Source organism: Micromonospora sp. WMMD1082 (assembly GCF_029626175.1).
Classification (GTDB): domain Bacteria; phylum Actinomycetota; class Actinomycetes; order Mycobacteriales; family Micromonosporaceae; genus Micromonospora.
The window spans coordinates 7,147,538-7,205,208 of sequence record NZ_JARUBM010000002.1 but is presented as its reverse complement, the minus strand read 5'-3'; the positions used below and the strand labels follow the sequence as shown (position 1 = coordinate 7,205,208).

The window sequence follows — 57,671 nt, the reverse complement described above, 5'->3', positions numbered from 1 at the left end:
CACGTCCGGGTCGACCTTCTTGACCTCCCAGATCAGCCAGTGCCAGAAGTCGACCGGCTTGGTGTGCGGATTGTCCACCCGGAAGATCTTCACGCCCTCGCCGACCCAGTGCCGCACCACGCGCAGCACCTCGGCGCGGATCCCCTCCGGGTCGTTGTCGAAGTTCAGCGGATAGATGTCCTGGTACTTCTTCGGCGGGTTCTCCGCGTACGCGATGCTGCCGTCGGCCCGGGTGGTGAACCACTCCGGGTGCTCGGTCACCCACGGGTGGTCCGGCGCGCACTGCAACGCCAGGTCCATCGCCACCTCCAGGCCGTGCTCGGCGGCAGCGGCGACGAACTCGCGGAAGTCCTCCGGCGTACCCAGGTCGGGGTGGATGGCGTCGTGACCGCCCTCTTCGGCGCCGATCGCCCACGGCGAGCCCACGTCGTCCGGCCCGGCGACCAAACTGTTGTTGGGGCCCTTGCGGTTGACCCGGCCGATCGGGTGGATCGGCGGCAGGTAGAGCACGTCGAAGCCCATCTCGGCGACCCCGGGCAGCCGCTCGACGGCGGTGGCGAAGGTGCCGGAGCGGGCCGGCGCGTCGACGGTGGCCGGGATCGCGCCCTCGGAGCGGGGAAAGAACTCGTACCAGGCGGAGAAGAGGGCGCGGGGGCGGTCCACCCAGATGCGGTACTCCTCGCCGGTGGTGACCAGCTCCCGCACCGGGTGGGCCCAGAGCAGGTCGGCCAGCTCCAGCGCCGGGCTCACCCGTCGGGGCAGCGGCCGGGCCGTGTCGCGCAGCGCCGACACCGCCGTGTCCAGGCTCGCCCGCGCCGCCGCCGGCACCAGCTCGGCGGCGGCGCGCAGCACGCGTACGCCATCGGCCAGGTCGTTGGCCAGATCCTCCGGCCCCTGGCCGGCGGCGATCTTCTTGGTCACCGCGTCGTGCCAGCTCAGGTACGGGTCGCTGAACGCCTCCACCGTGAAGATCCACTCGCCGACCGCGTCCGGCGCGATGGTGGCGTGCCACCGGTCCCGGCCCGGCTCGCCCGGTCGCATCCGGGTGAACGGGCGGGCCAGCCCGTCGGGGCCGAGCCAGACCACGTTGCAGCCGAGCGCGTCGTGCCCCTCGCGGTACGCGATCACCGACACCGGCACCAGCTCGCCGACGACGGCCCTGGCCGGGTAGCGCCCGCAGGAGACGACGGGGGAGACGTCTTCGATCGGGAACCGTCCGCTCACCGCTTCAACCTACTGCCCGAGATCGCTTCGCGCTCGGCTCACCACCAAACAAGATCTTGGTACGGGAACGCCCCTCGCGGGGCACTATCGCACCAAGATCCGGCCGCCGTGGGTCAACCCCTGCGATGATCCACTCAACGGCTACCGCAGCACCGAGTGATACAGGTCCAGGGTCTGGCGGGCGATGGCGTCCCAGGAGAAGTGTTCGACGGCGCGGCGGCGGCCGGCGCGGCCGAGCGCGGCGGCGTGTTCCGGGTTGGCGAGCAGCTCGGTGAGGCGTGCGGCCAGGTCGGCCTCGAAGCGCGCCGGATCCGCGGGCGTGCCGTCGAGACCGCCCTGCTCGATCGGGACCAGCAGGCCGGTCTCGCCGTCGGCGACCACCTCCGGGATGCCGCCGGTGGCGGTGGCCACCACCGCCGTCTCGCAGGCCATCGCCTCCAGGTTGACGATGCCCATCGGCTCGTACACCGAGGGGCAGACGAAGATCGTGGCGTGGGTGAGCACCTGGATCACCTCGGACTTGGGCAGCATCTCGGCCACCCAGACCACCCCGGACCGGCGGGAACGCAGCTCGGCGACGAGGCCCTTCACCTCGGCGGCGATCTCGGCGGTGTCCGGCGCGCCGGCCAGCAGCACCAGCTGGGTCTCCGGCGGCAGCTCGCGGGCGGCGCGCAGCAGGTGTGGCAGGCCCTTCTGCCGGGTGATCCGGCCGACGTAGACCACGCTGGGCAGGGCGGGGTCGATGCCGAGGCGCGCCAGCACGTCGGTGTCCGGGTCGGGGGCGTACTGCGCGGTGTCGATGCCGTTGTAGATCACCTTGACCCGGTCCGGATCCACCGCCGGGTACGCGGCCAGCACGTCGCGGCGCATCCCCTCGCTGACCGCGATCACCGCGTCGGCGGCCTCCACCGCCGTACGCTCGCACCACGAGGAGAGCGCGTAGCCGCCGCCGAGCTGCTCGGCCTTCCACGGCCGCAGCGGCTCCAGGCTGTGCGCGGTCACCACGTGCGGCACCCCGTAGAGCAGCTTCGCGGTGTGCCCGGCCAGGTTGGCGTACCAGGTGTGGCTGTGCACCACGTCCGCACCGGCGCACCCGGCGGCCATCTCCAGGTCCACCCCCATCGTCCGCAGCGCGGCGTTCGCGCCGGCCAGGGCCGCCGGTTCGGCGTACGCCCGCACGCCCGGCTCGGTGCGTGACGCGCCGAAGCAGTGCACCCGTACGTCGGCGAGCGGGCGCAGTTCCCGGGCCAGGTACTCGACGTGGACACCGGCGCCGCCGTAGACCTCCGGCGGGTACTCCCGGGTGAGCAGGTCGACGCGCAGCCGTGCCGAGTCCGTCATGTCCGGCACCCTAGTGCAGAATCCGACGCGGCACCGGCTGCCCAACTGTGCCCGTACGAGTGGTGAAGCGGCACCGGTATGGATAGCGTCTGCTCATGGCTGCCAAGGTGCTCGCGATCGTCCTGGCCGGCGGAGAGGGCAAGCGCCTGATGCCGCTGACCACGGACCGGGCCAAGCCGGCCGTCCCGTTCGGCGGGATGTACCGCATGGTCGACTTCGTCCTCTCCAACCTGGCCAACGCCGGCTATCTGAAGATCGTCGTGCTGACCCAGTACAAGTCCCACTCCCTCGACCGGCACATCACCAAGACCTGGCGGATGTCGACCCTGCTGGGCAACTACGTCACCCCGGTGCCCGCGCAGCAGCGCCGTGGCCCGTGGTGGTTCGCCGGCTCGGCCGACGCGATCTACCAGAGCTTCAACCTGATCTACGACGAGCAGCCCGACCACGTGATCGTCTTCGGCGCCGACCACATCTACCGGATGGATCCCCGCCAGATGGTCGAGGACCACATCGCCTCCGGCGCCGGGGTGACCGTGGCCGGCATCCGGCAGCCGCTGTCCACGGCCGACCAGTTCGGCGTCATCGAGGTCGGCGAGGACGGCCGGCGGATCCGGGCCTTCCGGGAGAAGCCCACCGACGCCGTCGGCCTGCCCGACGCACCCGACGAGATCTACGCCTCCATGGGCAACTACGTCTTCTCCACCCGGGCCCTGATCGACGCGGTCGAGCGCGACGCGGACGACAAGACCAGCAAGCACGACATGGGCGGCAGCATCATCCCGATGCTGGTCGAGCGCGGCGAGGCGAACGTCTACGACTTCCGGGACAACAAGGTGCCGGGCAGCACCGAGCGGGACCTCGGCTACTGGCGGGACGTGGGGACGCTCGACTCCTTCTACGACGCGCACATGGATCTGATCAACGTCCACCCGGTGTTCAACCTCTACAACTTCGACTGGCCGATCTACACCGAGCAGCCGCCGTACCCGCCGGCCAAGTTCGTGCACCAGTGGGGCGAACGGGTCGGCCGGGCCGTCGCCTCGATGGTCTCGCCCGGCGCGGTGATCTCCGGCTCGCTGGTGGAGAACTCGATCGTCTCGCCGAAGGTGAAGGTGCACTCCTGGGCGCACGTCGACGGCGCGGTGCTCATGGAAGGTGTCGAGATCGGCCGACACGCCGTGGTGCGCCGGGCCATCCTGGACAAGAACGTCTACGTGCCCGAGGGCGCCGAGATCGGCGTGGACCTGGAACGGGACCGGCAGCGCTACACCGTCTCCGACAACGGAATCGTGGTCATCGGCAAGGGACAGAAGGTGGAACCGTGAGTCATCCCCGCGCCGGCCAGCCGGCCGAGCCCGCCGACCTGGTCGACGTACCACGGCTGGTGACCGCCTACTACACCGAGCATCCCGACCCGGCCGACGCGGCGCAGCAGGTCTCCTTCGGCACCTCCGGGCACCGGGGGTCGAGCCTGCGCAACGCCTTCAACTCCGACCACATCCTCGCGGTCACCCAGGCGCTCTGCGACTACCGTCGGGAGCAGGGCCTCGACGGGCCGCTCTTCCTCGGCCGGGACACCCACGCGCTCTCCACCCCGGCGGCCGTGGACGCCCTGGAGGTGCTCGCCGCCAACGACGTCACGGTGCTGCTGGACAGCCGGGACGGCTACACCCCCACCCCGGCGGTCTCGCACGCCATCCTCACCCACAACCGGGGGCGCACCGCCGGGCTCGCCGACGGCATCGTGATCACCCCGTCGCACAACCCGCCGGACGACGGCGGGTTCAAGTACAACCCCACCCACGGCGGGCCCGCCGACTCCGACGTCACGAAGTGGATCCAGGACCGCGCGAACGCGATCCTCGCCGCCGGGCTCAAGGAGGTGCGCCGCATCCCGTACGCGCGGGCGCGGGCCGCCGACACCACCGGCACGTACGACTTCCTCGGCCGCTATGTCGACGACCTGCCGTCCGCGATCGACCTCGACGCGGTCCGCGCCGCCGGGGTCCGCATCGGCGCCGACCCGCTCGGCGGCGCCAGCGTCGACTACTGGGGCGAGATCGCCCAGCGGCACCGGCTCGACCTGACCGTGGTCAACCCGGCCGTCGACCCCACCTGGCGGTTCATGACCCTCGACGGCGACGGCAAGATCCGGATGGACTGCTCGTCGCCGAACGCGATGGCCTCGCTGATCGCCCGGCGCGCCGACTACCAGGTCGCCACCGGCAACGACGCCGACGCCGACCGGCACGGCATCGTCACCCCGGACGCCGGGTTGATGAACCCGAACCACTACCTCGCGGTGGCGATCGCCCACCTGTTCCGCACCCGCGAACAATGGGGGCCGGATGCCGCGATCGGCAAGACCCTGGTCTCCTCCTCCATGATCGACCGGGTCGCCGCCGACCTCGGCCGCCCGCTGCTGGAGGTGCCGGTGGGCTTCAAGTGGTTCGTGCCGGGGCTGCTCGACGGCGCGGTGGGCTTCGGCGGTGAGGAGAGCGCCGGCGCGTCGTTCCTGCGCCGCGACGGCGGCACCTGGACCACCGACAAGGACGGCATCCTGCTCTGCCTGCTCGCCGCCGAGATCATCGCCAGCACGGGACGCACGCCGAGCGAGCACTGGGCGGCCCTGGCCGACCGCTTCGGCGCGCCCGCGTACGCCCGCATCGACGCCCCGGCCACCCGGGAGCAGAAGGCCGTGCTCGGCAAGCTCTCCCCGGACCAGATCCGGGCCACCGAGCTGGCCGGCGAACCGATCACCGCCACGCTGACCACCGCGCCCGGCAACGGCGCGCCGATCGGCGGGCTCAAGGTGACCACCGCCTCCGGCTGGTTCGCGGCCCGCCCCTCCGGCACCGAGGACGTCTACAAGATTTACGCCGAGTCGTTCCAGGGCCCCGAGCATCTGGCCCGGGTGCAGCAGGAGGCACAGGACCTGGTCACCGAGGTCCTCGCCAACGCCTGACGCCGGGGCGGCCTCACGTCGGTGCGGCCGCCGTCCGTCGCCGGATCGGTGCCCGCCGCCACCACGTCAGGCAGCGCCACGCCCACTCGGCCGGCCCGTATCGGAACGACCGTAGCCACAGCACACTCCACACCGCCTGTACGACGATGATGCCGACGGTCAGCCCGATGATCTGGGGCAGGTCCCCGGTGCTGTCGATGCCGAGCCGGGGGCCGGCCACGAGGAACAACACGGTCGCACTGAGGTAGTTGGTCAGTGCCATCCGGCCCATCGGGGACAGTATCGCGGACAGTGCCGGCCCGGCCGAGGTACGCAGCAGGAGGAGCAGGCCGCAGCAGTACGCGAGGCCGGTGACGATCCCGGCGAGCGGGCCGAGCAGGCTGACGCCACCGCCGGGTCCACCGGTCACGTTGACGAAGGGCAGGTCGACCTGCCGCAGTGCCAGCACGATCCAGGTCGCGGTCAGCGCAGCGAAGATGACGAACGCGGCGGCGACTCGACCGGTGCGGCGTTCGAGCCCGGACGGCACGTCGAGCATGGTCAGGGCGTACCCGAGCGCGAGGAGTCCGGGGATCGGTCCGAAACCGACGACGAGTTGGGCGCCGACGAGCAGCAGCATCACCGCCACGACGAGGGCGACCCGTCCACCGACGTAGCTCAGGGGCAGTAGCACGAGAAGTCCGGCCAGCGCGTACGCCGTCAACGCTTCACCGGGATGGAAGAGGAAGTGCGCGGTGCCGATGAGCAGTAGCACCGCCAGCCGGCGGGCCAGCACCAACCTGGGCCGGCCGGTCCGGGTCGCCGCGCGCTGCAGGAAGATGCCGAAGCCGACGCCGAACAGGATCGCGAAGATGGGGTAGAACCGCTCGTAGAAGAGCAGCTGGACGGCGGTGGGAAGGTGCGGTGCTTTGCCGGCGGCCTGCCCCTGGAACACGACCTGTTGGTAGATGTTGATGAGCAGAATGCCGCAGAGGGCGAAGCCGCGCAGCGTGTCGAGGGCGTCGATGCGAGGTCCCGCAGTGGACACGTCCGCGACTGTTGATGTGGCACCGGCCGGTGCCATCGGCCCGGAGAGCTGGGGACGGTCGATGGCGTCACCGCGATCGGTGCGGTGGCGGGAAGTCTCCATGTGATCGCCTCCTGGATCCGGCCGACATCCATCGGCGCCAGTCAACCCCGCGTCCGAGGGCCGCACGGCACAACCGCGACCATCGTCGGGGCCTGGTTGCGACGAAAGTAGGGTCGTCGCCTGCGCCGGCTTGCACGACGAACCGGTCCGGTTACCCTGCACGTATGGGGCGCAGCCGGGTACTCTCGGTGGCCGTCGACGTGTCTGTGGCGCTGGTGGCGGCGGCGGTCGGCACGGGGCTGGAACTCTCCGGTCCAGGCCCGGACACCCACCTGGTCGCGGCACCGACGTGGGTCTACGTGGCCGCGCAGGTCACTGCTGCGGCGATGCTGCTGGCGCGCCGCCGGCGTCCGTATACCGCTGCGCTGACGATCGCGGCGATCAGTGTGTTCGCGCCGGCCTGGGCCGCCGTCATCGCGCCCTATTCTGTCACCGTCCACGGCGGCGGACGGCGGTGGCGGCAGTGGGCAGTGATCGCGGTGCTGGCGGTGGCGTTCCTGGTGGGGGCGCGGGCCTGGGCGATCGCGGACCCCTTCTCCGCGCCCGCCGTCATACTGTGCTCCGCACTGCTCGGCATGTACGTTCGCGCCCGGCGAAGCCTGGTGGCGGAGCTGACGGAGCGGGCCGAGCGGGCCGAGCGAGAGCGGCTGCTGCTGGCCGAACAGGCCCGGGCCGACGAGCGGATCAAGCTGGCTGGCGAGATGCATGACGCGGTCACCCATCGGATCAACCTGATGGTGCTGCAGGCCGGTGCGCTGCGGGTCAGTACCACCGACCCAGCCGCCCGAGCGGCGGCCGAGGAGCTGCGGGTGGCCGGCTGTCAGGCGTTGGCCGAACTGCGCGACCTGGTCGGCGTCCTGCGCAGCGGGGACGGGACGCCGGCCGGTCCCGCTGAACCGGCCGGCGAATCCGACCTGGCATCACTGGTGGACGATTCCCGCGCGGTCGGTTTCCCGGTGCGGCTGGTGGAGGAGGGCGATCCGGCCATGGTCGCGCCGACCGTGCGACGCACGCTGTTCCGCCTGGTGCAGGAGTCCTTGACCAACGTCCACAAGCACGCGCCAGGTGCCGACGCCACCGTGGCGGTGTCCTACGGCAGGCACGGCGTGAACGCGACCGTCTCCAACACTCCACGGCGCCGCCCACCCGACCTGGACCTGACCGCGGTCGGCGGCGGCAGCGGCCTGGACGGGCTGCGGCGCCGGGTGGAGGTCGTCGGTGGCACACTGACCGCCGGGTCGACGCCGGACGGCGGCTTCACCGTCTCCGCCACACTTCCGGTGTACGTCCCGACGGGGGCGGGGCGGTGATCCGCGTCCTGCTCGTCGATGACGAGCGGATGGTGTGCGCGCACCTGCGCACCATCCTCACCGCTGCCGGCCTGGACGTGGTCGGTGAGGCGCACGACGGTGCCGAGGCGGTGGAGGCCGTGGTCCGCCTCCATCCCGACGTGATGCTGATCGATCTGCGGATGCCCGGTGTCGACGGGCTCACCGCGATCGAGCGCATCGCGACACTACCCAGGTCCCCCCGGATCGTGGCGCTCACCACCTTCGATCTGGATGAGTATGTGCTGCGCGCGTTGCGGGCCGGCGCCGTCGGGTTCCTGGTCAAGTCCACCTCACCGGAGGAACTGGTCGACCTGGTGCGAGCCGCCGCCGCGGGAAACACCGTCCTGTCGCCGGTGGCGGCCCAGAGGCTGGTCGGCAACATCGGTCACCACCGCCAACAGGCCCGAGACATCTGCGCCTCGCTCACCGAACGTGAGCGAGAGGTCCTGGAGAACCTGGGCGCCGGCTGGTCGAACCACCAGATCGGGCGCCGTCTGCACCTGTCCGAGGCCACCGTGAAGGGCCATGTTTCGCGGCTGCTGGTCAAGCTGGGCTGTAGCAACCGCACCGAAGCCGCCCTGCTGGCCCGCGACGCCGGCCTCGGCACCCGACGCTGATGCCGCTCCCTGCCGGAGCTATCGGCGCCTCGGGTAGGGCGAGCCAGGGTCAGCGCGGGGGTGGCAGCTCACGGCGGCCGAGTTGGCGGCGCAGGCTCTCGGGGAGCAGTTCGCGCAGTTGTTCCGGCAGCAGCGGCAGGTCGAGCAGGCTCAGCTTGAGCTGACTGCGTTCCTGGTAGCGGCGCGGGTCGAGGCGTACCACCAGGCCCGCGTCGTGGCGGTAGCGGATGTCCACCGCGCCCGACGTCGAGCCGTCCCGGATGACCATCCCGTCCACCTCCACGGCGACCGGCGCGGATCCGGGACGCAGCTCCAACCGCACCATCTCGTCCGGGGAGACCACCACCGACCGGGAGATGCCGGACATCGGTGCGCTCGGGGTCACCACCACCGCCCGCGTCGCCGGGGAGATCAGCGGCCCGCCGGCGGCGTAACTGTAGGCGGTCGAGCCGATGGGGGTGCTCACCACCAGCGCGTCGCAGCGGTAGTAGCCGTACTGCTGCCCGTTGACCGCCAGGGTGGCGGTGACGAAGCCCTGCCCGGGCTGGCGGATCAGCGCGATGTCGTTGAACGCGACCACGTCGTCGCCGCACACGTCGCAGGCCAGGCAGCTGTGCGCCTCGACGATGTACTCCCCGGTCAGCAGCCGGTCCAGTGCCGCCGGCAGTTCCGGCGGTTCCACCTCCACCAGGAACCCCAGCTTGCCCAGGTGCACGCCGAGCACCGGCTTCGGATCGTCGACGGCCATCCGCAGCGCGCCCAGCATCGTGCCGTCTCCGCCGATGCTGACCAGCACGTCCGTGCCGGCGACGAGATCCTTCTCCGACATCGCCTGGACGGGGTCGGGCACCCGCTGCCGGTCCTCGGCGCGTACCGCCAGGGCGGCGTCGTGCCGGGCGGCCCAGGCCGCGATGGTGTCCACCACCGGGGAGACGTCCCGGGTGGGGTGGAGCACCAGCCCGAGCCGGATCCGGTCCATGCCCCACAGCTCATCACAGTCCGGGCGGTTCCCACGGCGGTACGCGGCAAGGCGCGCCGACGGCCTACCCGGCCGCCGGCGCGCCCTCGACCGCCGCTACCGGCGGGGCCGGCCGGTCAGGTGGGTCAACGACCGGGCGACCAGCGCGTCCCGGGCGGCCGGGGCCAACCCTTCGAGCCCGAAGCCCAGGTAGACGGTGTCGCTGGTGACCACCACCGAGCCCTCCTCGAACGCCTGCTGGGTGCGGGACCAGTCGTTGGCCGCCGCCGGGCTGGAGCCGGGCGGCGGGCCGGCCACCGTCCAGCCGCCGAGGTCCGTCTCGAACGAGGTCTCCGCGACGGTGGTCCCGTCGACGGTCACCCGCGTGTCGTCCAGGAACACCCCGAGGCTCTGGAAGGCCCAGTCGGTCACGTACGTGATCGAGACCTCCACCTGCGTGCCCGCGTACGGGGTCAGGTCGGCCACGAACTCCTTCCAGCCGTTGGAGGTGCCGGTGGCCGCGTGCCAGACACCCGTCGTGCCGACCGGGGAGCAGTCCTCGCCCTGGTAGTGCGCGAGGAACGGGTGGAGCTCCCGCCAGCCGGAGGTGCAGCTGTTCCCGGTGTCCTGCGTGGTCAGGCCGCCGGAGTCCGGCAGCGTGGTCCAGTCGTCGGTACCCACCTCGTGTGCCTCGACGATCATGAAGTCCCAGGCCGTCTCGATGTCGAACGAGGTGAAGAAGCGCAGCTCACCGCTGCTGGCCCCGGTCAGGTCCACCGTCCGGGTCAGCCGCTTGTACGAATCGTCGGACTGCCCGCTGTGCAGGTACCAGTCACCCGTACGGGGGTCGAACGGCGCTCCCCCCGGCCGCTGCCAGCCCACCGGCGCGGAGCTGGTGAACTGCGGGAACTGTGCCGGCGGCAGGAAGCTCGACGTAGTCAGGAACGACGCGGTGTGGTCCTGGTTGCCCGCCGAGCCCTCGGCGTTGAGCGTCCCGGCGAAGCCGGCGAACGCACCGGAGTCACCCCGGACCGGGTACGGCTGCCCGTCGGACGAGGTCCCGCCGTCGCTGACGTAGGTGTACGCGCCCAGCCAGTACTGCTGGAAGTCGTTGAGCACCGGCAGGCAGGTCGGGTCCTCGGCGTCCGTGCACTCCGGCGGCGCGTCCGGCTGGTAGCCGTACAGCCCGTCGGCGGCCTGGGCGTAGAGCGCGTACTTGCCGCTGAGCAGCAGCTTGCCGCCCTCGTTGAGGTAGTCCCGGACGGACAGTTCGACATCCACGGCCGCCTTCGCCACGGTGCCGGGCACCTGGCCCTCGGCGCGCAGGATGATGTCGTCGCCGGTCTCCCAGACCACCGCCTTGTAGTGCGAGAGCACGCCCAGATGGTGCGGTGCGGTGCGGCCCATCGCGTCGAAGTCGTACACGTCGCTGCTGCGCCCGGCGGCCCGCAGCGAGGCGGCCACGGCGTCGGCGTACTTCGCGGTGGTGCTGTCCTGGACCGGGCTCAGGCCCGTGACGTCCTCGACCGCCAGGACCAGCACGTCCCCGCCGATGTCGTGATGTACGCGGTAGGTGAAGCGTTCGCTGGTGACCTTGCCCTTGCCGGGCTTGTTGGCGGTGAACCAGACCTGCACGCGGTCGCCCGGCCGGGTGCCGGTGACCTTGCCGCGTAGTTCGGCGTAGTAGTCGTTGTGGGTGTCGCCGTAGCGCTCACCACCGCGCCACTCGCGCACACCGGTGGACTTCGCCCGGCCCCCGTTGATCGTGTAGTTCAGCGTGACGTTCTTCAGCGAGCGCCGGGTGATCGCGGCGACCTGCTGGTCCCGGCCGTACGAGACGTCGAAGGCGTCCACCACGAAGTCCGGGGTGCGATGGCCGAGCACGGAGACGGGATCGTCCGGCTTGTGCGCCGACTTCGCGACGGCGAGCGCGAACGGGATGTTCTTGGCCACCTCGGCGGCGATCAGCCTCTCGTCGTCCGGGAAGGTGAAGACGCTGACGCAGTCCTCCGGACGCCACTGGTCGTCCGGGTCGGAGGCGGCCGCCGCCTGGCAGGTGGACATCTCCGGGGTGAACCCGAGCGTGCCGTAGCGCACCGTGGCGTGGCTGTCGGTGTCGCCGTTGGTGGTGTACAGCTCGGCGGAGATGTCCGGGTCGTAGCCGGGGATCGCCGGGTTGGCGTCGTCACCGGCCATCGCCTCGTAGATGACGTCGTCGGGCGTGGGCGTGGCCACCTGCCAGCCGACCCCGTAGAGCAGCAGTTCCGCCGCCGAGTGGTAGTTGACGAAGAAGGTGAACCTGAGTCGTTTGAACAGTGCGTCCAGTGCCTTGGTCTCCGGCTCCGAGTTGGGGCCGGGCCCCCGGTAGGTCTCGCTGGTCGAGTCCGGCGAGGAACCCTCGTTGTCGTAGCCCCACTTGTAGCCGAAGTTGCGATTCAGGTCGACGCCGTCGGCGCCGGTGATCTTCCCGTCGCCGTCGTTGTCCCGCAGGTTCTTGCGCCACAGCCGGTTACCCTCGGTGAAGGTGTGGTCGTAGCCGTCCGGGTTGAGCACCGGGACGAACCACAGCTCGGTGGTGTCGAGCAGGCGGGTGATCTCCCGGTCGGAGCCGTAGCGGTCCAGCACGTGATGCATCAGCCGGCGGGTCATCTCCGGCGTGATCCACTCCCGGGCGTGCTGGGTGCCGGCGTAGAGCACCGCCGGCCGTTTGCCGTCCGGCGTGGTCCTGGCGTTCTTGGTCACCTTGACGGCGAGGATCGGCTTGCCCTGCGCCGAACGACCGATCGACTGCACCTTGGCCAGCCGCGGATGACGGGCCGCCGTCGCGGTGATCTCGTCGCGGATGCCGCCGGGCTCGCTGTACGACCGGAATCCCCGCCAGCCCGTCGCGGCCTGCTCCCGCAGCACCTGCGAGGCGTCCTTGCCGCGTACCTGTTTGACCCTGAGGTCGATGCCCTTGCGGGCCAGCCGATCGGCCTGGCCGCGGCTGAGCACCGTCTCGATCTCCGTCCGGCCGGACTGGTCGGGCGTCGCGCCGTGTCCGATGTCGACGCCGGCCTCGCGCAGTTGATGCAGCTGGGCCGGGCCGACCGTGCCGACGTACACCTCAAGGCCGTCACGGCCGCCCGGGTCGGACGGTTGCCGTGCGCTCGCCGGTGTGGTCAGCGCGAGCGCGCCGACCAGAGTGAACACGCCGGCGATCGCCAGCGGTGTGCGCCTCATCCTGCCCCCTTCGACGGACGGACTGTCTGACCGCGAGCCTTGTGGCGGCTGTCACGTGTGTCAATACGATCGGCGTAACGTCCCACTGCGTCCGACATCGAATGAACGCTCATCAACCATTTGGTCAGCGAGAAGGCACGGAACCTACCTGGGAAGCGCGTGCTGCTCGCGCCGTGGCCGTCGGGTCCGCCGCTGGCGTACCCGACGGTCTCCACGGCCGGTGTCGCCAGGCGGCACCGGCCAGCAGCACCACCGCGACGACCACCTCCGCAGTCCCCGCCGCGGCGGCGATTCCCGTCGGGCTGAGGACTGCCGCTTGGACGATGAGTCCGCCACCGACGAGTCCGGCGACGGCGGCGGCGGTCCAAGTTGCGGCGGCGTAGGCGCCGTCACCGATGCGGTTCAGGATGAAGGCCCGGTTGATTGTGGCGAACGGCAGCGCGAGCGCCAGCAGTTGCAGCCACAGTGCCGCCTCTGGAATGCCGAGTTTCAGGAGGGTCGTGGTGAGCCAGGGTGCGAAAGCGACGATGCCCGCGGCTATCAGCGCGGACGACACCATCGAGATTGTCTCGGCCTCGCGGCCGAGGGAGGCCTGCGGGCCGATGCGGTGCCGCCGTCGCGTTCGGATTGCCATCGGCACCCGTAGGCCGCTGAACACGACCGCCACCAGTGCCTGGTAGATGCTCACCAGCGCGCCGTAGCAGCCCACCACGTGCGGGCTGGCGACCAGGGATAGGGCGATCGTGCCGGCGCGGGCGCTGAAGGCGTCGGCGATGCTGTAACCGAAGAGCCGGCGGTTCAGCCGGAACGCGGTGCCGGCCGCCCGCAGCGACAGGCCGGACCACATCGGCCGGATGCCGGTCGCCGCCCGGCGACACACGAGCGCCTCCATGGTCAGCAGATAGATCCCGGCTCCCACGGCGAGGGCGGCGGTCAGCGGGACACCACCGATCAGCAGGGCCAGGGCCAGCACCCGGGTGCCGGTCAGCGCGGCCGAGGCGGCGACGAACCGCATCTGCCGGGCCAAGTCGCTGTAGCGCAGCTCGGCGAGGCTGTTCAACATCAGGACCCCGCCAGCGGCGATCAGCGCCGTGCTCGCGTACCCTCGCCCCTGGTACAAGCCGGTGATCACGACGGTGGCGACGACCATGATCGGTATTGCGATCAGTAGACGTTGGCTGCGTACGGCACGGCGTTCGTGTTCTTCGCCCGAGACGTACAGCAGCGACGAGCCACCCATGACCAGGAGCGCCACCCAGGTGAGTGCGGCGGTCATGACGCTATAGGCGGCGATCTCCCCGGTCTGCCCCTGTCGGGCGGCATACGCCAGCATGGTGGCGTTGACTAACCCGCTGAACAGGCTGGCAGCCGAGGCGACGATGGTGTTGGACCGGACTCCGGTCGGCCCGCCCCTCGGGACCGGTTCTTCCGTCGGCACCAGGGCCTGGCGGCTGCCCATGTGACCTCCCCGTGGTGCCTATGGCTGCGGTGTGACCGGGTCGGGTGTCAACGACCGGTGGTGGCCGACCTGATCCGGTCGAGGATGTTCGGTCCGGTCGTGCTGGCCCGCCAGGCCCGGTACGCCTCTCCGGCCGCCTGCCGGGTGCGGAGCCGGTCTGCCGGGGTGAGGCCGGCCAGCAGTGCGACCTGGCTGGCCAGGGTTGCCGGTTGGAGGTCGGTCAGGACGATCCCGCCGCCCGCGTCGAGCACTGAGGTCCAGGGGGTCCGGTCGGCGCAGAGGACCGGGCAGGACGCGGAGAGACTTTCCGCGATGACGTGGCCGAAGTTCTCACCCTGAGTGGGAAAGACGAACGCGTCGTACCGCGCGAAGGTGGGGCGGACCTGGTCGGGGGCGAGTTCGCCCAGGTAGCTGACGCGGACCGTCGCGGGAACCTGCCGGATGAGATCCTGGCACGCCGCCCAGTAGCCCGGATCCTCGATAGGTCCGTAGATGTCGAACACCACTGGCTGTCTGACCCGTGCGAGTGCGGCGAGCGCGACAGCGAGGTTCTTGATCGGGTTGATCCGGCTGACGAAGATTAACCGCAGGGCACCGCCGGTCGTCTTCGGCGCCAGCGGTTCGAGGGGAAGTGACACCTCGTTCTGTCTCGTCTCCACCCATGCCCGGGGGAATGTCCGCCGGATGTGCTCTGCCTCCTGCGGGTTGGTAGCGTGCCACAGGACGTCGGGGCGCCGGAGAACGGGACGCCAGAGCCTCAGGAAGAGCCGCTTCTTGGCGGCCTTGACGCCCAGCGCGCTCGGTGCCAGTTCGCCACGGGGCGCGACGAGAATCCGCCTCGCGCGAATGAGGCGTAGGTAGGCGGCGAGGATCGGGATGACCGACGAGGGCGCCCAGAGGCTGTTGACGTAGAGAAGATCGAAGCGTCGCGGCACCAGGCGTCGTGCGAGAAACCACCAGTGCCTGGGACGGCGTGGGTCGACGTAGCAGACCCGGGCCTGACGGCGGCAGACCATCCGTCCGGACAAGCCTGGGTACGGCTCGGATGAGCCGAGATCACGGTCCCGGGTCACCACGGTCACGTCGACGGTCGGGGAGACGGAATCGAGGAGTTGCGCGATGGAGCGCACCGGCCCGCCGGCCCGGAAACCGGGCTCGAAGAATTCACACGTGAGGAGCACCCGAAACGGCGGTGGATCGGATGCCGATGTCGATTCCGTCGAGAGTGCCTGGCGAGGTGGCCGGGCCGGCGTCAGTACCTCGGTGTGGGGGGTTTTCCGAGTCTCTCTCACGCCGGTATCTATCCCTCTGCCTGCCGCATGTCCCGCTAACCGGATGACACGTTAATAACGAGCGGCGGAGGCCCGGGTGACGCCGAAAAATGCAGTCGGAGTAAGTCCGATTCGGGCTTCCGATCCGCCCTTCTCGCATAGGCTGTCACTTTATGAAGGCATCGACCGGCGTACCGGTCCTTGAGCGCGCGGCGTACCACGGCAGACCGTCACCCGTTGGTGGTGGCGCGGTCCCGAACCAGTCCGGCGTCCGCCGGCGGGTGGCGAGCGACCATGGGCTCTCCGGCGCCCGGCATACGGCGATCGCGCTGTGCTGGCTGGGGCTCGGCGCCGTCGGCCTCCTCATTGATCTCGGGACGCCGGACAGTTGGGGACAGGACGCAGTCCTGGCGCTGAGCCTGCTCTCGATCGCCTTCGGCGCCTGGGTGTTCTGGCACCACGGCGGCCCCCGGATCACCGCGGTCGGCGTCTACGCTCTTGCCTCGGCCGTCTTCGTCGGTTTCGGCTGCCTCTACCACGTGCGGCAGGCGGCGGTGACCGACCCCGGCCTGCCGTTCCTGAGCGTCGCGGCGACCTGCTACTTCGGACAGGTCCTCACCTGGATGATCTTTTGGCGACGATGGCCGGCACCCCGTCTCGTCCCGGACGCGGCGCGGGCGGACGGTAGGACGGCGGGCTGGGCAGTGCGGTACGGCTGCGTCCTGCTCGCACTCGCGGTGACCATCTCGCTCGTGGTACCCCAGCGGTTGCCTCTGGTCGACTCGGCCGGCTTCGTCGGGGTCCTGCTGGTGACGGTGGGGCTGCTACGGGGGCCGGCAGGGCGGTGGCGGGCGCTCAGCGGGGCGCTCGCCGGGCTCGCCTTCGTCGTCTACTTCCTGTACCTGTTCAACGGGTTCGGGCGCATCGTCATCGGCAGCCTGGCACTGGCACTGCTCGTCGTCATGGCCGACGGAGAGCACCGCCGCGTGATGAAATCGTTGGTGTTCCTCGGGGCCGGGCCGGTTCTGCTGTTCCTGGCCGGGCTGCGTGCCACCGGACCTTCGTCCGCCGTCGATCAGGACGGCTTCGGCTCGGCGGTCAGCCCGATCTACTCGTTCGCCGAACTGGTGCGGCTCGACGCTGCGGGACTGCTGGCCCCCGCCTGGGGACAGACCTTCCTGAACTCCGCCGTCGCCCTGATCCCGCGCGCCCTGTGGCCCGACAAGCCGGTCGGCTTCGGTGCCGACCTGGTGCCGCTGCTCCGACCCGACCTGGCCGGGACGGAGCACTCGTCGGCGGCGCTCTGGCAGGGCGAGTGGCTGTACAACTTCGGACTGTGGGGCCTGGCACTGATGATCCCCGTCGCCGGGCTCGTCGTGCGCGCCGTCGACCGGCTGTACGCCCGTGCCGCGTCGCGTCCGCTGACCACGCCCGCGCGGCTCAGCGCGTACGTCGCGTCGGTGCTCGCGGCCGTCGGCATGTTCGACCTTGTCTGGGTCGGCAGCTTCACCTACGTCGCCCGCACCGGTGGCCGCCTGCTCGTCCTGGCGGCGCTGGTCCTCGCCGTGGGTTGGGTCGTCCGCCGGCTGGGAGACCCGGCTGGCGGAGTCGTTGCTGGCAGCGGCGGCGACCGGTGGCGGGTGGACCAGCCTCAGCGCTCCGCCGGGCGGCACCGCAGCAATCGCTGACCGACTGTGGTTCGGGGTCGCTGGCCTACGGGCCGACGACCCCGACGCGCGTTCAGCCCCGGTGCCTCTTGACGCCGCTCACGAACGCCGACCAGCCGGTCGGGCTGAAGGTGAGCACTGGACCGTGCGGTTCCTTGCTGTCGCGTACGCCCACCACGCCCGGCAGGTTGCCGGCGACCTCGACGCAGTCCCCAGAAGAACCGGACCGAGTGCTCTTATGCCATTCGGCGCGAGAAAGATCCACGCAACGCTCCCCTCTTGATCGCCTACTCCACGGCGAGCTTACGGAGCGTATCTCGCGACTCTGACGGCGATAGCGCGTTGGCGGCGAGTTGTTCGAACGCAGCAGCGTACCCGGCAACCTCGGCCGGTGCCTCCAGGTACAGGGCACCGGTCAGAGTATCGACGTAGACCAAGCGGTCCTCAACGGCATCCGGGTACGGGGCGGGCAGCGGCGGGAAGTCCAGGATGACGAAGCTGCCGTCGAACCCGGTCCCCGCCCCGAACGGCAACACCTGGATCTGTAGGCGAGATCGGCTGGACTCCTCCAGCAGACGGGTTATCTGGGCACGTAGGACGTCCGGCCCGCCGACGGCGCGGCGCACCGCGCCTTCATCGAGGATCACGCGGAGGGTCGGTTGGCCGGCACTGCCGAGGATGGCCTGACGTTCCATGCGGAGCGCTACCTGGCGTTCCACCTCCTCGTCCCGCATCGGCACAGGTGCGCCCCGGAAGGCGGCTCGGGCGTAATCCTCCGTCTGGAGCAGGCCGGGGATCATCTGGCATTGGTACGAGCGGATCACCGACGCCTCGGACTCCATGCCGACGTAGGTGGCGAACCAGCCTGGGAGGACGTCGCTGTACTGCTGCCACCAGCCGCGCTGTTTCGCCTGCCGCGCCACCTCGATGACGGCCTCGGCTTCCTCACCGGCCACCCCGTACAGCGTGAGCAGTGCCCGCACGTCGTTGGGATGAGGCCGCACTTCGGCTATCTCGATCCGGCTCAGCCAACTGGCGTCGTGGTCCACCCGTCGCGCGGCCTCCGCTGACGACAAGCCGGTCTGCTCACGGAGCTTGCGCAAGGTAAGCGCGAGCCGGCGACGCTTCACGGTCGGGCTGTTACGTCTGGTCACGTCCACATTCTCTGGTTTGCCACCGTGAAGGTCAATCGCAACTCGCCGATGACTGAAACGCTGTCCGCATATTGCGGAGCGCGATGCCAGGTGGCACCGTGGCCCTGTGGCATCGCCCGGTTACCAACCAGGGGGAATCGATGGAGAAGACGACCTATGACACCTACGTCGTAGTCACCGCTCTCACGCTTGCCCGCCGTCACCGCCCCGTCTGGAGCTGGGCGCGGTGGCGCAGGGTGTGCCGCTGCGGTGCAGAGCTGCCTTGCCGGCGGCGCCACCGAGTCCCGATCAATCGCGGGCACTGGCCGCAGGAGGCGTCATGACAAACCACGGCCCGGTCATGCCCACCTGGATCTGTGCCGGGTGCGACCGTCCTTGGCCCTGCGCTCGACGCCGCATCGAGCTGCGCACCGAGTACGACCAGGCCCCCGTGTCCCTGGCGCTCTACATGGGCGCGTGCCTGGTCGCGGCGAGCGACGACCTGAGCTGGTCCACCGCCGGCACGCTGCACCGCCGGTTCATGGGCTGGCTACGATGACCGACTTCAGGGTCGGAGTCGTATTCCGCTTGGCCCGCGCCGCCAGATCACAGTTCCACCGTTCGATCGCCCTGCGGCTGATCGAGCGGTCCCACGCCACCTATGACGACCGGATCCCCCACCGGGTGGCAGCGCCGTGAAGCTGGGCGATCATCTCCGGCCAGGCGGGGGGGCGGTAGCCGGTCGCTCCCGCCAGCGCCTCGGCCGACATGGAACGGTCGCAGACGAAGCTGTCGTGCGGCACGATCCGCCCGGCCCAGCCGTACGCGTCCGCGACCAGTTTCAGCAGTTCGTACTTCGAGATCGGGGACGCCGCCACGTGGTACAGGCCACCGAGGTCCTCGCGGGGCAGGACGACCGACCGCAGCAGCCGGGCGAACTCGACCGTGGTGACGCCGCTGTAGATCGCCTTGGTGTAGCCCGACACGACGGAGTTCTGCGACAGGAACCAGTCCACGAGGGACCGGTGGCCGGTCAGCTCGTGCCCGATGATCGAGGTGCGCAGCGTCAGTGCCGGTGCGCGGTGGACCTCACCGAGCAGCTTCGACCGGCCGTACAGGTCCGGCGGGTCGGGGATGTCGGTCTCCACGTAGCCACCCCGGTCGCCGGAGAAGACGCAGTCGGTGCTGACGTGTACGAGGCGGGCGTCGCGGCGCCCGCACTCCTCGGCCAGCTGGTGCGGGAACAGTGCGTTGACCGTGACGGTGTGCACCGCGTCCTGGACCTCGGGTCGTTGCTTGATCACGCCCACGCAGTTGACCACCACGTCGGGCCCGACCTCGTCGAGCAGCCGGCCCACCCGTCCCGGGTCGAGGATGTCCACGCCGGTGGTGACCCGTCCGGCCACCTCGGGCGGCAGGCCGGCCGCGCCGCGCGCGGCGCCGCGCACCTCGACGCCGGGGGCGTCGAGCAGTTCCCGCATGAGGGTGTGGCCGAGCATCCCGGTGGCGCCCAGGACGAGTACGCGTCGGCTCATCGTCGCTCCTGTTTTCCGTGCGGTCGCCGGCGGCCCTTCGCGGCGGCGTCGGCCAGCAGTTCGGCGAGGGCCGGGGCGTTGGCCCCCTCGCTCATGAGGAGTCGGTAGTGGTCGAGGCCGGCCCGTCCCATGGCCCGCAGGCGGGAGCGTGGGGTGGCGTGGGCCAGCCGGACCGTCTCGGCCAGTTGCTGCGGATCGCCCGGTGGGGAGGTGAATCCGGCACCCGCGTCGCGTACCGCCCGGGCCGCGTCTCCCGGGGCGCAGGAGAGGACCGGTTGGCCGCACGCGAGGATGGTCTGCACCTTGCTCGGCATGGTGATCTGGAACAGCGGCTCGTCGGCGAGACAGACGAGCTGGATGTCGGCGGCAGCCATCACGGCGGCCATCTGCTCCGGTGCGACCGGGTCGACGAAGTGGACCGTGCGGAGGCCAAGCCCCTCGGCCCGGGCACGGAGGGCCGGCCGGCTCACCCCGTCGCCGACCAGTACCAGATGGACGTCGGTCAGGTCGCGGAGCCGATCCATGGCCGCGATCGCCACACCGAGGTCCTGCGCCGGACCGTGGTTCCCGCCGTACATCAGCATGAAGTCGTCGGGGGTCAGGCCCAGGCGCGATCGGAGGTGAGGATCGGGCTCGGTCGGCTGCATGAGCTTCTCGTCCGCCCAGTTGTAGATCACCGACACCTTCTCGGCGGGCACGCCGCGCGCCACGACGATGTCGCGCAGGCCGGGGGAGGGGACGGTGACGTGGTCGGCCCAGCGGTAGGTCAGGTCGGTGAACCGGCGTAGCGTCGCTTCCGCGGCCCGGTGGGCGATACCTCGGGTGAGAAACCCGGTGGCGAAGACCGAGTCGGGCCAGAGGTCCATCACCATCAGCACGTACGGGACTCCCCAGCGCAGCCGGGCCGCCAGCGCGGCGGAGGCCGCGGTCGCCGGCGAGGAGTAGACCAGCGCCACATCGGCGGTACGCATTAGCGGTGACCCCAGCAGGGTCGAGGACGCCGCCCAGCTCAGATAGTTGGCGGCGCGACCGACGGCGGAGCGGTCGTGGCTCGGGTGCAGCGGGGTGCGCAGCACCCGGACGCCGTCGACGCCGTCGACCGTGCGCCGCCGGTGCGGGTAGCCCGGGTGGACGATCCCGGTCGGGTAGTTCGGCACCCCGGTCAGCACGTCCACCACGTAGCCCTGCCGGCGCAGACAGCGGGTGAGGCCCAGCGGTATGGGTACCGGCTCCGGTGGGAAGAACTGGCTGACCAGCGCGACCCGCGTCGCCGCCGGGTTGACGGCCGGCGCGCCTGGCCCGGTCACGCGCCGCGGATCGCGGTCGGCTGCTCGATGCCGTCGAGCTGCGCGCGGATCTCCGGCAGGGTCAGCAGCAGTGACATGATCTCCGGTACGTCCAGCCGACGGGCGTTGTGCGAGTGGTAGTCCCCGACGTGCTCCTGGCGGGTGTCGCCCTCGTCGAAGTACAGGGCGTAGTTGAGGTCGCGGCTGTCGATCGGCACCCGTAGGAAGTCACCGAAGTCCTCGGCCCGGGCCAGGTCCTCCCGGCTGGCCAGCGTCTCGTACAGCTTCTCGCCGTGCCGGATGCCGAGGACCTCGAACTTGGCCGGCGCGCCGAACAGGTTGCACAGTGCGGTGGCGAGATCGCCGATGGTGCAGGCGCCGGCCTTACGGATGAAGATGTCGCCGGGCTGGCCGTGCCGGAACGCGTGCTCGACCAGTTCCACCGACTGGCCCAGTGACATGAGGAACCGGGTCATCGTCGGTTCGGTCACCGTGGGCGCGACGCCGTTGCGGATCTGCTCGATGAACAGCGGGATGACCGAGCCCCGGGAGTACATGACGTTGCCGTAGCGGACGCAGCAGACCCGGGTCCGGGCCGAGGGATTGTTCCGTGCGTGCGCCTGGGCGACCTTCTCCATCAGCGCCTTGGTCATGCCCATGGCGTTGACCGGGTAGACGGCCTTGTCGGTGCTGAGCAGCACCAGGGTCTCGACGCCGTTGCGCTCGCAGGCGTCGACCACGTTGGCGCTGCCGAGCACGTTGGTCCGTACCGCCTCCAGCGGGAAGAACTCGCAGGACGGCACCTGCTTGAGGGCCGCCGCGTGAAAGACGAACTCGACGCCCCGGGCGGCCTTGACCACGCTGTCGAAGTCCCGGACGTCCCCCACGTAGTAGCGCACCCGGTCGTCGCGCAGCCGGTGCCGCATGGCGTCCTGCTTGGACTCGTCCCGACTGAGTACGCGCACCTCGGCGGCGCCGGCGTCGAGCAGTCGGGAAACCATCGTCTGCCCGAAGGAGCCGGTGCCGCCGGTGATCAGGAAATGGCGGCCGGATAGTGAGGAAGTCACATCTCCTCCTGTCTTTCCCGCTGTTCTCAGGGGGAGTTGTTGGTTCGCGTCGAATCGGACCCTACAACTCGACAAGTGATGAGGTGGTGGCAAACGCAGAATCGACCGGTGAATCAATAAGGTGACAATTGTTCGCGCATTCTCCGCGTCACCGTCCACTGGTTCTGCTCGTTGAACACCGGTCCGTTGCCGGCGCGTTGTCGGGCCGGCCGTGCGAAGGGTGGGGCGATGACGCGGGTCATGACCGTGGTGGGGACGCGGCCGGAGATCATCCGGTTGTCCCGGATCACGGATCGGTTGGACCGGACGGTCGAACATGTGCTCGTGCACACGGGACAGAACTGGGACCGTTCCCTGTCCGACGTGTTCTTCACCGAGATGCGCATTCGGGAGCCCGATCGCTTTCTCCGGGTGGATACGTCCTCGCTGGGGCGGGTGCTCGGCGGGGTCCTCGTCGGCGTGGAGGAGGCCATCCGCGAGCTGCGGCCGGACGCGTTGCTCGTGCTCGGCGACACCAACAGCGCCATCGCGGCGGTGATGGCGCGACGGATGCGGGTGCCGGTCTACCACATGGAGGCGGGCAACCGGTGCTTCGACCTCAACGTGCCGGAGGAGACCAATCGCCGCCTCGTCGACCACGTCGCCGACTTCAACCTCGTCTACAGCGAGCACGCCCGGCGGAACCTGCTCGCCGAGGGTTTGCATCCACGGCGGATCCTGCACACCGGTTCGCCGATGCGGGAGGTGCTCGATCACTACCGGCCGCAGATCGAGGCGTCGTCCATCCTGCGCCAACTGGAGCTGGATCCCGGTGGCTACTTCGTGGTCAGCGCCCACCGGGAGGAGAACGTGGACGATCCGGCCCGGTTGCGGCGGCTGCTCGACTGCCTGCGCGCCGTCCGCGCCGAGTGGGGACTCCCGGTGCTGGTCTCCACCCACCCGCGCACCCGCAAGCGGCTGGAGTCGCTGACCGACGACGGGACCGACCTGGACGGCATCGCCTTCCACGAGCCGTTCGGGTTCTTCGACTACGTACGCCTGCAGACCCGCGCCCGGTGTGTCCTCTCCGACAGTGGCACCATCAGCGAGGAGGCGGCGATCCTCGGCTTCCCGGCGGTGACCCTGCGCGAGTCGATGGAGCGTCCGGAGGCGCTCGATGCCGGCGGCATCATCATGACGGGCCTGGACCGCGAGGGAGTCGTCGAGGCGGTGCGGGTGGCGATCGACCAGGTGGCGGTGGCGGGCGTGCCCTGCCCGGCCGACTACCAGGTCACCGACACGTCCCGCCTGGTGGTGAACTTCATCCTGTCGACGGTGCGCCGACACCATGACTGGGCGGGCATCCGCCGCTGAGCCACGAGGCGAAGGGCTGGTGAGCGACCCCGCTCACCAGCCCTCTCGCGTACCGGTAGGTCAACGTGGCAGGGGCAGGCCACCCAGGACGGTGTCGCCGACCCGACCGACCGGCTGGGCGCAGAGGCGGGCCAGCTCGGTGATGACTTTCTCCGGGTCGTCGAACGGGTCCAGGCCGCTGACCTCCAGCGGGTCCAGCGGAGGCACGGCGACGTGCGACACCAGCGGGTGCAGCGGGCGGGCGTCGCTCTCGCCGGTGCCCAGCAGGTCCTCGTGCAGCTTCTCGCCGGGTCGCAGCCCGGTGAAGACGATCGGTACGTCGCTGGCGGCCTGCTCGGCCATCTGCCGGGCCAGGTCGGCGATGCGTACCGGCTCGCCCATGTCCAGCACCAGCGCCTCGCCGTCGCGGCCGATCTCGGCGGCCTGGAGCACCAGGTGCACCGCCTCCTGCACGGTCATCAGGTAGCGGGTGACCTCCGGGTGGGTGACGGTGAGCGGGTTGCCCGTCTCGATCTGCCGCTGGAAGGCGGTGACCACCGAGCCCCGGCTGCTCAGTACGTTGCCGAAGCGGACGCTCAGGAAGGTGCCGGGGAAGCGTGAGGCGGCGTGCGCGGTCAGCCGCTCGGTGATCCGCTTGGAGTAGCCCAGGACGCTGATCGGATCGGCGGCCTTGTCGGTGGAGATGTTCACGAACTTGGCCACATCCTGGCAGGCGTCCAGCACCGACAGGGTGCCCCACACGTTGGTCTTGACCGCCTCGCCCGGGTGCCGTTCGAGCAGCGTGAGGTGCTTGAGCGCGGCGGCGTGGAAGATGATCTCGGGGCGGCGTTCCCGGATGATCCGCCGGATGCTCTCGTCGTCGCGCAGGTCGGCCAGGATCAGCTCGGGGCCGTCCAGCATCGCCCGGCCGTCGAGCGACATCTGCAGCGCGTGCAGCGCCGACTCGTCGCGGTCGAGCATCATCAGTTCGCCCGGGTCGGCCTTCATCACCTGGCGGCACAGCTCCGAGCCGATCGAGCCGCCGGCGCCGGTGACGAGGATCCGCCGGCCGGTGAGGCCGTTGGTCCGCACCGCCATGTCGGCGACCACCTGCCGGCGACCGAGCAGGTCGCTGATCTGGACGTCGCGTACGTCGGTGACCGTGATCCGGTGGTCGACCAGGTCCCGTACGGGCGGCAGCACCTTGAACGCGGCCCTGGCGTTCAGGGTGGCTTCCCGGATCTGCCGGATGAGGGTGGCGTCGGCGTTGGCGACCGAGAAGATCACGGTCGTGGCCCCGGTACGGCGCACCGCCTCGGCCACGTCGTCGCGCCCGCCGAGCACCCGTACGCCGTCGACGGAGAGGTTGCGCTTGTCCGGGTCGTCGTCGAGGGCACCGACCGGCCGGTAGCGGCTCTGCGGGTCGGTCAGCAGCGCGCGGAGCAGTCCCTGGCCGGCGTCGCCCATCCCGAACAGCAGCACCGGGGTGGACGAGCGCACATCGGGGCGCAGGGCGAGGTCCCGCCGGTGCCGGTAGGCGAACCGCACCGCCAGCATGAAGAGCAGGGCGAGCGCGCCGCCGACCAGCGGCGTGCTCGCCGGCACCGGCCGCTCGGCGATCGGGAGTACGCCGAGGAGGATCACCGCCGCGGCGGTGAGCGCGGTTCCGGCGAGCCCTCGAACCTCCTGGAGGCTGCCGAGCGGGTGCCGGCCCGAGCGGACCCGGCGGGCAGCCGCCACGGTGATGTGCAGTCCGGCGGCGAGCAGACCGCAGCCGGCCGCGCGGGTCAGTTGGGTGGCGGTCAGGGCAAACTCGTAGCGCGTCCACGCGGCAGCGACGAACCCGCCGACCCAGGCCGTGGTGTCGGTGGCGAGGAACGCGAGGGCCCGATAGCGGGCCCTGGCCCGGCGCAGCCTCAGGTCCGGGTGTCGGGTGCTCTGTGTGTCCCGCATGTGCGGCTCCCTGTTCCTGTTGACCACTTCCGCCCGGGGCGAGCGAAAGGAGCAATGCGCTCTTGTCCTTGTTACATGCAAAATGAGGTCTTTATGGCGTTTTTTACGATTGGGTGCGTCGGATCGCAGCCGGCCCGGCGACGGCCACGCTCAGCGAGCCGGTACGCCCTTGACCACGACGCCCTCGGGCACGTCCCGCACCACACAGGCGCCCGCGCCGACGGTGCTGTCCCGGCCCACCCGCAGCCCCTGTAGGACGGCGGCGGTGGTGCCGATCAGCACCCCTTCGTCCAGCCGGCACTCGCCGGAAACCGCGGCGAGCGGATTCACCGAGACGTGGTCGGCCAGCACGCTGTCGTGACCGACGGTGCAGTTCTGGTTGAGATGCACGTGCCGCCCGAGGGTCACGTTGGTGGTGACCCGCGCCCCGGCGAAGGCGACCAGCCCGGGGCCGTGCCGCAGGTCCGGCCCGAGGGTGGCGTCGGGATGCACGAGGCTGGCCGCCGGCACCCCGTACCGGTCGACCCGTTGGGCGACCGCGCGCCGGACCCGTGGATCACCGATGCCGATGACGTGGTGGGTCTCCGGTGGCGCCCCGGACAGCCAGGCCACCCCACCCAGGTACGGCACGTCGAGCTGCTGCACCCGCTTGAGGTTCACCTCCGAAGGGCGGTCGTCGACGAAGCCCAGCACCTGCCAGCGGGGCGGGCCACCGGCGGCGTTCACGGCCCGCGCGATGGTCAGGATCTCCCGGCCGTGACCGCCGCAGCCGACGATCACCAGAGGTACGGTCACGCCGCCGGGACTCCGGTACGCGCCGCCAGGAACTCGTCGATCACCGAGAGCACGGTGGTGACCTGCCGTTCGTTGAGGGCGCTGCCGCTGGGCAGGGTCAGGCCCTCCACGAAGAGGCCCTCGGCGGTCCCGGTGAGCAGGCTCTCGGCGTCGGCGTACGCCGGTTGCAGGTGCATCGGCTTCCACACCGGGCGGGTCTCGATGTTCCGGGCCGCCAGGTGGGCGGCGAGGTCGGCGGCCGGCCAACCCGACCGCTCCCGGTCGACCCGGATGACGGTGAGCCAGCAGTTGGAGCCGCTGTCCTCGGCCCCGAGCAGGTGGACTCCGGGCACCGGGGCGAAGAGCTTCGCGTACCGGTCGCGCAGCAGCCGCCGCCGGTCGATCATCCCGTCCAGGCGGATCAGCTGCGCCCGGCCCAGCGCGGCGAGCAGGTTGCTCAGCCGGTAGTTGTAGCCGGTCTCCCGGTGCTCGTAGTGGGGCACCGGCTCGCGGGCCTGGGTGGACAGGTGCCGTGCCCGGTCGAGCAGTGCCACGTCGTCGCCGACGAGCATCCCGCCCCCGGAGGTGGTCATGATCTTGTTTCCGTTGAAGGAGAGGGCACCGACCCGGCCGAAGGAGCCGGCCGGCCGGCCGAGGTGCGTCGCGCCGAGTGCCTCCGCGGCGTCCTCGACCACCGGGACGCCCGCCGCGGCGCAGATCGGCAGCAGCGCCGTGTAGTCCGCGCAACTGCCGAACATGTCGACCGGGATCACCGCTGCCACCCGCTCGCCCCGGGCCCTCAGCCGGTGCAGCAACTCGGCGACGAGGGCCACGTCGAGGTTGCCGGTGTGCGGCTCGCAGTCGACGAAGACGGGCCGGGCACCGGTGTAGCGGACCGCGTTGGCGGTGGCGACGAAGGTCAGCGTCGGTACCAGCACCACGTCTCCCGGGCCGACGTCCAGCCCCAGCAGGGCCAGGTGCAGCGCGGCGGTACCGGAACTGACCGCGACCGCCGCCCGGGTGCCGACGCACGCGGCGACCTCCCGCTCGAAGGCGTCGAGGTCCGGCCCGGCGGGCGCGACCCATCCGGAGCGCAGCGCCGCGATCAGGTACGACTCCTCCAGCGGCCCGACGTCCGGTGGCGACAGATAGATGGTGCCGGTCATCGCCGGCTCCCGAGGAACTCCGGCGCGGTCGCGTTGCCGGCGGCGGAGATCCCCTCCCGGCGGACCACCGTGCGAACCGTCGCCGCCAGGATCGACACGTCGAGGCGGAGGCTGCGGCGCGTCACGTACTCCACGTCGAGCGCGAGCTTGTCGTCCCAGTCGAGGCTGTTGCGCCCGCGTACCTGGGCCAACCCGGTGACGCCCGGCCGGACCTCGTGCCGCCGGGCCTGGGTGGGGGAGTACCGAGCCAGGTACTCCGGCAGCAGCGGTCGGGGGCCGACGATGCTCATGTCGCCGCGCAGCACGTTCCAGAGCGTGGGCAGCTCGTCCAGGCTGGTGGCGCGCAGCCAGCGGCCGAGCGGGGTGAGCCGGTCCGCGTCGCTGGTCAGTCCCTCACGCGGCTCTCGCATGGTGCGGAACTTGACCAGCTCGAACGGGCGGTCGTCGCGCCCGATGCGGCACTGCCGGAACAGCACGGGCCGGCCCAGGCCCACGGCGACCGCCACCGCGACCACTGCCATCACCGGCGCGGTCAGCAGCAGCAACACGGTCGCGACGAGCACGTCGAACACCCGCTTGACCGGGTCGTCCGGCCGCGCGGGCAGGGGCGGGCGTACCGGCGCGGTCACCGAGGATACGGGCACCGTTCTGACCTCCGTCACGTCAACCGGTCATAGCAGACAAACGGGTTGTATCAGACTCATCGCCCTCGGTTCCGGAGAATAGCGACAGTCAACACGGATCCCGACACGTCAACCCGGGAAGGCGCGCAAAGGACACGCACATCGGCGCGCCGAACTACCTCGGGAGTGTCGCGTAACCGCTGGTCAGAGACGCGCGTCGGTGGCGTCGAGGCGCCGCTGCAGCATGATTCGCAGCGGTAGCGACTCCCCGTCCCGGCCGCCCTCGCCGACGACCAGCGGGGCCGGGCCGGGCTGCGGATCGGCGCCGAAGAACCGGGCCCGCAGCGCGCGCGGCACGGTCAGCAGGTGGAATCGTCCGTCCACGTCGATCGCCCGGCTGCGCGCCCGGTCGATGTACCAACCGTGCAGCCGGGTCCGGTAGCGGGCCCGCCCGTCGTGCGACCGGGCGACGAGCCGGGTGGTGGCCAGGCCGCGCCGCCGCGCCTCGGCGACGAACGCGCCGACCAGCGCCGCCGCCTCGGCCTGCTCGGCGAGACGGCGCTGCTGCGCGGCCGCCGCATGCGCCAGCACCGCGTGCTGCCGCACCTCCCGCCAGTCCCGGCCGTCGTCACCCACCACCACCCGACCGTACGCCCACCCACCGCCCACCGGCCGGCCGCCCTGCCGGTCCGCCCTCACCCGCCGCGCTGCGACCCCGCCGGCCGCATGCGGTTTCCTCGTCCCTGTCGAGCTGAACCGTCTACGCTCTCACGCCTGAGCGATCCATCTGTGCTCTCAGCTCGACAGGGGCGACGACGAAGATGACCGGCTACGAGCGGTGCGCGACCCGGCGTGCGGCGGCGTTGCCGGCAGGCTCGTCCATCCGGCTTCCGCGTTGACAGGGGCCGCCCGGTAATGGACAGCCCGCCAACGCGAGGGCACGGGTGCGGAGGGGATGGGACCGCTCAGAGCAGGCCGGCACGTGGGATGGGCCGCTCAGAGCAGGCCGGCACGGCGGAGCGCGTCGGCCATCGCACCGTCGGCCGGTGCGGCCGAGCCGCCCCGGCCCTGGCGCACCTGCCCGCCGCGCCCCTGCCCGCCCTGGCCACCACGTCCCTGGCCGCCCCGGCCTTGTCCCTCGCGGCCCTGGCCGCCGCCACGACCCTGCTGGTCCGTGCCACCGCGGCCCTCGCCCCGGCCGCCGCCGGCACGACCGCCGCGACCGGCGCCCGGCTCCGCCTCGTCCTCCAGGCGCAGGGTCAGCGAGATGCGCTTGCGCGGTACGTCCACGTCCAGCACCTTCACCCTGACCACGTCGCCGGACTTCACCACCTCGTGCGGGTCCTTGACGAAGGTGCGGGACATCGCCGACACGTGCACCAGGCCGTCCTGGTGCACCCCGACGTCGACGAACGCGCCGAACGCGGCCACGTTGGTGACCACGCCCTCCAGGATCATCCCCGGCGCCAGGTCGCTGATCTTCTCGATCCCCTCGACGAAGGTGGCCGTCTTGAACTCCGGTCGCGGGTCGCGCCCCGGCTTCTCCAACTCGGCGAGGATGTCGGTGACGGTGGGCAGGCCGAACGTGTCGTCGACGAAGTCGGTGGCGCGCAGGCCCCGCAGGATCGCGCTGCGCCCGATCAGCGCGCGCAGGTCCTGGCCGGTGCTGGCGAGGATCCGCCGCACCACCGGGTACGCCTCCGGGTGCACGCTGGAGGAGTCCAGCGGGTCGTCGCCGTCGGGGATGCGCAGGAAGCCCGCGCACTGCTCGAACGCCTTCGGGCCCAGCCGGGAGACCTTGCGCAGGTCGGCCCGGCTGCGGAACGGCCCGTTGGCGTCCCGGTGCAGCACGATGTTCTCGGCCAGCCCGGCGCCGATGCCGGAGACCCGGGTCAGCAGCGGCGCCGAGGCGGTGTTGACGTCCACCCCGACGCCGTTGACGCAGTCCTCCACCACCGCGTCCAGCGACCGGGACAGCTTCACCTCGGACAGGTCGTGCTGGTACTGCCCGACGCCGATGGACCGTGGGTCGATCTTCACCAGTTCGGCGAGCGGATCCTGTAGGCGGCGGGCGATGGAGACCGCGCCGCGCAGCGACACGTCCAACCCGGGCAGCTCCTGCGCCGCGTACGCCGAGGCGGAGTAGACCGACGCGCCGGCCTCGGAGACCACCACCTTGGTCAGCTTCAGCTCCGGGTGCCGCTTGATCAGGTCACCGGCCAGCTTGTCGGTCTCCCGGCTGGCGGTGCCGTTGCCGATGGCGACCAGCTCGACCCCGTGCGCCGCGGCCAGCGTCGCGAGGGTGTGCAGCGAGGCGTCCCACTGTCGGCGCGGCTCGTGCGGGTAGATCGTGTCGGTGGCGACCACCTTGCCGGTGGCGTCCACTACGGCCACCTTCACCCCGGTACGCAGGCCCGGGTCCAGCCCCATGGTGGGGCGGGCGCCGGCCGGCGCGGCGAGCAGCAGGTCCCGCAGGTTGGTGGCGAAGACCCGGACGGCCTCCTCCTCGGCCGCCTGCCACAGCCGCATCCGCAGGTCCGCCCCGAGGTGGATGAGGATGCGGGTCCGCCACGCCCAGCGCACCGTGTCGCCGAGCCACCGGTCGGCGGGCCGCCCCTGATCGCTCACCCCGAACCGACCGGCGATCGCGGCCTCGTACCGGGTCGGGCCGGAGGCCACCGCGTCGACGTCGCCCTCGGCCTCCGGTTCCATGGTCAGGTCGAGCACGCCCTCCTTCTCGCCCCGGAACATGGCCAGGATGCGGTGCGAGGGCAGCTTCGGGTACGGCTCGGCGAAGTCGAAGTAGTCGGCGAACTTCGCCCCGGCGGTCTCCTGTCCCTCGCGTACCCGGGACACCAGCCGGCCCCGCGACCACATCTGCTCGCGCAGCGTGCCGATCAGGTCGGCGTCCTCGGCGAACCGCTCGATCAGGATGGCCCGTGCGCCGTCCAGCGCGGCGGCGGCGTCGGCCACCCCCTTGTCGGCGTCCACGTAGCCGGCGGCCGTCGCGCGCGGATCCTGCGTCGGGTCGGTGAGCAGCGCGTCGGCCAGCGGCTCCAGCCCGGCCTCGCGGGCGATCTGCGCCCGGGTCCGCCGCTTGGGCTTGTACGGCAGGTAGATGTCCTCCAGGCGGGACTTCGAGTCGGCCGCCATGATCTGCGCTTCCAGGGCCTCGTCGAGCTTGCCCTGGCTGCGGATGGACTCCAGCACCGCCGCCCGCCGCTCGTCCAGCTCGCGCAGGTACCGCAGGCGCTCCTCCAGGGTGCGCAGCTGGGTGTCGTCGAGCAGCCCGGTCGCCTCCTTGCGGTAGCGGGCGATGAACGGCACGGTGGCGCCGCCGTCGAGCAGCTCCACGGCCGCCCGTACCTGGCGCTCGGCGACGCCGAGTTCCTCGGCGATGCGCTGATGAACAGAGAGGGTCACAATGTCGCTCCGCGTTCGGGTGTGGGTTCCGCCCTGCATTGTGCCGGGCTAGCGTGGCGATCATGGAAGCACCTGTGGAGCCCCGGGCGCGCCGGCTCTTCGGCGGTAGCGCCCGCGCCCTCGGCGACCTCGCGGCCAGCCCGTTCCGGGCCGACCGGGACCGCATCGTCGGCTCGCCGTTCTTCACCCGGCTGGGCGGGGTGACCCAGGTGGTCAGCCCGGGGGGATCTGGGCTGCTGGTGCACAACCGGCTCACCCACAGTCTCACCGTTGCCCAGGTGGCCCGGGCGATCGCCGAGCGGCTCAATGCCGACGGGTGGCAACGCGACCTGGTGGAGAAGCTGGGCGGCTGCGACCCGGACGTGGTGGAGGCCGCCGCGCTCGCCCACGACCTCGGCCACCCGCCCTTCGGGCACCTGGGGGAGCGGGTGCTGGACCGGCTGGCCCGGCAGCGGCTCGGCCTGGCCGACGGGTTCGAGGGCAACGCCCAGTCGTACCGGATCGTCACCTCGACCGAGATCCGCGGCGCGGCGACCACCGGCCTCGACCTGACCGCGGCGGTGCGGGCCGCGATGCTGAAGTACCCGTGGACCCGGCTCGACTATCCCGACCCGCCCCCGCGCCTGATGCACCCGCCGCCGCGCGGGGCGGCCCCGCCGCCGGCCGACCCGGAGAGCGGCTCGGCGAAGTTCGGCGCGTACCGCACGGAACTGGAGGACCTGCGGCAGGCGCGCGCACCGTTCGCCGGCCGGATCGCCGACTGGCAGCAGACCGTCGAGGCGTCGGTGATGGACACCGCCGACGACATCGCGTACGCCATCCACGACGTGGAGGACTTCTACCGGGTCGGGGTGCTCCAACAGGGTGCGGTGGCCGCCGAGCTGATGGCCTGGCAGCGCGAGAGTGGTCACCTGCGGGCCATCACCGACTCGGCGCTGGACACCTCGGCCCGCCGGCCCGGCTCGTCGATCGAGCGGCTGCGCCGCCAGCTGCACCGCAAGGACGGCTGGATCGCCGACGACGACGCGTTCACCGCCGCCGTCGAGCACGTCCGGGAGGAACTGGTCGAGGGGCTGCTCGCCCTGCCGTTCGACGGCTCGATCGAGGCGGAGCAGTACGTGGCGCGCTTCTCCGCGCGGTGGGCCACCCGATTCGTGGACGCGATCACCGTGGTCGAGCAGCCCGGGGTGCGCTCCGGGCACGTGTCGCTGGCACCGGCGCAGTGGCACGAGGTGCAGGTGCTCAAGTTCGTCCATCACCGGTTCGTGCTGGCCCGCCCCGACCTGGCGCTGCACCAGCGGGGTCAGGCCCGGCTGCTCGGCACCCTGGTCGAGGCCCTGCTGGAGTGGCTGCTCGACCCGGAGGAGGAGTCCCGGCTGCCCCGGCGGCTGCACGACCTGGTGGAGCTGGCCGAGGCGGAGCTGCACCCGCGTACCCCGGACCGGCTGGGCAAGGCCCGCGGCCGGGCCATCGTCGACTTCGTCGCCCAGCTCACCGACGGGCAGGCGGTGGCGATGCTGGACTCGCTCTCCGGCCGCTCCGGCGCCCTCTGGACCGACGCCTTCGTCCTCTGAGGAGCAGGGGGTCAGGCGACGGCCTGCCACCAGCCGTCCACCGGCGGCGGGTCGTCGACCACCACCCGCTCGCCGGGGCGGGGCACGGCCAGCCGGACGTCGCGGGCCTTGGCCTCCGCCCACAGCCGGTCCACCGGCTCGGACCAGTCGTGCAGGGCGAGGTTGAACGTCGCCCAGTGCACCGGCACGAACAGTCCGCCGCGCAGGTCCAGGTGGGCGGTGACGGCCTCCTCCGGGAACATGTGGATGCCCGGCCAGGCCCGGTCGTACGCGCCGATCTGCATCAGCGTCACGTCGAACGGCCCGTGCGCGGCGCCGATCTCGGCGTACCCGCCGAAGTAGCCGGAATCCCCGGTGTAGTAGACCCGGCGCTGCTGCCCAGCCACCACCCAGGAACTCCACAGGGTGCCGTTGCGGCGCAGCCCCCGGCCGGAGAAGTGCTGGGCGGCGGTGCAGGTGATCTCCAGCTCGGCCACCCGGTGGGTCTGCGACCAGTCCAGCTCGATGATCCGCTCGGCCGGGACTCCCCAGCGGTCGAGGTGGGCGCCGACCCCGAGCGGCACCAGGAACGGTGCCGACTGCCGGGCGGTCAGCTCCCGTACCGTGGCCATGTCGAGGTGGTCGTAGTGGTCGTGCGAGATCAGGATCGCGTCGAGGCGGGGCAGCTCGTCGAGGCGTACCGGCGGCTCGTGCAGCCGGCGCGGACCGACGGCCGCCGTCGGGGAACACCGGTCGCTCCACACCGGGTCGAGCAGCACCCGCCGGCCCTCGATCTCGATCAGGGTCGACGCGTGGCCGTACCAGACGACGTTCAGCTCGCGCGCCGGGTCGATCCGGGTCTCGGCGGCGGGCCGGACCAGCGGCACCGGGGCGGTCGGTCGCCGCTTCTGCTCGCCGAAGATCAACTCGCGGAGCAGGTTACGGTCGGGAGCGGGGACCATCGTGCGGGTGTCCGCCCGGTTGTGGAACGTGCCGTCGCGGAACTGCGGCGACCGGGCCGCCCGTTCGGCCCGCGCGCCGGCCAGCCGGCCGCCGAGCGCGGCCGGCACGTCCCGGGCCGCCCAGGCCAGGCCGGCGAGCCCGGCCACCGCGGCCAGGCCGGCCACCGATCCGCTGATCCGTCGCCCACTCGACTGCCCCGTCGGCTCCTTCGGCTCCTTCGGCTCCCGCATGAACCCCCCTCGGCTGGTACCGGATCCACGGTAGCCGCCGCCGGCGGCTTCAGCCGCCGTTGCTGGGGCGGTACGGATGCCCGCGCCGGGCGGTGCCGCTGCCGCCCAGGCCGTCGGTGAGATCCAGCGCCCGGCGGCCCCACCGGGCCCGGGCCTGCACCGCCGGGTGGGTGGCGCCGAAGTCGTCCGCGCCGGCCTGGCCGTCGGCGAAGAGGGCGTACGTCACCAGGGGCGCCCCGGCGGTGTCGAAGATCACGCCGGCCTCGTGCCGGGCGTCGACGAACCAGCCGGCCTTGGTGGCGATCCGGGCCCGCTCGGCGGAGGACATCTCCCGCCGTACGCCGTCGGTGAACGCCACCGGCGAGCGCAGCAGCCGCAGCACCACATCGGTCGAGGCGGGGGAGAGCAGCGTGCCGCCGACCAGCGCTCGGAGCAGGTCGTGGGTCTCCCGCGGGGTGCTGGTGCCCAGGAAGAAGCGGTTCGGGTTGGCCACCGGCTGCACCTGCGTGTTCGGGAAGCCCTTCGTGACCAGGATCTGGTTGACCTCGGCGGCCGGGCAGACCAGCCCGCAGAGCCGGACCGCGGTGTCGTCGGAGACGGTCAGCAGGTTCGCCAGCACGTGGCCGAGGGTGACCAGGCTGGGGTGGGCGCCGTCCAGGCTGAAGATGCCGTCGCCGCCCGGTACGACGATCTCGGCGGTCACCTCCACCTGCTGGTCGAGCGCGAGCAGGCCCCGGTCGACCTTGTCCAGCACCGCGACGGCCACGGCGATCTTGTTGACGCTGTACGCCTCGATCCGCAGGTCCGCCGACTCGCTCACCGCGACCAGGGGCCCGCCCGCGCCGGCGACGCTGACGTACGCCTGCCAGTTGCCGCCGGCCCGGCCGCTCTCTCGCCGGTAGACGGCCGCGATCCGGGCCGCGACCCGGCTGCGGTCCACGCCGCGCGGGTCGGCCTCGGCGGCCTCGCCGCCGGGGTCAGCGGCGGCGGGCACCGCGGTGCCGAGCACGGTGCCGGCCGTCGCCACGGTGCCCAGGCCGATCGCGGTCCTGCGGTTCATCCGGATGGTCACTCGTCTCTCCCGTCGGTCCCCCGGTGTGTCCACCGCACACCCTAGGCCGAAGGATCGACGCGTGTGATCCCGCCGATCCGCTCACGGGATCAGGTGCCGGGGGTGTCGCCGCGCTTGGTGGTCGCCGCCAGGTAGTCGCGGTTCAACCGGCCGATGGTGGTCAGCGGGATGCCCTTCGGGCAGACCACGGTGCACTCGCCGGCGTTGGTGCAGCCACCGAAGCCGGCCTCGTCGTGCGCGTCGACCATGCCGATCACCCGGGTGTAGCGCTCCGGCTGGCCCTGCGGCAGCAGCGACAGCTGGGTGACCTTGGCGGCGGTGAACAGCATCCCGGAGCCGTTCGGGCAGGCGGCCACGCAGGCGCCGCAGCCGATGCAGGCGGCCGACTCGAAGGCGGAGTCCGCGTTGGCCTTGGCCACCGGCACGGAGTGCGCCTCCGGGGCGCTGCCGGTGGGCGCGGTGATGTACCCGCCGGCAGCGATGATCTTGTCGAAGGCGTTGCGGTCGACCACCAGGTCCTTGATGACCGGGAAGGCCCGCGCCCGCCACGGCTCGATGTCGATCGTGTCGCCGTCGGAGAACTGCCGCATGTGCAGCTGGCAGGCGGTGGTGCCGCGCTGCGGGCCGTGCGCGTCGCCGTTGATCATCAGGCCGCACATGCCGCAGATGCCCTCGCGGCAGTCGTGGTCGAAGGCGACCGGCTCCTCGCCGGAGAGGATGAGCCGCTCGTTGAGCACGTCGAGCATCTCCAGGAACGACATGTCCGGGGAGACGTCGTCGACCTGGTAGGTCACCATCCGACCCTTGTCCTCGGGGCCGGACTGGCGCCAGATGCGCAGGGTCAGGTTCACTTGTAGCTCCGCTGCGTGGGGTGGACGTATTCGAAGTGCAGGTCTTCCTTGTGCAGCACCGAGGGCTCGCCGGTGGCGGTGAACTCCCAGGCCGCGACGTACGTGAAGCGCTCGTCGTCGCGTTGGGCCTCCCCGTCGGGCGTCTGGTGCTCGGCCCGGAAGTGGCCGCCGCAGGACTCCTCGCGGTGCAGGGCGTCGATGCACATCAGCTCGGCCAACTCGAAGAAGTCGGCCACCCGGCCGGCCTTCTCCAGCGACTGGTTGAGCCCGTCGCCGTCGCCGAGCACCCGGACCCGCTGCCAGAACTGGTCGCGTAGCGCGCGGATCTCGTCGATCGCCTTGCGCAGCCCGGCCTCGGAGCGCTCCATGCCGCAGTGCTCCCACATGATCTGGCCCAGCTCGCGGTGGAACGAGTCGACCGTCCGGTCGCCGTTGACCGCCAGCAGCCGCTGGATGCGGTCCTCTACGTCGCGGCGCGCCTCGACCGCCGCCGGGTGGCTGCCGTCGATCTTCTCGAACGGGCCGGCGGCCAGGTAGTTGGCGATCGTGTTGGGCAGCACGAAGTAGCCGTCGGCGAGGCCCTGCATCAGCGCGGAGGCGCCGAGCCGGTTCGCGCCGTGGTCGGAGAAGTTCGCCTCGCCGATGACAAAGAGGCCGGGGATGCTCGACTGGAGGTCGTAGTCGACCCAGAGGCCGCCCATCGTGTAGTGCACGGCGGGGTAGATCCGCATCGGCACCTCGTACGGGTCCTCGCCGGTGATCCGCTCGTACATCTCGAAGAGGTTTCCGTACTTGGCCTCGACGGCCTTGCGGCCCAGTCGCTGGATGGCGTCGGCGAAGTCGAGGTAGACGCCGAGCCCACCGGGGCCGACGCCGCGCCCCTGGTCGCACACCGCCTTGGCGGCCCGGGAGGCGATGTCCCGGGGGACCAGGTTGCCGAAGGAGGGGTAGATCCGCTCCAGGTAGTAGTCCCGCTCGTCCTCGGGTACGTCCTTCGGGTTGCGGTCGTCGCCCTTGGCCAACGGCACCCACACCCGGCCGTCGTTGCGCAGCGACTCGCTCATCAGGGTCAGCTTCGACTGGTGGTCGCCGGAGACCGGGATGCAGGTCGGGTGGATCTGCGTGTAGCAGGGGTTCGCGAAGTACGCGCCCTTGCGGTGCGCCCGCCAGGTGGCGGTGACGTTGCAGCCCTTGGCGTTGGTGGAGAGGTAGAAGACGTTGCCGTAGCCACCGGAGGCGAGCACCACCGCGTCGGCGAACTCCGTGGTGATCTCACCGGTGACCATGTCCCGGACCACGATGCCCCGCGCCTTGCCGTCGATGACGATCAGCTCCAGCATCTCGTGCCGGGCGTTCATCTCCACGTTGCCCAGGCCGATCTGCCGCTCCAGGGCCTGGTACGCGCCGAGCAGCAGCTGCTGGCCCGTCTGCCCTCGGGCGTAGAAGGTGCGCTGCACCTGGGCGCCGCCGAACGAGCGGGTGTCCAGCAGGCCGCCGTACTCGCGGGCGAACGGCACGCCCTGGGCGACGCACTGGTCGATGATGTTGACGGAGACCTCGGCCAGCCGGTGCACGTTCGACTCCCGGGAGCGGAAGTCGCCGCCCTTGACGGTGTCGTAGAAGAGTCGGTGCACCGAGTCGCCGTCGTTGCGGTAGTTCTTGGCGGCGTTGATGCCACCCTGCGCGGCGATCGAGTGGGCCCGGCGGGGGCTGTCCTGGTAGCAGTACGACTTGACCCGGTAGCCCTGCTCGGCGAGCGTGGCGGCGGCGGAGCCACCGGCCAGCCCGGTGCCGACCACGATCACCGTCATCTTGCGGCGGTTGGCCGGGTTGACCAGCTTGGCCTCGAAGCGGCGGCGTTCCCAGCGGGTCTCGATCGGCCCCTCGGGAGCCCGGGCGTCGGCGATCGGGTCGCCCTCGGTGAACAGATCCATGGTCAGGACACCAATCCGGTGAGTACGGCGAACGGGACCACGAGATAGCCGACGCAGAGCGCGACGGCGAAGGTCAGCGCCACCACCCGGGCACGCCGCTCGCCGCGCGGGGTCTGCTGGCCGAGGCTGCGCAGCGCGCTGAACACGCCGTGCCGCAGGTGGAAGCCGAGGGCGACGACCGCCACGGTGTAGAAGAGCGTGACGTACCAGCGGGCCGGCGCGAAGTCGGCGACCACGTTGGCGTACGGCCGGGACGGGTCGCCGACCGGGTTCAGCGTGCCGGTGGTCAGGTCCAGGATGTGGTAGATCACGAAGAGCAGGATGATCACCCCGCCCCAGCGCATGGTGCGGGCCGCGTAGCTGCCGCGGACCTTCTTGCGGTGGGCGTAGCGCACCGGTCGGGCGGCGCGGGCCCGCAGCGCGAGGACCGTGGCGGCCCAGATGTGCAGCAGTACGGCGGCGAGCAGGCCGATCCGCTGGATCCAGAGGAAGCCGGCGCTCGGCAGCAGCGGGGCGCCGAACTCGCGCAACCACTCCGCATAGTGGTTGAACGCCATGGCACCCGTGAAGATCTTCAGGTTGCCCAGCATGTGGGCGATGAGGAACAGCACCAGGAGGATGCCCGTCACCGCCATGACGGCCTTGAGGCCGACATTCGATCGGATGGGCGACCGCGTGCGCGTCGTGACTACCACTCAATCGACGCTAGGAGCACTTTGATCAGTCGTCCAATGCATCGACACCGCAGTCTTGATAGCCATAAGCTATGTAGATGCAGCTCCATCAGCTGAGGTACTTCGTCGCGGTGGCCGAAGTGCGACATTTCACCCAAGCGGCCGACATCGTGGGCATCACCCAGCCCTCCTTGAGTAAGCAAATTCACGCGCTGGAGGATGCCCTGGGCGCCCCGCTCTTCGAGCGGGTAAGAGGGAACATCGCGCTCACCGCGGCAGGCGAGGTGCTGCTGCCGTTGGCCACCCGGATCCTGGCCGACGTCGAGACCGCCACCCGGGAGGTGCAGGAGCTGGTCGGCCTGCGGCGCGGCCGGGTACGCCTCGGCGCCACCCCCAGCCTCGCCACCTCGCTCGCCCCGCCGGTGCTGCGCCGGTTCCGCGACGCCCATCCCACCGTCGACCTGCGGGTGGAGGAGGGCGGCTCCCAGGACCTCGTCCGTGACCTGCTCCGGGGCGACCTGGACCTGGCGCTGATCATCATGCCCGCCCAGGGCACCGACCCCGGGCTGCGGGCCGACCCGATCCTGACCGAGAGCCTGGTGGTCGCCTCGGTCGACCCGGTGCCGACCGCCTCGGCCAGCGGCGAGTTGCGCATCACCGACCTGCGCGGCCAGCCCCTGGTGATGTTCCGCGAGGGCTACGACCTGCGCGACGCCACCCTCCAGGCATGCCGGGCTGCCGGCTTCGAACCGAGCCTCTCCGTCGACGGCGGGGAGATGGACGCCGTGCTCAGCTTCGTCGAGGCCGGGCTGGGCATCGCCCTGGTGCCCGGCATCGTGGTGGCTCGCCGGCCCGGCATCCGGGTCACCCGGCTGGCCGCCCCCGGCGTGCGCCGCACCATCGCCGTCGCCCGCCGCCGCGACGTGGTGCCCACCCACGCCGGCCGCGAACTACGCCGCATCCTGCTCGACTACGTCCACACCGCCACCGCCACCGCCGAACTTCCCCCCGGCGTCGAACCCCTGCCCTAGCGCCTGTTCGACGTCCTCGGTCGAGCCGAGGCGGAGTCCGGCCAGGGGCTTCGACACAGGCGCTAGCCGCTCTCGGCGTCGTCCATGGCGCGGTAGATGCGTTGTTCGGAGACGGGGTACGGGGTGCCCAGGGCCTGGGCGAAGACGTTCACCCGCAACTCCTCGATCATCCAGCGGATCTGCCGTACCGGTGTCGCGGACCGTCGGGCCGGGGGCAGCGCCGCGAGCATCTCGTCGTACTCCCGCTGGACCACCGCGATGCGGTCCTGCTGGGACTTGTCCCGGGCCGGGTTGCCGGGCAGCCGGTCCAACCGACGCTCGATCGCGGTCAGGTAGCGCAGCAGGTCGGGCAGGCGGGCGTACCCGGCCTCGGTGACGAACCCGGCGTGGACGAGGCCGGTGAGCTGGCCGCGGATGTCGGCGAGGGCGGCCACCACGGCCAGGTTCTTCGTCGCGCCGAGCCGCTGCTGCACCCCGTACGCGGCGGCGAGCACCGCCCGGACCCGGTCCATCACCTCCACCACGGTGTCCACCAGATCGGCCCGGACCTTCTCCCGCAGCGCGGCGAAGCCCTCGGCGTCCCAGACCGGGCCGCCGGCGTCGCTGATCAGCTTGTCGATCGCCGCGCTGGCCGCGTCCTCGATCAGCGCCTGCACCCCGCCGTGCGGGTTGCGGCTGAGCGCCAGCTTCGCCTCGTTGGACAGCCGCCCCTGGAGGAACTTCGCCGGCGACGGCACGGTCAGCCGGAGCAGCCGCCGGGTGCCCGCCCAGTGGGCGGCCTCCTGCTCGGCCGGTGAGTCGAACACCCGCACCCCGACCGTGGCACCCTCGTCCACCAGCGCCGGGTACGCCGTCACCGCGTATCCGGCCCGCACCTGCTCGATGGTGCGCGGCAGGGTGCCGATCTCCCAGCCGGTCAGCCCGGAGCGGGCCACGTCCGGCGCGGCGGCGGCCACCACCTGGCGTACCTCGGCGGTGAGCTGACGTTGCAGGGCCGGCAGGTCCTTGCCCTCGGCGACCGGTTGGTCGTCGTCGCCGAGCACCCGGAAGGTGACCCGCAGGTGCGGCGGCAGCTTGCCGACGTCCCAGGCGTCCCGGGGCACGGTCACCCCGGTCATCCGCCGCAACTGGCGGGTCAACGCGTCCAGCAGCGGTTCCTCGCCGGGGGTGATCGCGGCCAGCGCGGCGCGGGCGAAGTCGGGCACCGGCACGAAGTTGCGGCGCACCGGCTTCGGCAGCGAGCGGATCAACGCGATGACGAGATCCTCGCGCAGCCCGGGTACCTGCCAGTCGAAGCTCTCCGCCGGCACCTGGTTGAGCAACGGCAGCGGGATGTCCACCGTGACGCCGTCGGTCGGGGTGCCGGGCTCGAAGGTGTACGTCAGCGGCAGGGCCACCCCGTCGGCCCGCCACTCGTCGGGATAGTCGGCCCCGTCCCACCCGCCCCGGCCCGCGTTGACCAGCAGCTCCCGGGTGAAGGTGAGCAGCTCCGGCCGCTCCCGCCGGGCCTGCTTCCACCAGCTGTCGAAGTGCCGCCCGGAGACCACCTCGGCCGGGATCCGCTCGTCGTAGAACTGGAAGATCGTCTCGTCGTCGACCAGGATGTCGCGCCGCCGGGCCCGGTTCTCCAGCTCCGCCACCTCGGTCAGCAGCCGCTGGTTGTCCCGCCAGAACGGGTGGTGGGTGGACCAGTCGCCCTCGACCAGCGCGTGCCGGATGAACAGTTCCCGGCTCAGCACCGGGTCGATCCGGCCGAAGTTCACCTTGCGGGAGGTGACCAGCGGCACGCCGAAGAGGGTGACCTTCTCGTACGCCATCACCGCCGCCTGCTTCTTCTCCCAGTGCGGCTCGCTGTAGCTGCGCTTGACCAGGTGCTGGGCCAGCGGTTCGACCCACTCCGGCTCGATCCGCCCGTTCACCCGGCCCCAGAGGCGGGAGGTCTCCACCAGCTCGGCGGCCATCACCCAGCGCGGCGGCTTGCGGAACAGCGCCGAGCCCGGGAAGAGCGCGAACTTCGCCCCTCGGGCGCCCAGGTACTCGTGCTTCTGCGCGTCCTTGAGACCGACGTGCGACAGCAGGCCGGGCAGCAGCGACTGGTGCACCTTCGGCGTGTCGATCTCCTCGGGCAGGTCCGCGTTCGGTGTCCGCAACACCTGCCGCAACTGGCTGACGATGTCCTGCCACTCGCGGACCCGCAGGTAGTTCAGATACTCCGCCCGGCACATCCGGCGGAACGCGCTGGAGGAGAGCGCCCGCTGCTGCTCGCGCAGGTGCCGCCAGAGATTGAGGTACGCGACGAAGTCGGACTCCTTGTCCGCGAACCGGGCGTGTGCCTGGTCGGCCTGGGCCTGCTTGTCGGCCGGCCGCTCGCGGGGGTCCTGGATCGACAGCGCGGCGGCGATCACCATCACCTCGGTCGCGCAGCCGTTGCGTTCGCCCGCCAGCACCATCCGGGCCAGGCGGGGGTCGACCGGGAGCTGCGCCAGGCGCCGGCCGAGCGGGGTGAGCCGGCGGTCCGGGTCGGTCTCGGCCGCGTCGAGCGCGCCCAGTTCGTGCAGCAGGTTGACGCCGTCGGTGATGTTGCGGCGGTCCGGCGGGTCGATGAACGGGAAGGCGGCGATGTCGCCGAGGCCGATGGCGGTCATCTGGAGGATGACCGAGGCCAGGTTGGTACGCAGGATCTCCGGGTCGGTGAACTCGGGCCGGGCGGCGAAGTCCTGCTCGTCGTAGAGCCGGATGCAGATGCCGTCCGAGGTACGCCCGCAGCGGCCCTTGCGCTGGTTGGCGCTGGCCTGGGAGACCGGCTCGATGGGTAGCCGCTGCACCTTCAGCCGCTGCGAGTAGCGGGAGATCCGGGCGGTGCCGGGATCCACCACGTACTTGATGCCGGGGACGGTCAGCGAGGTCTCCGCGACGTTGGTGGCCAGCACCACCCGCCGCCCGCCGTGCGTGGCGAAGACGCGGTGCTGCTCGGCGACGCTGAGCCGGGCGTACAGCGGCAGGATCTCGGTGTTGCGCAGCGCCGGCCGGTTCCCGACCAGCTTGCCGAGCGCGTCGGCGGTGTCCCGGATCTCCCGCTCGCCGCTGAGGAAGACCAGGATGTCGCCCGGGCCCTCGGTGGCCAGCTCCTCGACGGCGTCGCCGATCGCCTCGATCTGGTCGCGGACGTTCTCCTCGTCGCTGTCGGCGTCGTCGGTCACCTCGACCAGCGGCCGGTAACGCACCTCGACCGGGTAGGTGCGGCCGGACACCTCGACCACCGGGGCCGGCTCACCGTCGGGATGCTCGGCCGTCGGCGGGCCGGCGAAGTGCCGGGCGAACCGGTCGGTCTCGATGGTCGCCGAGGTGATGATCACCTTCAGGTCGGGGCGGCGGGGCAGGAGCTGCCGGAGGTAGCCGAGAATAAAGTCGATGTTGAGGCTGCGCTCGTGTGCCTCGTCGATGATCAACGTATCGTACTGACGGAGCATCCGGTCGGTCTGCAACTCGGCCAGCAGGATGCCGTCGGTCATCAGCTTGACCAGGCTGTTCTCGCCGACCTGGTCGGTGAAGCGCACCTTGTAGCCGACCACGTCGCCCAGCTCGCCGCCCAGCTCCTCGGCGATCCGGTCGGCGACCGTGCGGGCGGCCAGCCGCCGGGGCTGGGTGTGGCCGATCAGCCCGTGCACCCCCCGCCCCAGCTCCAGGCAGATCTTCGGCAACTGGGTCGTCTTGCCCGAGCCCGTCTCGCCGGCCACGATCACCACCTGGTGATCGCGGATCGCCGCGGCGATGTCATCCTTGCGCTCGCTGACCGGCAGCTGCGCCGGGTAGGTGATCGCCGGCACCGCCCCCCGCCGCCGCTCCAGCCGGGCCTCGGCCGCCGCCACGTCAGCGGTGATCTCGGTCAGCGCCGCGTCCCGCCGCTGCGGGTCGCGCAGCCTACGCAGCCCGTCGAGCCGGCGCCGCAGCTGGCGCTGGTCGCGGAACATCAGCGGCGACAGCCGCCGCTGCAACTCACGCAACGATGTGGCCCCGGCGGCCGCGGCCTCGGCCTGCGGAGCCTGTTCGGGCTGGGCGGCCTGCTTGGGCTCCGCGGGCTGGGCAGCGTGCGTGGCTGGTGCTGCCGGCATGGCCTGTGTCGGCTGTGTTGCCGGTGTGACCGGGCCCGGTGTGGCCAGTGTTGCCTGTTCGGGCTGGGCTGCCGGCGTGGCCGATGCTGCCTGTTCGGGTTGGTCGGCCTGGGCGGGTGTGGCTGGCTTCTGCATGTCGTGGCCAAGGATAGGCAGCCAACCGCCGACCCGCCTCCCGGTTACCCACCCACCCCACGTCCGCCGCCACCTGCACCGATCTCTGTTGCCGGCGTCGACCCTCGTCCTGAATTTCCTGAGTCGTGGCCACCCCTGCCGCAGTAGCCGTCGACTCGGCCGCGATCCTCGACGCCCTGCGGCTGCTGTTCAGAGCGGTCGTCCGGTCGTCCGCCCCCGGGGCCGTGGTGTAGAGCACCCCCTTTGCTCTGCTTCAACCGACGCAACGCTCTCGGACCGATGCTTGCTCTGCTTCAACCGACGCAACGGTTTCGGACCGATGCTTGTTGCGTGGAGTGAAGCAGAGCAAAGGATGCAGGGCGATGGTGCTGCGGCCGGTACCGGCGTGCCCTTCCTGGTCGCTGACGCGGCGACGCCGGTCGGTGCTGGCCCGTCGGCTGGTGGGGTGCCGCTCGCCGGGCGTCATGCCGAGCGGCTGGCCGAGGTCTATCGTTGATCGCCGGGCCGGGACTGGGACACGGGATGTCGATGACGATGCGGGACACAGATCGGGCGCTGGTGCAGGCCGCCAGCGCGGTGGCGAAGCTGCGCTGCCGCAGCGCCGCCCACACCCTCGCCACGGCGGCCCGGACCGCCGAGGGTCGGGTCGTCTCCGGCGTGAACGTGGTGCACGACACCGGGGGTGCCTGCGCCGAGGTGGTGGTGCTCGCTGCCGCTGCTACCCAGGGCGTGGGAGAGCTGGAGACGATCGTGACGGTGGGCGATCGCGGGCGGAGCGTGGTCACCCCCTGCGAATCGTGCCACCAACTGCTGGCCGAGCACTTCCCGGCGCTGCGGGTGATCGTCGGCCCACCCGACGCCCCCCGGGTCGTCCCGCTTACCGCCCTCCCCGCCCCCTGACCCCCTGACCCCCTGCGCCCGGACGCCCGGACGCCCGGACGCCGGTCATGATCCGCACAACTTCGGGGATGTTGCTGCCTCGTGCCAGGTTTGGCGATTTAACGCTTCGTGCGTCTGCGTCGCTTGATGATCGTTTTGTGGCGTGGGGTTGGTTGCTGGTTGCGGCTGCCTCTTGGTCGTCCTGGTCCTGGTCGGGAGGGTTTCGGCGGCTTGGCTGGTGTGGGTAGGTGTGGGTGCAGGCTGCGGAAACCTCGTCGGACCCGGTAGGGAGTCAGGGTGGTGGTGGTCAGGGGTCGTTCCCAGGGCAGGCGTTGGTCGGTGATCAGGGTTCGGGCGAGGCGGAGTTGGGTGTGTGCCGCCGCGACGATCCAGGTCCACAGGTCTGCTTGGCTGGGATGACGCACTGCTGGGGTGGTCCAGGCGAGGTGTTGTTTGATGAACCGGTTGGTGTGTTCGATGGCGAATCGGCGTAGGTAGGCCCGCCAGATCAGGTCAAGATCGATCGGGTCGGGGCCGGCGGTCCACAGCCACAGGGTTTGTGGGGTGCTGGCCTCGACGGTTCGGGGCAGGCTGATCCGTACGACGGTGCCGCGGATGATCGGGGCGGCCAGACCCTTGGTGTTCTTCGCTGCCCACCGGCGTCGGGGGCCGGGTTTGGGGTGCAGCCCGGTCCATGCTTGGACGTGGATCGGGCCGTGGGTGTCATCGACGGTGTGCATCTCGTGGGTGGGGTCCGGCCAGGTCGTGGGGTCAGCGCAGGCGAATCGATCGCCATGCTGTTTGGGTCGGCCGGGACTGCCGGGGGTCTTGGCCGGCGGGTCGGCGTAGAAGACCCGGTCCCGGCGGATGCGTCCGATGATCCGGGCAGGGGCGTGGGGATCGGACGCCACCCGAGCTGTCGCGGTGATCGGGCAGTAACCGGCGTCCAGGCAGAACACCGGCACCACACCCGGCCGCCGGCGGGCCAAGCCCCGCACCACAGCGCTCATCTGGCCACACGCCACCTCGGTGGCGTTGTCCTCAGGGTCCACCCGCACGACATCGACCGGCGCCGTCCAGGAATCCGGCGTCGCGGACACCTGACAAACCCACTGATACGCCCACCCCGGCACCACCCGCCCCCGCCGATCGCCACCCGGATCAGGCACCCGACACATCCCCCGCCGCGGCGAACACCCCGCCTCCGGACGCGGCCACGCCGTCACATCCACCGCGAACACCGGCCACCACCCCGGCAGAGCACCGATCAGCAGATCACGCACCGCCGCGACGTCCACCCGCCCCCTCGACAACGACGCGTACACACTGCCCCACCCCCGACGCAGCGCCGGCTCCAACGTCAGATACGGCAACGACGCCAACGAACCCGGCGTGGTCAACACCGCATCCGTCACCTCGAACAACGTGTCCGCCCACCGCGTCAAACACTGATACCAACCCTGACGGAACTCCACCAACCGGTGACGCTCACCCCCGGTTGCTTCCCCACCCACACCCGCATGACCCACAATGACAGCCACGGCCACCGCCCCACATCGAAGATCTTGGTCGATCCCGATGATCAGGCGGTGGCCGCCCCACGTCACGCCAACACACCGAACGAACCACACGCCACCTCCACCACCCCCAACCCACGAGTTAAATCCTCAGGCCAGGTTTGAGACAGCAACATCCCCGAAGTTGTTCAGATCTTGGGCGCCGAGGAGTGGGCGGCGGGGGCGCCGAGGGACGGCGAAGATGGGGTCAGTGGGCGCGGCGGGTCAGGGCTTGGCGGAGTTCGGCGAGGAAGCTGTCGAAGTCGTGGCGGAAGCGCTTCGCGGTGACGTGAAGGACGATCCAGTCCGCGCCGAGGATCCGGTTGAGGCGTCGCCGGTCACGGTGGAACTGGTCAGGATCGTCGTGCCAGAGCCCGTCGTACTCGACGGCCACCCGCAGCTCCGGCCAGGCCAGGTCGACCCGGGCGATGAACCTGCCCTGGCGTTCCACTACGAACTGGGTTACCGGTCGCGGCAGCCCGGCCAGCACGATGCGTACCCGCAGCCGTGACTCGGGCATGGACTCGGCCCCGGCGTCGGCGAGTTCGGTGACCCGCGTCAGGCGCTTCCAGCCTCGGACGCCGATCCGGGAGCGGGCCAACTCCCCGATGTCGTCCAGTCGCACCGTTCCTTGGGCGGCGAGCCGATCCACCGTCGCCACCGCATCTTCCAAAGGGCACCACTGTGCGAGATCCCAACAGGTGCGCCGAGGGCTGGTGACCGGGACGTCCGCGTGCCGCGTGATCTCGTCCTCGCCCACCTCGGCAGTGTGCACGACCAGGCCCGCCACCGGCCCGAACCGCAGGCCCGTGGGCACGAGCACATCGATCGGCTCGTCGGCGCCGACCGTCCCAGCGTTGAACAGCGCGGCGGCGCTGCGGCCGGCGATGGCCGCGCCGGGTGGCAGCAACAATCGTGCTGCCGCCCGGCATCGAATCCGGTGTGAGATCGCGAGGTGTGCATCGGCGTAGACGTCTCGGAAGAGCGGCCGCCAGGCTTTGCTGCGCAATTCGGTGCGCGTGAGCAGCCCACGGGAGACCACGTCGGAGCCTCGGAAGATGCGCCCCCGCAACTGCTGGGGCCGCCTGGGAAAGACCGGCATGGCCTCCACACTGGACGACTGGGGCCTGCCGGCGCTGCCCCTGTGGATAACTCGCGATGCCGCGATGCCGCGAGGCTGCGAGGCTGCGAGGCCGCGAGGCTGCGAGGCTGCGAGGCCGCGAGGCTGCGGTGCCGCGAGGCGGGATGCCGCGATGCCGCGAGGGCTGCGGTGCTGCGGTGCCGGGATGGCGCGGTGTGGCGTCAGGCGGCGGCGGACCAGATGGCGCGGAAGGCGGCGGCCTCGCCGGCCAGCCAGCGCTCGATCTCGTCGGGCTTGGCGCCCTCGGGCATCCGGTGTGCGGTGCCCCGGCGCACGTCGACCAGGACCGGCTCGGCGTGCGGCAGGACGGCGTCCATGTGCCGGGCCGTCAGGTGCAGGGCGGCGAGCAGCGCCTCCTCGCTGGGCGGGGCCTCGTCGAAGTGCAGTCGGACCGCCTCGGCGCGGCCGTCCGCGTACCGGATGCCGAAGTGGGGGTTGATCTTGATTGGTAGGTCGCCGAGCATGGCCAGGGCGTCGCGGGTCTGGGCCAGGTCGACGCCGGCCGGCTTGCCGAGCGAGTGCAGCCACGCCGTCGCGCCGGGCACGAGGGTCTGGTAGAGCGGGCGCCAGCGGGGCTTGACCACGTCGATCACCTGCGCCAGATGGGTGCCGCCGGTGTGGAAGGCGATGTCGGCCTTGAGCGCCTTGACGAACTGGCCGTGCGGGTTGAAGCCGGAGCGGCTGGCCCGCTGCCGACGCAGGCCACCGACGAAGCTGGCCTTGGTGGGGCCGGTGCGGTCGACGTACCGGGTGAAACCGAGGAGGGTGGCGTACGGCGTGAGGGGGGTGGAGGTGGGCGCGGTCACGAGCATCCTCCCAGGTCAGGAACTCGATTAGTACATACATTCTAATCGACGGGTCTGACATTGCCCAGGGAAGATGACACGATGCTCGCCAGTCGAGATTGACGGCCTACGGCAGGATCGTTCCTCATGATCGATGACTTCGCGAAGGAGTACCTGCACGGCGATCTGCGAGATGTCCGGGAGGTGATGCTGTGGAAACTCGACGGGCTCTCGGAGTACGACGTCCGCCGTCCGCTGACCTTGACCGGAACCAACCTTCTCGGCCTGGTCAAGCACCTGTCGATGACGGAGGCCAGATACTTCGGCGACGTCTTCGACCGGCCGTTCCCCGAAGCCCTGCCCCGGTGGGACGACGCCGAGGCGGGCGACGCGGCCATGTGGGCGACCGAGCACGAGACCCGCGAGGAGATCATCGACCGGTACCGTCGCGTGTGGGAGCACTCGGACGCGACGATCGCCGCCCTGGCGATCGACTCGCCCGGTCACGTGCCCTGGTGGCCACGCCCCGACGTGAAGCTGTTCAACATCCTGGTCCACGTCCTCACCGAGACCAGCCGGCACGCCGGGCACGCCGATATCCTGCGCGAGCAGCTCGACGGCTCGACCGGGTTCATGGCCGAGTACGCGGACGCGCAGCCCGACGCGGCCTTATGGGAAGCGCGGCGCGCGAAGATCGAACGGGCTGCCAGGGCAGCCGCCACCAAGCCCGATCACGCTACCTACAACGGGCCCGCGGCGCGCTCATAGATGATCTCCAGGCCGTCCTCGTCGTCCCACTGCTGTCCGACCTCGACGAAGCCGTACTGCGATGCCAGTCGATAGGAGGCCAGGTTGTCGGGGCTGATGCTGACCCGGATCGTACGGACCTGCGGCTCTTCGGTGGCCCGCCGCAGCAGGGCTTCCAGTGCCCCACGGGCGTAGCCGCGTCGCCGGTGCACCGGGTCGACGGCGTAACCGATCTCCACCATCCCCGCCGCGTCCGGCGGCCCGTGGTAGCCGGCCCGGCCCACCGCCAGGTGCCGCTGGTCGTCCCAGATGACGCCGGTGACCCAGGCGGCGCTGGCCGGATCCTCCTCGACCTGCCTGCTGCGCATCCGCCACACCCCGCGCCAGTCCGGCCCGGCGAAGTGGGCCGGGAGGGGAACGGGGCTGGTCGTGTTCGCCGCTGCCAGGTCGCCCCTGGCGAGCGCCTGGAACGTCGGGCCGTTCAGCTGCATGATGCGTACGTGCGGCGTCGGGCGCCGCCCAGAGGTGTCGTCCTGATGGCGATGGATCACGTTCACAGCTGGCCGACGTCGGTGATCCGCACGACGGCGGCGCCCGCCTCGTCGGAGGCGGCCAGGTCGATCTCGGCGCTGATGCCCCAGTCGTGGTCGCCCTCCGGGTCGTCCAGGATCTGCCGCACCGTCCAGCGTTCCCGACCCTGCTCGATCATGAGCAGCGCGGGACCGCGGGCGTCCGGGCCGGTGCCGATCCGGTCGTACGACTCGAAGTACGGCTCCAGCGCATCCGCCCAGGCGTCGGCCGGCCAACCGGATTCCGCGTCCAGTTCGCCGAGCAAGTCCCAGCGGCGCAGCGCGGCCAGCTCCACCCGGCGGAACAGGGCGTTGCGCACGAGCACCCGGAACGCCCGCGCGTTGCGGGTCACCGCCGCCGGGCGGTCCGCCAGGGCGGAGGCGACCTCCGGCAGGTCGGTCGGGTTGCGCAGCCGCTCCCACTCGTCGATCAAGCTGGAGTCGACCTGCCGGACCAGCTCGCCGAGCCACTCGATCAGGTCGACCAGTTCCTCGGTCTTGGCCTCCTCGGGCACCGTCTGCCGCAGCGTCTTGTACGCGTCGGCGAGGTAGCGCAGCACCAGGCCCTCGGAGCGGGACAGCCCGTAGAACTGCACGTACTCGGTGAAGGTCATTGCCCGCTCGTACATGTCGCGGACCACGGACTTGGGGGAGAGCTGGTGGTCGGCCACCCAGGGGTGCCCGCGCCGGTACATCTCGTACGCGTTCTCCAGCAGTTCGGCCAGGGGCTTGGGCCAGGTCACCTCGTCGAGCAGTTCGAGCCGGGCCTCGTACTCGATGCCCTCGGCCTTCATCGCGGCGACCGCCTCACCGCGGGCCTTGAACTGTTGCGCGGAGAGCACCTGGCGCGGGTCGTCGAGGATCGACTCGATCACCGACAGCACGTCGAGGGCGTACGACGGGGACGCGCTGTCCAGCAGCTCGATGGTGGCCAGCGCGAGGGGCGACAGCGGCTGGTTGAGCGCGAAGTCGAGCTGGAGGTCGACGGTGAGGCGGACCCGCCGGCCGGTCTCGTCCGGCTCGGCCAACTCCTCGACCACGCCACCGGCCCGCAGCGCGCGGTAGATGGCGATCGCCCGCCGGATGTGCCGGCGCTGGGCGGCACTCTCCTCGTGGTTGTCGGTGAGCAGGTGCCGCATGGCGGCGAACGCGTCGCCGGGGCGGCCGATGACGTTGAGCAGCATGGAGTGACTGACCTGGAAACTGGAGGTGAGCGGCTCCGGCTCGGCGTCGACGAGCCGGTCGAAGGTGGGCTGGCCCCAGCCGATCGAGCCCTCGGGCGGCTTGCGGCGGACCACCTTGCGCCGCTTCTTCGGATCGTCACCGGCCTTGGCGAGCGCCTTCTCGTTCTCGATGACGTGCTCGGGGGCCTGCACCACGACCCGACCGAGGGTGTCGAAGCCGGCCCGGCCGGCCCGGCCGGCGATCTGGTGGAACTCGCGGGCCTTGAGCAGCCGGGTACGCACCCCGTCGTACTTGGACAGGCCGGTGAAGAGCACGGTGCGGATCGGCACGTTGATGCCGACGCCGAGGGTGTCCGTACCGCAGATGACCTTGAGTAGCCCGGCCTGGGCGAGGGTTTCCACCAGCCGGCGGTACTTCGGCAGCATCCCGGCGTGGTGCACGCCGATGCCGTGCCGGACCAGCCGGGACAGCGTCTTGCCGAAGCCGGAGGTGAAGCGGAACCCGCCGATCGCCTGCGCGATCATGTCCTTCTCGGCTCGGGTGCAGACGTTGACGCTCATCAGCGCCTGGGCGCGCTCCAGGGCGGCGGCCTGGGTGAAGTGTACGACGTACACCGGGGCCTGCTTGGTCTCCAGCAGCTCTTCCAGGGTCTCGTGCAGCGGCGTCATCGCGTACGAGAAGAGCAGCGGGACCGGCCGCTCGGCCGAGCGGACGACGGCGGTCGCCCGGCCGGTACGCCGGGTCAGGTCGCCGACGAACCGGGTGGTGTCGCCCAGCGTGGCCGACATCAGCACGAACTGCGCCTGGGGCAGCTCGATCAGCGGTACCTGCCAGGCCCAGCCCCGGTCGGGCTCGGCGTAGAAGTGGAACTCGTCCATGACCACCTGACCGACGTCGGCCCGGGCGCCCTCGCGCAGCGCCAGGTTGGCCAGGATCTCCGCCGTGCAGCAGATGATCGGGGCGTCGGCGTTGACGCTCGCGTCGCCGGTGAGCATGCCGACGTTCTCGGCGCCGAACACCTCGCAGAGCGCGAAGAACTTCTCCGACACCAGGGCCTTGATCGGCGCGGTGTAGAAGGTCGTCCGGTCGTCGGCCAGGGCGGCGAAGTGCGCGGCGATCGCGACCAGGCTCTTGCCCGAGCCGGTCGGCGTATTCATGATCACGTTTGCCCCGGAGACGATCTCGATGACCGCCTCCTCCTGGTGAGGGTAGAGGTCGAGCCCGCGCTCGGACGCCCAGCCGGCGAACGCGTCGTAGAGGGTGTCGGGGTCGGCGGTCTTCGGTAGCGCGGCGGTGAGTGTCATGGCCGGTCCATGGTGCCTGGATCAAGCCCGTCAACGCCAACCGGGCGGCCCGGCGCCAATGCGTGTCAGGAGGGGGCCATTCCTAACTTCTCACCGCCGGCGGCGGTAGACCAGGTCGGCGATGGGGCGGCCGGCGGCCAGCGCCCGCCGCTCGAACCGGGTCACCGGGCGGTGGGCGGGCCGGGGCGCGTAGCCGTCGTGGAGGTTGACCAGGCCCGGGTCGGCGTCCAGGGTCGCCCGCATCGACTCGGCGTACTCCGCCCAGTCGGTGGCGCAGTGCACCGTGCCGCCGACGGCCAGCCGGGCGCGCAGCCGCGCCACGTGGGCCGGTTGGATCAGCCGCCGCTTGTGGTGCCGGGACTTCGGCCACGGGTCCGGGAAGAAGATGTGTACCGCGTCCAACGAACCGGGCGCCAGCAGATCGATGAGGTCCAGCGCGTCGCCCTCGGCGATCCGGACATTGCCCAGGTCACGACGGTGGACCAGGTCCAGCAGGTTCGCGATTCCGGGCGTGTGCACCTCGACCGCCAGATAGTCTCGATCCGGGTCGGCGGCGGCCATCTCGACGGTCGTGTCACCCATGCCGGATCCGATCTCGACCACCAGCGGGGCCCGACGGCCGAACAGACCGGCGGGATCGAACAGGCCGGCGGGATCGACCGGGGCGGCGTCGGCGACGCGCAGGCCGTACACCGGCCAGAGCTGTTCCAGCGCCGCGATCTGCCGGCCGCTCATCCGGCCGCGACGCGGGTGGTAGGTACGGATCGCCCGCGCCGTGTGCGGCGCGGCGACGGCGGGTACCGGGTCGGTGGAGGTCACAGCGAACCGAGCCTACGCGAGTGCCGCGCCGGACCGGATGTGATGTACGACCGGTGGTGAGACCATCATCGGTGTAGGCAGGACCGGGTGTCCGGCGGCGCCCGGCGACTGCCCCGGCGCGCCGGGAGGGGGCATCGTGCCAGTGAGCCGCACTCGTTCGGCGTTGCCGGCCGCCTCGTTCGCCACGCCGCTGCGTACCCTCGCGGCCGTCGCCCCCCTGCTCGCCGTCGTGCTGGCCGCGCCGCTGCTGTCCGCCGCACCGGTTCGGGCCGCCGCCCCCGCTACCGGTGGGGTTGCTGTCCGGGCTGCTGGTGGGGTCGCCGTCCCGGCTGCCGCCGGGGTTGCCGTCCCGATCGGCGCCGGGCAGCCCGGCACCGGCGGGCAGGCCGGTCCCGATGGTCAGCCAGGCCCCGATGGTCAGCCAGGGTTCGATGGCCAGCCGGCTGCCGCGCCGCAGCCGGTGCCCGGAGCGAAGGTCTTCGTCGAGGTGTCGCCGAGCACCGTGGTGCCGGGACACCTGGTCGGCATCCGGGCGAGCTGCCACGACAACTCGGTGGGCACCATCGTCGTCTCGGACGCGTTCGGCCGGGTCGCCGTGCAGCCGCAACATGGACTGCTGACCGGGACGGCCATGGTCAAGGAGCGGGTGCTCCCCGGCAACTACCGGGTCAAGCTGGAGTGCCGGGGCGGCGAGTCCGCATCCACCATGATCCAGGTCGTACGCGAGATGAAGCCCAGCCGTGGGCCGGCGACCGGGTTCGGCGGCGGTGCCGGCGCCGTCACCGCCAACCTGCTGCTCCCCGGCGGGCTGGCGCTGACCGTCACCGGCATGGTTCTCTGGGTCACGACGGCGCGCCGTCGCGGCACCCGCCGGTGAGCGGCCATGGCCGCCGCCCGTGCACCCCGACCCACCGGTTCCGCCGGTACACCCGGCCTCACCGGCTCCGGACGAGCGGCCCGCCCGGCCGGCTCCGGGCAGGCGGCTCGTCCCGCCGGTTTCGGGCAGGCGATCCGGCCCACTGACTCTGGGCAGGCGATGCGGGCCGCCGGCTCCGGGCGGGCGGCCCGGCCGGCTGGCGCTGGGCAGACGATGCGGTCCACCGGCTCCGCGCGGGCGGCTCGTCCCGCCGGTAGCCCGCCTCGTCCCGGACCCCGCCCCGACCTCTTCGTGCCGCCTCCCGACGGCCCCGCGCATCGGCGGGCCGGCCCCGCGTACCGTCCGGAGATCTTCGCTCCACCCGCCGTGGGCCGCCCGCCGCGCCCGGCCGGGCCTCGTGCCGACGACCCGACGCCCCGGTCGAGCGGGCGGGCGCCGCATCCCGGCCCGGCGCGGGACTCCGGCGCGCGGCGCTCCGGCTTTGTGGCGGGCTCGGTGGCGCGGCGCTCCGGCCCGGCGTCGGGCTCGGTTGCGCGGCGCTCTGCCGCCGTGTCGGGCGCGGGTGGTGTTCACGTACCCGGGCGTGGTGACCGGGCGGGCCGCAGCCCCTGGTCGCTTCCGCTCGCCGTCGTGCTGGTGCTGGCCGGCGTCTTCGCCACCGGGGCAGGGTTGGGCCGCACCGTCGGCGGGCCGCTGGAGTGGGCCGCCGTCGGTGGCGAGCGGTCATCGGCCGGTGCGCCAGCCGCACCGACAGTCGCCAAGCCGGTGCGCCTGTCGGTCCCGTCTATCGACGTGTCGGCGCCGGTGAAGCCGGTCGGCGACGCACCGGACGGCTCGATCGCCGTACCGCCGCTGAGCCGGCACGAGGAGACCGGCTGGTACGACCGTGGGCCCGCGCCGGGCGAGCCGGGTCCGGCGGTCATCGTCGGGCACGTCGACACGAAGAGCGGGCCATCGGTCTTCTACGACCTGGGCAAGCTGACGGTGGGTGACACCGTCGAGGTGGTACGGGAGGACAACTCGGTGGCCGTGTTCACCGTGGAGTCGGTGGAGCACTTTCCCAAGGATCAGTTGCCGGCGGACCGCGTCTACGGTCACGAGGGCCCACCCGGCCTGCGGCTGATCACCTGTGGCGGCCAGTGGATCGGCGGTGGCACCGGCTACGCCGACAACGTGATCGCCTTCGCCACCCTCACCACCACCCGCAACCCCTGACGCGACGGCAGCCGGAGGGCGATCGTCATTTCTGCGGTTGGCTCGGTGGCTCCTCGGCAACCCAGAGCCCGCGACCCTGTAGCCCCACGATCAGACCGCGATCTTGAAGAATGATGATGGCTCGCTGGACCGTCGTCACGCTCACGCTGTAGAGATCGGCGAATTCCTTGTAGGTCGGCAGCCGTTCACCTGGCGGGTACTCGCCGCTGTTGATTCGGGTCGCCAGGTCCTCGGCTACCTCGCGGTAGCCGCCAGTCGGGATGGGCATGGGAAGGTTCCTTCGCTCGGCACCTTCCATCCGATCATGAGTAACACACATCTCCAAGACCTACATTGCTATAGGTACCAAAGGTCTCTAAGATGGTCCGCATGGCGGGGTTTCTTCGTTCGGCAAGCGGCGAACCGCGCCATGAACCGTCCAGGGGAGCACGACGCAGGGACTCTGCCCCCTTGGGCGGGACCAATCATGACCACGCGAGAGGTCTTCGCCGTGCCGCTTGACGACCCTGACGAGGATTCCCCGATGCGCCGGCTGTTCGAAGCGAATCGGGTGCTGGAGACCCACTGGACCCGCGCGCTCGCCGACCCGTTCGCGGTGGGTGGCTGCCTGGAGTGCCGTGGGCGCGCCGAGTGTGCACAGCTCGACTGGGCGATCGGTGTCACGGCCGAGATCGTGGCCGTGATGTTCCAGAAGGGATGACGGACCGGCCGGTCAGGGCACCTGCTGGACGACCTCGAACTCGAGGAGGGTGGCGCCGGAGGCGACGGGTGGCCGCTGTTCGGCTCCGGGCGGGGCGGCGTGCGCGGCGCGGGCGGGGCCGGCGGCCCAGTCCTGGTACGCCTGTTCGATCTCCCACCTCGTGTAGACGAAGTAGCGGTTCTCGCCGGCCACCGGACGCAGCAGCTCGAAGCCGAGGAAGCCGGGGGAGTTCTCCACCGCCCGGGCCCGCGCGGCGAACCGCTTCTCCAACTCCTCGCCGGCTCCCGCCGGAACCTCGATCGCGTTGATCTTCACAACAGCCATGGCCCCCACCCTAGCCGGGCGACCGCCCCGGCCCGTGTTCATGATCCCCACAACTTCGGGGATGTTGCTGCCTCGACCCCGGCCTGAGGATTTAACTCGTGGGTTGGGGGTGGTGGAGGTGGCGTGTGGTTCGTTCGGTGTGTTGGCGTGACGTGGGGCGGCCACCGCCTGATCATCGGGATCGACCAAGATCTTCGATGTGGGGCGGTGGCCGTGGCTGTCATTGTGGGTCATGCGGGTGTGGGTGGGGAAGCAACCGGGGGTGAGCGTCACCGGTTGGTGGAGTTCCGTCAGGGTTGGTATCAGTGTTTGACGCGGTGGGCGGACACGTTGTTCGAGGTGACGGATGCGGTGTTGACCACGCCGGGTTCGTTGGCGTCGTTGCCGTATCTGACGTTGGAGCCGGCGCTGCGTCGGGGGTGGGGCAGTGTGTACGCGTCGTTGTCGAGGGGGCGGGTGGACGTCGCGGCGGTGCGTGATCTGCTGATCGGTGCTCTGCCGGGGTGGTGGCCGGTGTTCGCGGTGGATGTGACGGCGTGGCCGCGTCCGGAGGCGGGGTGTTCGCCGCGGCGGGGGATGTGTCGGGTGCCTGATCCGGGTGGCGATCGGCGGGGGCGGGTGGTGCCGGGGTGGGCGTATCAGTGGGTTTGTCAGGTGTCCGCGACGCCGGATTCCTGGACGGCGCCGGTCGATGTCGTGCGGGTGGACCCTGAGGACAACGCCACCGAGGTGGCGTGTGGCCAGATGAGCGCTGTGGTGCGGGGCTTGGCCCGCCGGCGGCCGGGTGTGGTGCCGGTGTTCTGCCTGGACGCCGGTTACTGCCCGATCACCGCGACAGCTCGGGTGGCGTCCGATCCCCACGCCCCTGCCCGGATCATCGGACGCATCCGCCGGGACCGGGTCTTCTACGCCGACCCGCCGGCCAAGACCCCCGGCAGTCCCGGCCGACCCAAACAGCATGGCGATCGATTCGCCTGCGCTGACCCCACGACCTGGCCGGACCCCACCCACGAGATGCACACCGTCGATGACACCCACGGCCCGATCCACGTCCAAGCATGGACCGGGCTGCACCCCAAACCCGGCCCCCGACGCCGGTGGGCAGCGAAGAACACCAAGGGTCTGGCCGCCCCGATCATCCGCGGCACCGTCGTACGGATCAGCCTGCCCCGAACCGTCGAGGCCAGCACCCCACAAACCCTGTGGCTGTGGACCGCCGGCCCCGACCCGATCGATCTTGACCTGATCTGGCGGGCCTACCTACGCCGATTCGCCATCGAACACACCAACCGGTTCATCAAACAACACCTCGCCTGGACCACCCCAGCAGTGCGTCATCCCAGCCAAGCAGACCTGTGGACCTGGATCGTCGCGGCGGCACACACCCAACTCCGCCTCGCCCGAACCCTGATCACCGACCAACGCCTGCCCTGGGAACGACCCCTGACCACCACCACCCTGACTCCCTACCGGGTCCGACGAGGTTTCCGCAGCCTGCACCCACACCTACCCACACCAGCCAAGCCGCCGAAACCC

48 protein-coding genes (2 of these 48 running past the window's edge) are annotated in these 57,671 nt (G+C 71.2%); 16 read left to right on the top strand and 32 right to left on the bottom strand.

All coding sequences use genetic code 11. The annotated features are described in order from the left end of the window. Together O7615_RS33120 and glgA are read right to left on the bottom strand one after the other, a co-directional pair. Positions 1-1,224: the 5' portion of an alpha-1,4-glucan--maltose-1-phosphate maltosyltransferase gene (locus O7615_RS33120; protein ID WP_278181727.1), read on the bottom strand. 891 nt of this gene lie to the left of the window's left edge; the window shows 1,224 of its 2,115 coding nt (coding positions 1-1,224); it begins with the start codon at positions 1,222-1,224; the stop codon falls past the left edge of the window. Between the two features lie 141 nt (positions 1,225-1,365). After that, complete coding sequence (gene glgA / locus O7615_RS33115; RefSeq protein WP_278181726.1) at positions 1,366-2,565, bottom strand: glycogen synthase; 1,200 nt, start codon at positions 2,563-2,565, stop codon at positions 1,366-1,368. Between the two features lie 95 nt (positions 2,566-2,660). On the opposite strand from glgA, the gene glgC reads away from it, so the two are divergent. Both glgC and pgm read left to right on the top strand, forming a co-directional pair. After that, positions 2,661-3,893 carry a glucose-1-phosphate adenylyltransferase gene (gene glgC, locus O7615_RS33110; protein ID WP_278181725.1) on the top strand — a complete coding sequence of 411 codons (1,233 nt, stop codon included), beginning with the start codon at positions 2,661-2,663 and terminating at the stop codon, positions 3,891-3,893. Further along, complete coding sequence (gene pgm / locus O7615_RS33105; RefSeq protein WP_278181724.1) at positions 3,890-5,533, top strand: phosphoglucomutase (alpha-D-glucose-1,6-bisphosphate-dependent); 1,644 nt, start codon at positions 3,890-3,892, stop codon at positions 5,531-5,533. Before glgC ends, pgm begins: the two co-directional genes overlap by 4 nt. 13 nt (positions 5,534-5,546) lie before the next feature. On the opposite strand, the gene O7615_RS33100 is transcribed toward pgm, so the two are convergent. Next, positions 5,547-6,662, bottom strand: a complete 1,116-nt coding sequence (locus tag O7615_RS33100; RefSeq protein WP_278181723.1) for a DUF418 domain-containing protein — start codon at positions 6,660-6,662, stop codon at positions 5,547-5,549. A 164-nt stretch (positions 6,663-6,826) separates the two neighbouring features. Between O7615_RS33100 and O7615_RS33095 the strand changes: the two genes are divergently transcribed. Further along, a complete protein-coding gene (locus O7615_RS33095) occupies positions 6,827-7,972 on the top strand; it encodes a histidine kinase (RefSeq protein WP_278181722.1) in 1,146 nt (381 codons plus the stop codon). Continuing rightward, positions 7,969-8,610, top strand: coding sequence for a response regulator transcription factor (locus O7615_RS33090; protein WP_278181721.1), 642 nt, complete (start codon positions 7,969-7,971; stop codon positions 8,608-8,610). The genes O7615_RS33095 and O7615_RS33090 overlap by 4 nt, the downstream gene beginning before the upstream one ends. Before the next feature lie 49 nt (positions 8,611-8,659). Here O7615_RS33090 and O7615_RS33085 read toward each other — a convergent pair whose 3' ends face one another. From O7615_RS33085 to O7615_RS33070, 4 genes are all read right to left on the bottom strand, one after another. Further along, a complete protein-coding gene (locus O7615_RS33085) occupies positions 8,660-9,589 on the bottom strand; it encodes an NAD(+)/NADH kinase (protein WP_278181720.1) in 930 nt (309 codons plus the stop codon). A 96-nt stretch (positions 9,590-9,685) separates the two neighbouring features. Next, positions 9,686-12,790 carry a M14 family metallopeptidase gene (locus tag O7615_RS33080; RefSeq protein ID WP_278181719.1) on the bottom strand — a complete coding sequence of 1,035 codons (3,105 nt, stop codon included), beginning with the start codon at positions 12,788-12,790 and terminating at the stop codon, positions 9,686-9,688. Between the two features lie 124 nt (positions 12,791-12,914). Continuing rightward, complete coding sequence (locus O7615_RS33075) at positions 12,915-14,249, bottom strand: hypothetical protein (protein ID WP_278181718.1); 1,335 nt, start codon at positions 14,247-14,249, stop codon at positions 12,915-12,917. Between the two features lie 47 nt (positions 14,250-14,296). Continuing rightward, complete coding sequence (locus O7615_RS33070; RefSeq protein ID WP_278181717.1) at positions 14,297-15,430, bottom strand: glycosyltransferase; 1,134 nt, start codon at positions 15,428-15,430, stop codon at positions 14,297-14,299. Between the two features lie 263 nt (positions 15,431-15,693). Here O7615_RS33070 and O7615_RS33065 point away from each other — a divergent pair, with 263 nt between their 5' ends. Continuing rightward, a complete protein-coding gene (locus O7615_RS33065) occupies positions 15,694-17,208 on the top strand; it encodes an O-antigen polymerase (RefSeq protein WP_278181716.1) in 1,515 nt (504 codons plus the stop codon). 52 nt (positions 17,209-17,260) lie between these two features. Here the strand turns inward: O7615_RS33065 and O7615_RS33060 are convergent, their stop codons facing one another. Both O7615_RS33060 and O7615_RS33055 read right to left on the bottom strand, forming a co-directional pair. After that, positions 17,261-17,452, bottom strand: coding sequence for a DUF397 domain-containing protein (locus O7615_RS33060; RefSeq protein WP_278181715.1), 192 nt, complete (start codon positions 17,450-17,452; stop codon positions 17,261-17,263). Between the two features lie 22 nt (positions 17,453-17,474). Then, positions 17,475-18,317 (bottom strand): helix-turn-helix transcriptional regulator, encoded by an 843-nt coding sequence (locus O7615_RS33055; RefSeq protein ID WP_278181714.1) that lies wholly within the window; start codon positions 18,315-18,317, stop codon positions 17,475-17,477. Positions 18,318-18,660: 343 nt separating this feature from the next. Between O7615_RS33055 and O7615_RS33050 the strand changes: the two genes are divergently transcribed. After that, complete coding sequence (locus O7615_RS33050) at positions 18,661-18,879, top strand: hypothetical protein (protein ID WP_278181713.1); 219 nt, start codon at positions 18,661-18,663, stop codon at positions 18,877-18,879. Between the two features lie 100 nt (positions 18,880-18,979). Here the strand turns inward: O7615_RS33050 and O7615_RS33045 are convergent, their stop codons facing one another. The 3 genes from O7615_RS33045 to O7615_RS33035 are packed head-to-tail and all read right to left on the bottom strand — an operon-like array spanning position 18,980 to position 22,208. After that, complete coding sequence (locus O7615_RS33045; protein WP_278181712.1) at positions 18,980-19,855, bottom strand: SDR family oxidoreductase; 876 nt, start codon at positions 19,853-19,855, stop codon at positions 18,980-18,982. Further along, a complete protein-coding gene (locus O7615_RS33040; protein ID WP_278181711.1) occupies positions 19,852-21,162 on the bottom strand; it encodes a glycosyltransferase family 4 protein in 1,311 nt (436 codons plus the stop codon). The genes O7615_RS33045 and O7615_RS33040 overlap by 4 nt, the downstream gene beginning before the upstream one ends. Then, entirely contained in the window at positions 21,159-22,208 is a 1,050-nt protein-coding gene (locus tag O7615_RS33035; protein ID WP_278181710.1) for a polysaccharide biosynthesis protein, read from the bottom strand. Before O7615_RS33035 ends, O7615_RS33040 begins: the two co-directional genes overlap by 4 nt. A gap of 228 nt (positions 22,209-22,436) precedes the next feature. Here O7615_RS33035 and wecB point away from each other — a divergent pair, with 228 nt between their 5' ends. Continuing rightward, on the top strand, positions 22,437-23,561 hold the full coding sequence (gene wecB / locus O7615_RS33030; RefSeq protein WP_278181709.1) for a UDP-N-acetylglucosamine 2-epimerase (non-hydrolyzing): 1,125 nt from the start codon (positions 22,437-22,439) through the stop codon (positions 23,559-23,561). A gap of 60 nt (positions 23,562-23,621) precedes the next feature. Here wecB and O7615_RS33025 read toward each other — a convergent pair whose 3' ends face one another. The 6 genes from O7615_RS33025 to O7615_RS33000 form a co-directional block, all read right to left on the bottom strand. Then, positions 23,622-25,493 carry a nucleoside-diphosphate sugar epimerase/dehydratase gene (locus tag O7615_RS33025; RefSeq protein WP_278181708.1) on the bottom strand — a complete coding sequence of 624 codons (1,872 nt, stop codon included), beginning with the start codon at positions 25,491-25,493 and terminating at the stop codon, positions 23,622-23,624. 150 nt (positions 25,494-25,643) lie between these two features. Continuing rightward, complete coding sequence (locus O7615_RS33020) at positions 25,644-26,288, bottom strand: acetyltransferase (protein WP_278181707.1); 645 nt, start codon at positions 26,286-26,288, stop codon at positions 25,644-25,646. Further along, positions 26,285-27,433 carry an aminotransferase class I/II-fold pyridoxal phosphate-dependent enzyme gene (locus tag O7615_RS33015; RefSeq protein WP_278181706.1) on the bottom strand — a complete coding sequence of 383 codons (1,149 nt, stop codon included), beginning with the start codon at positions 27,431-27,433 and terminating at the stop codon, positions 26,285-26,287. Before O7615_RS33015 ends, O7615_RS33020 begins: the two co-directional genes overlap by 4 nt. Next, positions 27,430-28,077 (bottom strand): sugar transferase, encoded by a 648-nt coding sequence (locus O7615_RS33010; protein WP_278181705.1) that lies wholly within the window; start codon positions 28,075-28,077, stop codon positions 27,430-27,432. Before O7615_RS33010 ends, O7615_RS33015 begins: the two co-directional genes overlap by 4 nt. 183 nt (positions 28,078-28,260) lie before the next feature. Next, positions 28,261-28,695, bottom strand: coding sequence for a hypothetical protein (locus O7615_RS33005; protein WP_278181704.1), 435 nt, complete (start codon positions 28,693-28,695; stop codon positions 28,261-28,263). 357 nt (positions 28,696-29,052) lie between these two features. Further along, positions 29,053-31,479 carry a Tex family protein gene (locus O7615_RS33000; protein ID WP_278181703.1) on the bottom strand — a complete coding sequence of 809 codons (2,427 nt, stop codon included), beginning with the start codon at positions 31,477-31,479 and terminating at the stop codon, positions 29,053-29,055. 62 nt (positions 31,480-31,541) lie between these two features. On the opposite strand from O7615_RS33000, the gene dgt reads away from it, so the two are divergent. Beyond that, entirely contained in the window at positions 31,542-33,053 is a 1,512-nt protein-coding gene (gene dgt / locus O7615_RS32995) for a dGTP triphosphohydrolase (protein ID WP_278181702.1), read from the top strand. Positions 33,054-33,064: 11 nt separating this feature from the next. On the opposite strand, the gene O7615_RS32990 is transcribed toward dgt, so the two are convergent. The 5 genes from O7615_RS32990 to O7615_RS32970 all read right to left on the bottom strand — a co-directional run bounded on the left by O7615_RS32990 (position 33,065) and on the right by O7615_RS32970 (position 38,777). Beyond that, positions 33,065-34,225 carry an MBL fold metallo-hydrolase gene (locus tag O7615_RS32990; RefSeq protein ID WP_278181701.1) on the bottom strand — a complete coding sequence of 387 codons (1,161 nt, stop codon included), beginning with the start codon at positions 34,223-34,225 and terminating at the stop codon, positions 33,065-33,067. A 49-nt stretch (positions 34,226-34,274) separates the two neighbouring features. Then, positions 34,275-35,297: a serine hydrolase gene (locus O7615_RS32985; RefSeq protein WP_278181700.1), complete on the bottom strand. Its 1,023-nt coding sequence runs from the start codon at positions 35,295-35,297 to the stop codon at positions 34,275-34,277. Between the two features lie 89 nt (positions 35,298-35,386). After that, entirely contained in the window at positions 35,387-36,148 is a 762-nt protein-coding gene (locus tag O7615_RS32980) for a succinate dehydrogenase/fumarate reductase iron-sulfur subunit (RefSeq protein WP_278181699.1), read from the bottom strand. Beyond that, entirely contained in the window at positions 36,145-38,082 is a 1,938-nt protein-coding gene (locus O7615_RS32975; protein WP_278181698.1) for a fumarate reductase/succinate dehydrogenase flavoprotein subunit, read from the bottom strand. The genes O7615_RS32980 and O7615_RS32975 overlap by 4 nt, the downstream gene beginning before the upstream one ends. 2 nt (positions 38,083-38,084) lie before the next feature. Beyond that, positions 38,085-38,777, bottom strand: coding sequence for a succinate dehydrogenase cytochrome b subunit (locus O7615_RS32970; protein WP_278181697.1), 693 nt, complete (start codon positions 38,775-38,777; stop codon positions 38,085-38,087). Positions 38,778-38,854: 77 nt separating this feature from the next. Here O7615_RS32970 and O7615_RS32965 point away from each other — a divergent pair, with 77 nt between their 5' ends. After that, positions 38,855-39,787: a LysR family transcriptional regulator gene (locus tag O7615_RS32965; protein ID WP_278181696.1), complete on the top strand. Its 933-nt coding sequence runs from the start codon at positions 38,855-38,857 to the stop codon at positions 39,785-39,787. Positions 39,788-39,849: 62 nt separating this feature from the next. On the opposite strand, the gene hrpA is transcribed toward O7615_RS32965, so the two are convergent. Continuing rightward, positions 39,850-43,899, bottom strand: a complete 4,050-nt coding sequence (hrpA, locus tag O7615_RS32960; RefSeq protein WP_278181695.1) for an ATP-dependent RNA helicase HrpA — start codon at positions 43,897-43,899, stop codon at positions 39,850-39,852. 487 nt (positions 43,900-44,386) lie between these two features. Here hrpA and O7615_RS32955 point away from each other — a divergent pair, with 487 nt between their 5' ends. Both O7615_RS32955 and O7615_RS32950 read left to right on the top strand, forming a co-directional pair. Next, positions 44,387-44,530 (top strand): hypothetical protein, encoded by a 144-nt coding sequence (locus tag O7615_RS32955; protein WP_278181694.1) that lies wholly within the window; start codon positions 44,387-44,389, stop codon positions 44,528-44,530. Positions 44,531-44,568: 38 nt separating this feature from the next. Then, positions 44,569-44,934, top strand: a complete 366-nt coding sequence (locus O7615_RS32950; RefSeq protein WP_278181693.1) for a cytidine deaminase — start codon at positions 44,569-44,571, stop codon at positions 44,932-44,934. 98 nt (positions 44,935-45,032) lie between these two features. On the opposite strand, the gene O7615_RS32945 is transcribed toward O7615_RS32950, so the two are convergent. The 3 genes from O7615_RS32945 to O7615_RS32935 form a co-directional block, all read right to left on the bottom strand. After that, positions 45,033-46,388: an NF041680 family putative transposase gene (locus O7615_RS32945; protein WP_347405119.1), complete on the bottom strand. Its 1,356-nt coding sequence runs from the start codon at positions 46,386-46,388 to the stop codon at positions 45,033-45,035. A gap of 289 nt (positions 46,389-46,677) precedes the next feature. Then, positions 46,678-47,382 (bottom strand): hypothetical protein, encoded by a 705-nt coding sequence (locus tag O7615_RS32940; protein ID WP_278181692.1) that lies wholly within the window; start codon positions 47,380-47,382, stop codon positions 46,678-46,680. A 389-nt stretch (positions 47,383-47,771) separates the two neighbouring features. Beyond that, positions 47,772-48,416, bottom strand: a complete 645-nt coding sequence (locus O7615_RS32935; protein WP_278181691.1) for a hypothetical protein — start codon at positions 48,414-48,416, stop codon at positions 47,772-47,774. Positions 48,417-48,542: 126 nt separating this feature from the next. Between O7615_RS32935 and O7615_RS32930 the strand changes: the two genes are divergently transcribed. Further along, positions 48,543-49,163 carry a DinB family protein gene (locus O7615_RS32930; RefSeq protein WP_278181690.1) on the top strand — a complete coding sequence of 207 codons (621 nt, stop codon included), beginning with the start codon at positions 48,543-48,545 and terminating at the stop codon, positions 49,161-49,163. Here O7615_RS32930 and O7615_RS32925 read toward each other — a convergent pair. The 3 genes from O7615_RS32925 to trmB form a co-directional block, all read right to left on the bottom strand. After that, entirely contained in the window at positions 49,136-49,693 is a 558-nt protein-coding gene (locus tag O7615_RS32925) for a GNAT family N-acetyltransferase (protein ID WP_278181689.1), read from the bottom strand. The genes O7615_RS32930 and O7615_RS32925 overlap by 28 nt on opposite strands. A gap of 2 nt (positions 49,694-49,695) precedes the next feature. Beyond that, a complete protein-coding gene (locus O7615_RS32920) occupies positions 49,696-52,200 on the bottom strand; it encodes a DEAD/DEAH box helicase (RefSeq protein WP_278181688.1) in 2,505 nt (834 codons plus the stop codon). Positions 52,201-52,290: 90 nt separating this feature from the next. After that, positions 52,291-52,935, bottom strand: coding sequence for a tRNA (guanosine(46)-N7)-methyltransferase TrmB (gene trmB, locus O7615_RS32915; protein WP_278182323.1), 645 nt, complete (start codon positions 52,933-52,935; stop codon positions 52,291-52,293). Between the two features lie 226 nt (positions 52,936-53,161). Here trmB and O7615_RS32910 point away from each other — a divergent pair, with 226 nt between their 5' ends. After that, positions 53,162-53,896, top strand: a complete 735-nt coding sequence (locus O7615_RS32910; RefSeq protein ID WP_278182322.1) for a hypothetical protein — start codon at positions 53,162-53,164, stop codon at positions 53,894-53,896. 549 nt (positions 53,897-54,445) lie between these two features. Continuing rightward, positions 54,446-55,111, top strand: coding sequence for a class F sortase (locus O7615_RS32905; protein ID WP_278181687.1), 666 nt, complete (start codon positions 54,446-54,448; stop codon positions 55,109-55,111). A 25-nt stretch (positions 55,112-55,136) separates the two neighbouring features. Here O7615_RS32905 and O7615_RS32900 read toward each other — a convergent pair whose 3' ends face one another. Continuing rightward, a complete protein-coding gene (locus tag O7615_RS32900; protein WP_278181686.1) occupies positions 55,137-55,379 on the bottom strand; it encodes a winged helix-turn-helix domain-containing protein in 243 nt (80 codons plus the stop codon). Positions 55,380-55,577: 198 nt separating this feature from the next. Between O7615_RS32900 and O7615_RS32895 the strand changes: the two genes are divergently transcribed. After that, positions 55,578-55,811 (top strand): hypothetical protein, encoded by a 234-nt coding sequence (locus O7615_RS32895; RefSeq protein ID WP_278181685.1) that lies wholly within the window; start codon positions 55,578-55,580, stop codon positions 55,809-55,811. A 12-nt stretch (positions 55,812-55,823) separates the two neighbouring features. Here the strand turns inward: O7615_RS32895 and O7615_RS32890 are convergent, their stop codons facing one another. Further along, a complete protein-coding gene (locus tag O7615_RS32890; RefSeq protein WP_278181684.1) occupies positions 55,824-56,135 on the bottom strand; it encodes an antibiotic biosynthesis monooxygenase in 312 nt (103 codons plus the stop codon). A 123-nt stretch (positions 56,136-56,258) separates the two neighbouring features. On the opposite strand from O7615_RS32890, the gene O7615_RS34370 reads away from it, so the two are divergent. Then, a protein-coding gene (locus O7615_RS34370) for an NF041680 family putative transposase (RefSeq protein ID WP_347405115.1) crosses the window boundary here: on the top strand, positions 56,259-57,671 show its 5' portion. The gene runs 99 nt beyond the window's last position; 1,413 of the gene's 1,512 nt are visible here — the first part of the coding sequence; it begins with the start codon at positions 56,259-56,261; its stop codon lies beyond the right edge, outside the window.

Coding starts and splice junctions, on each gene's coding strand:
- glgA (WP_278181726.1), bottom strand. CDS start 2,565: ATGACGGACTCGGCACGGCTGCGCGTCGACCTGCTCACCCGGGAGTAC.
- glgC (WP_278181725.1), top strand. CDS start 2,661: ATGGCTGCCAAGGTGCTCGCGATCGTCCTGGCCGGCGGAGAGGGCAAG.
- O7615_RS33100 (WP_278181723.1), bottom strand. CDS start 6,662: ATGGAGACTTCCCGCCACCGCACCGATCGCGGTGACGCCATCGACCGT.
- O7615_RS33095 (WP_278181722.1), top strand. CDS start 6,827: ATGGGGCGCAGCCGGGTACTCTCGGTGGCCGTCGACGTGTCTGTGGCG.
- O7615_RS33085 (WP_278181720.1), bottom strand. CDS start 9,589: ATGGACCGGATCCGGCTCGGGCTGGTGCTCCACCCCACCCGGGACGTC.
- O7615_RS33080 (WP_278181719.1), bottom strand. CDS start 12,790: ATGAGGCGCACACCGCTGGCGATCGCCGGCGTGTTCACTCTGGTCGGC.
- O7615_RS33075 (WP_278181718.1), bottom strand. CDS start 14,249: ATGGGCAGCCGCCAGGCCCTGGTGCCGACGGAAGAACCGGTCCCGAGG.
- O7615_RS33065 (WP_278181716.1), top strand. CDS start 15,694: ATGAAGGCATCGACCGGCGTACCGGTCCTTGAGCGCGCGGCGTACCAC.
- O7615_RS33050 (WP_278181713.1), top strand. CDS start 18,661: ATGACAAACCACGGCCCGGTCATGCCCACCTGGATCTGTGCCGGGTGC.
- O7615_RS33045 (WP_278181712.1), bottom strand. CDS start 19,855: ATGAGCCGACGCGTACTCGTCCTGGGCGCCACCGGGATGCTCGGCCAC.
- wecB (WP_278181709.1), top strand. CDS start 22,437: ATGACGCGGGTCATGACCGTGGTGGGGACGCGGCCGGAGATCATCCGG.
- O7615_RS33025 (WP_278181708.1), bottom strand. CDS start 25,493: ATGCGGGACACACAGAGCACCCGACACCCGGACCTGAGGCTGCGCCGG.
- O7615_RS33015 (WP_278181706.1), bottom strand. CDS start 27,433: ATGACCGGCACCATCTATCTGTCGCCACCGGACGTCGGGCCGCTGGAG.
- dgt (WP_278181702.1), top strand. CDS start 31,542: ATGGAAGCACCTGTGGAGCCCCGGGCGCGCCGGCTCTTCGGCGGTAGC.
- O7615_RS32990 (WP_278181701.1), bottom strand. CDS start 34,225: ATGCGGGAGCCGAAGGAGCCGAAGGAGCCGACGGGGCAGTCGAGTGGG.
- O7615_RS32975 (WP_278181698.1), bottom strand. CDS start 38,082: ATGGATCTGTTCACCGAGGGCGACCCGATCGCCGACGCCCGGGCTCCC.
- O7615_RS32965 (WP_278181696.1), top strand. CDS start 38,855: ATGCAGCTCCATCAGCTGAGGTACTTCGTCGCGGTGGCCGAAGTGCGA.
- hrpA (WP_278181695.1), bottom strand. CDS start 43,899: ATGCCGGCAGCACCAGCCACGCACGCTGCCCAGCCCGCGGAGCCCAAG.
- O7615_RS32955 (WP_278181694.1), top strand. CDS start 44,387: ATGCAGGGCGATGGTGCTGCGGCCGGTACCGGCGTGCCCTTCCTGGTC.
- O7615_RS32950 (WP_278181693.1), top strand. CDS start 44,569: ATGCGGGACACAGATCGGGCGCTGGTGCAGGCCGCCAGCGCGGTGGCG.
- O7615_RS32930 (WP_278181690.1), top strand. CDS start 48,543: ATGATCGATGACTTCGCGAAGGAGTACCTGCACGGCGATCTGCGAGAT.
- O7615_RS32920 (WP_278181688.1), bottom strand. CDS start 52,200: ATGACACTCACCGCCGCGCTACCGAAGACCGCCGACCCCGACACCCTC.
- trmB (WP_278182323.1), bottom strand. CDS start 52,935: ATGAGCGGCCGGCAGATCGCGGCGCTGGAACAGCTCTGGCCGGTGTAC.
- O7615_RS32900 (WP_278181686.1), bottom strand. CDS start 55,379: ATGCCCATCCCGACTGGCGGCTACCGCGAGGTAGCCGAGGACCTGGCG.
- O7615_RS32895 (WP_278181685.1), top strand. CDS start 55,578: ATGACCACGCGAGAGGTCTTCGCCGTGCCGCTTGACGACCCTGACGAG.
- O7615_RS32890 (WP_278181684.1), bottom strand. CDS start 56,135: ATGGCTGTTGTGAAGATCAACGCGATCGAGGTTCCGGCGGGAGCCGGC.